This is a genomic window from Microbulbifer sp. ABF4_143, from assembly GCF_056160225.1.
Genome location: NZ_JBSWWT010000020.1, coordinates 1 through 57671, shown reverse-complemented (window position 1 = coordinate 57671; position 57671 = coordinate 1). Strand labels below are relative to the sequence as shown.

The following is a 57671-nucleotide window of genomic DNA, read 5'->3' as shown; positions in this document are numbered from 1 at the left end:
AGTCGCAACTAAAAAAGGACGGCCACCCCTGGGAGAAGGCCAAGGGCTTCGACGGCGCCTGCCCGCTGTCGCCCTTCGTCAAGCTGGACTGGGCGCCGGACTGGGACAATCTCAGCTACTCTCTGTGGCTGAACGGCGAGCTGCGCCAGCGCGGCAAGACCGCGCACATGCTGACGCCGATCCTCGACCTGGTGGCCTATATCAGCGGCCATTTCACGCTGCTGCCCGGAGATGTGGTGCTGACCGGCACGCCCGCCGGCGTCGGCGAACTGCTGGACGGCGACCGCATCGCGATGCAGCTGGAGGACGACTGGCTGCGGGTGGAGACGGCGGTGGCCTGAGCGGGCGAACATATGGTTCGTTCGTGCCACTCCAGGTAGTCGCGGCGCCTTCGGCCCTACAATTGGTTTCTGGCTTTTCCTATAAGGCCGGCCGTAGGGGCGGACCTCGCCCGACTGAACCTGGCGGTTGCGGCAAGACTTCTGATACTCTTTGATTTGTGATCACATTTTCGGTATAAACCGAACAATAATTCAATTTTTAAGAGGTGTGCCATGTCAGCGCTACAAAAGACTCCCCAAACCCTGCAGGAATGGCAGGCCCTGGCGGCCGGCCTCGAGATAGAGGGCCGCGCCTTTATCAACGGCGAATATGTGGACGCCCTGGGGGGCCAGACCCGCCCCACGATCAATCCGGCGAATGGCGAGGAGCTGGCGCAGATCGCCAGCTGCGGCCCGGAGGACGCGGATCTGGCGGTCAAGGTGGCGCGCGAGACCTTCGAATCCGGTGTCTGGTCCGGGATGCCGCCGATGGAGCGCAAGAAAATCCTGGTGCGCTTCGCCGAGCTGATCGAGCAGAACAGGGTGGAAATCGCGCTGCTCGAGAGCCTCGACGCCGGCAAGCCGATCAGCGACACCATGAATGTGGACGTGCCCGGCGCGGTGACCACCATCCGCTGGAACGGCGAGGCCATCGACAAGCTCTACGACGAAGTGGCCCCGACGGGCCCGAATGAACTGGGCCTGGTCACGCGCATGCCGCTGGGGGTGGTCGCGGCGATTGTGCCCTGGAACTTCCCGCTGTCCACCACCGCCTGGAAGTTGGGGCCGGCGCTCGCCACCGGCAACAGCGTGATTCTGAAGCCCGCCTCCAACACGCCGCTGACCGCGATCCGCCTCGCCGGCTTGGCGAAAGAGGCCGGTCTGCCGGACGGCGTGCTGAACGTACTGCCGGGCCCCGGCAGCAGCCTCGGCAAGGCGCTGGGTCTGCATATGGATATCGACTGCCTGACCTTCACCGGCTCCACCGAGGTGGGCAAGACGCTGACCGAGTACTCCGGCCAGTCCAACCTGAAGCGCACCTTCCTCGAGCTGGGGGGCAAGAGCCCGAATATCGTCTTCGCCGACGCGGACCTGGACAAGGCCGCCGAGGCCGCGGCCCTGGCGATCTTCTACAACCAGGGCGAGACCTGCACCGCCGGTTCGCGCCTACTGGTGGAAAAATCCATCGCCGACGAATTTATCCAGAAGGTGGCCAGGGCCAGTGAGCGCTTCAAGCCCGGCCACCCGCAGGATCCGAATACCGTCATGGGGGCGCTGATCGACCAGAGCCAGTTCGACACCGTCGAGTTCTACGTGGCCAAGGGCCTGGAGCAGGGCGCGCAGCTGGTGTGCGGCGGCAGACCGGCGGCCGCGGTCGAGGGCGGTCACTACTACGAGCCGACCGTGTTCCGCGGCGTGACCGGCGACATGACCATCGCCCGCGAGGAGATCTTCGGCCCGGTGCTGTCGGTGATCGAGTTCGAGACCGAAGAGGAGGCGCTGCGCATCGCCAACGATTCCATCTACGGCCTCGCCGCCGGTGTCTGGACCCACAACCTCGGCCGCGCCCACCGCATGGCGCAGAGTCTGCGCGCCGGTTCCGTGTGGATCAACAACTACTTCGGCGGCGACATCACCGTACCCTTCGGCGGCTTCAAGCAGTCCGGCAACGGCCGCGACAAGTCGCTGCACGCGCTGGACAAGTACTGCGAGCTGAAGTCCACCTGGATCGATCTCGGTTAACCGCGCTATTGCCTGAGGGCCGGATTTTCGGCCCGACTCCTGCTTGGGCCGCAACTGCGGCCTTTTTTATTTTCCAATCCCGGTGGCGCATATCTCCTCGGTCGGCTATACCTAAGGAACCTCTGATTAAGTCCGTAATGTCTCTGGCTTTCAGAGGTTCCCTAATTTGTTGCTTATTCTGTTGAACCTGGCGACCTGCTCACCGCGGCGGCCGACCGGCCGCCGCACTGTTTTTGCGACCGCGTGGAAGGCTCCGGATGAAACCCGCTCTGCTGTTTTTGGCCGCGTTCCTGTCTGCGACTGCCGGCGCCGATCCGGCCCGCTTGTTCGGCGAGATCGACGGGCTTGTCGCCGTCGATGGCCCGCGCCCCCAGGGCAAGCGGGGCGATTGGATTCAGCTGTTTGTCTGCCGTGGCGAAAAAGTCAAAGCGGGCCAGCGGCTCGCAATTCAACGAAATACCTTCGGGCGCGTAGTGCAGGAATATGTCGCCGGTGCCAGCGGTCGTGTGACGGTCGCTGGCCGCGTCGGCCTCGGGTCTGTCGAGACCATTGTGGAAATCGGCACTACTCCCGTCGGGGATGTCTGTCAGGGCGCAGTCTGCCCCTGAATTACTGCGAACTGAGCGCGGGAGACGGCCAACTCGATTGTGAGTTGCCGGCCGGCGCTGGTACTCTCGGAGTTGTATTCGCGACTCTCTCCCTTCGATGAAACTGATCTACACCCACGAAAACCGCCTGCTGGTGGAGCTGGCCAGGAGCCGGCTGGAAGTCGCCGGTATCCCGGTGTTGCTGAAAAACGAGTTCGCCCAGGGCGCTTCCGGTGAACTGGCGCCGAACCAGGTGTGGCCGGAACTCTGGCTCCAGCGGGAGCGGGACTACGAGCGCGCACTCAGACTCCTGGCCGATGCCGGGGCGGAACAGGTCTCCTGGCGCTGCCGCGACTGCGGCGAGGAAAACGGCGCGGCCTTCGATTACTGCTGGAACTGCGAGCGGCCGCGGCCCGCCGGCGCAGGGAGGTGAGCTATGCAGTTTCTGATCAATATCGATGTCGATGACCTGGCGCGGGCGGTCGACTTCTACAGCGAGGCCTTCGGTCTGCATGTCGGTCGCCGTTTCGGTACCTCCGGAGTGGAGATGCTCGGCGGCAATGCACCCCTCTACCTGCTGGCCAAGGAGGCCGGCAGTCAGGCTGTGGAGCCGCTGATGCAGATACGCCGCTATGAGCGCCACTGGACGCCGGTGCACCTGGATATGGTGGTGGACGATGTTGAGGCTGCGGTCGAACGGGCGCTGGCTGCCGGCGCGAAACTGGAGGGCGAAATCCGGGTCAATACATGGGGCGCGATTGCCGGCCTGTCCGATCCCTTCGGTCACGGCTTCTGCCTGTTGGAATTCCGCGGTCGCGGCTACGACGAGATCTGCCTCTGATTCAGCCCCGATTCAGCGCGCGAGGGCGATCCTTGCTTCTGCGTCCGATGGATACCCCAATCTGCGCCGGGCGCAGCGCGCGTTCGCCCTTTCCCGGCAGAACCTATGGAAACGACAATGAAATCACACGACACCACCGCCGCGCTGCTCCTCGGCGCCGGCATACTGCTCGGTCTGGCCGCCCTCGGCCACCTGCTCGGCACCGCGGTGGACAAATTCAAAGGCTATGAGCGCACCGTGACCGTCAAGGGGTTGGCGGAGCGGGAGGTGCCGGCGGATATCGTGATCTGGCCGATCCAGTTCACCGCCGCCAGCAACGATTTGCCGTCCCTGTACCAGAGTATTGCCGACAGCAGCAAGCGCATCGAGCGCTTCCTCGGCGACCGGGGCATAGCGCCGGAGTCGATTTCGATCTCGCTGCCGGCGGTTACCGACAAGTCCGCGCAGCAGTATGGCGGTGGACCGCGCCCGGAGTTCCGCTACACGGCGCTGCAAACGGTGACCGTCTACTCGGACCGGGTGGACAAGGTGCGCGCGGCAATGCGCGGTCTGGCGGACCTGGGCAAGGAGGGGATCGCCTTCACCAGCAACAACTACCAGGGGCAGATCGAATACATCTTTACCGGCTTGAACGAGATCAAGCCGCAGATGGTGGAACAGGCCACCGTGGCGGCGCGACAGGTCGCACAGAAATTTGCCGAGGACTCCGATAGCGTACTGGGCAAGATCAAGCGCGCCTCCCAGGGCCAGTTCAGCATCGGCGACCGGGACAAGAACAACCCCCATATCAAGAAGGTGCGCGTCGTCTCCACCGTTGAGTACTACCTTTCCGACTGAGGGAAACCGCATGTACAGATCCGCAATCGCCGCAGGCCTGGGCCTGCTCCTGGCCCTGCCATCCGCCGGCGCGCTGGCCAAACCCGACAGAGAGCTGCCGCCGGGCCTGCAGAAGAAAGCCGAGCGCGGCGGTGAGCTGCCGCCGGGCTGGAAAAAGAAACTGCAGGTGGGCGCCATACTGGAGCCGGAGCTCTACCACCACGGCGTAGTCATCAAGCCGGTCGACAAATACGGCCTGGTCACCATCAGTATCGAGGGCGAGGTAGTGCGCCTGATGCACCACACCCGCGAGATCGTCGAGATTCTCGGCCACCACTGATGCCCGCGCGGCCCGCGGCCCCGCGGGCCCTTTCCCCGCTCCCAATAGCGCTGTCGCGACACTATAAATTCCCTGAACTGCCTGCGGAGTAGCCCTATGAGTGCGCAACGTCACGGTGTGTCGATCGGCCTGGAGCGCAGCGACGGCGAGTTTTTTCTGACCATGCGCGTGCGCGGCAAGCTGCGTCACGAAGACTACGAGTCCCTGGTGCCGATGCTCGAATCCGCCATCGCCGGCGTGGAGCACCCGAAGATCAATGTCTTCTTCGACGCGACGGAGATGGAGGGCTGGGAGCCGCGCGCGGCCTGGGACGATCTCAAGCTGGGGGTCAAGCACGGGCGCGAGTTCAACCGCATCGCCCTGGTCGGCAACCGCCGCTGGCAGGAGGTGGCGGCCAAGGCGGGCAGCTGGTTTATCGGCGGCGAGGCGCGCTATTTCGAGGACGAGGCTGAGGCCATGGCCTGGCTGCACGAAGACGCCTGAACGAATAGAATAGCCCGTTCAAATAATTCCCCTGTGTAAAAAGGAATTTTCCTATGTTTGAATGGGTGGCCGATCCGCAGGCCTGGATTGCGCTGGCGACGCTGGCGGCACTGGAAATCGTCCTCGGTATCGACAACATCATCTTTATTTCCATCCTCGTCGGACGCCTGCCGGAAAAGCAGCGCGAACCGGCGCGCTTTATCGGCCTGACCCTGGCCATGGTCACGCGCCTGGCGCTGCTGTTCTCCATTGTCTGGATCATGGGGCTGGTGGAGCCCTGGTTCACCCTGTTCGGCATGGAAATCTCGGGCCGCGACGTGATCCTGATCGGTGGCGGACTGTTCCTGTTGGCCAAGGCCACCCACGAGATCCACAACAGTCTCGAGGGTGCCGAGGGTGGTGGCGGCTCAGTAGCCGCGGCCGGTTTTGGTATGGTGCTGCTGCAGATAGCGATACTGGATATCGTCTTCTCGCTGGATTCGGTCATCACCGCGGTGGGTCTGGTGGACGAGATTTCCATCATGGCGGTGGCGATTATTCTCGCGGTGATCGTGATGCTGGTGGCGGCCAAGCCGATCGGCGATTTCGTCGACCGCCACCCGACGGTGAAGATGCTCGCGCTGTCCTTCCTGATCATGGTGGGCCTGACGCTGATCGTCGAGGGCTTCGACGTGCATGTGCCCAAGGGCTATATCTATTTCGCGATGGCGTTTTCTATGGCCGTGGAGCTGCTCAACCTGCGCCTGCGCAGCAAGAGAGAAAGCCAGACCCCGCCGGTGCAACTGCACAAGCCCTACCGGGAGGAGAACGCGGAGGCGGGTTGAAGCCTGTCTCAGAGTGTTGATACGTTCTGAGCCGGTGCGGTGGCGGCTAGCACTTTGCCTTAAATTCTGGCGGTGGAACTTCGTCAGCAACCTGAGGCGGGCCGAACCCGCCTTTTTCCACTGAATCGGGCCTGTAGGGGCCGAAGGCGCCGCGAATACCTGGAGCGGCTGGAACGAACCTTGTATTCGCTCTTGTTCCGTGGGGGCGTCAGAAACCTCAGCCACTCAGTCCGCTCAGTGGCGGCTCTGCCAGCGGGAGCACCTCGCGAGACACGCCGTAAATACATCCCTGTAGGCTTGTCGGCGAGGTCCCTCTCGCCGACAGTCTCGCGAGGTGCTCCCGCTGGCAGAGCCTTCGCATCAACGAGCGGACTCCGTCGACCTTTAGGGCGAACACAAGGTTCGCCCCTACTGACAGGCGCTGCGAATTCCGTGCGCCTCCTGCACTGCTTCCAGCCAGTAGTAGGTGTCGTTGTCGCTGAAGTAGTAGTAGACACTGTCATTCGGCAACAGCACCACGGTAATCCCGCCGAAGCCGGATAAAAACGGAATCCACTGGTCGCCGCTGCAGCCGCTCAGCTCACTGGCCACATTGTGCGCCCAGAAACCGTTGTTATAGCGGTAGCCCGCCAGCGGCACTGTGCCGGTGTCGGAGGCCGAGCGCTGCAGTGCCGCGTCAAGTTGCGCGCTGTCCAGCATCTGCTGGCCGCCGATCCTGCCGTCGTCGATACCGACGAAGCTCGCGATCTTGGCGATATCGTCCGGCAGCCAGATCAGTCCCCAGCCCGCAAACGGCTGTGCCACCGCATCGTAGGTGCGGCGTGTATAGTGGCCGGTGGGGCCGACGCCGATCGGCTTCCACAATTCCTCGACGATGACATCGGTAAAGATATCCGCTCCGCTGCCCTGCCGGTCCTGCAAATAGGTGTTCATCAAGGTGCCGGCGATATAGGTATCCGAGGTGTGGTAGACCCACTGGCTGCCCGGCGTGGCCTTGCGCGCGTACTGGGTGCAGCTGTAGTTGAGCTTGGCGGCGTGGCTGTCCACCAGGAACAGGTTGTCGGTGTGGCCCGCGCCCTCGTCCTCCATATAGGCGGCGCTGCCGTAGTTGCCGGTGGCCATATCCAGCAGATTGTCCAGCGTCACGTCACTCCAGTTGCCGTTGCCGGAACAGTCGCCCACATAGTCGGCGACGATGCTGTTGCGCAGGCCCGGATAGCGTTTTTCCAGGCGCATCATCGCCACGCCGGCGAACAGCGACTTGGCGGTGGAGTAGGAGGGCACCACCAGGGATTCGCAGTAGGGATAGTCGCCGTTGCGGGTTGCGCAGGCGCCGCGGTAGTGGGTGCCGTCTATGACGAAGCCGGCGGTGCTGATATGGCTGGCGTCGGTGCCGTTGGGTGCTTCGAAGGCGCCGACATCGGTGCCCGGGTAATCGGCGGCGAGCGCCGACAGCGGCTTCACCGGCAGGCGCGCGGCGATTTCGTCCTGGTAGTCGGCGATTAGCTGGCTCTGGCCGGCGATCGTCTGCGGCGTATAGGTGGCCGGGAGCAGCCCCCACCAGTCCGCCTTGAAATAGAGACAGGTCTCGCTGCTGATCTGGTAGGCCACCTTGGACACGGCGCCGTCGCCTTTGAACAGGAAGGACATGACCCCGTTGTGCACGCAGTTGGCGTTGCGCTGCAGTAGCGCAAACGGAATGGCCGCGCGGCTGTAGCCGTTGTCACCGCTCTCCTGCCACACGCGCCCCGGTGTCAGCACATACTCCCAGTTGGGATGCGCGCTCGGGATGGCGCCGCGTTCGAGCGGAAAGATATGGCTGCCGGTTTGCAAAAACTGAAAATCGAATTCCGGCAGATGTTTGCGGGTGTGGTCGCCGGCACCGGTGTAGTTGTAGGGATCCAGATGTTCGGCGAAGGCGCCTCCGCTCGCTTCGCCCTGCAGCGTCAGTCTGCCGGCGAAGGCGTGCTGCGGGTGCGCCGCCTCCGGCGGTAGCCCGTAGGCAGACAGGTCAACGCGCGCGCCGGGGTCGCTGCCGTTCATCAGCGTATCGTAGCCGAGCAGTGTGCGGTTTACGTTGCCGCTGCCGGTCAGCTGGTCGTAGTAGTCGTCGTTGTTGCCGCCGCCGCTGTCGACCTCGCCGGTGACGAGAATATTGTCGCCGTAGCAGTAGTCGTAGTACTGGTTCACGCTGTTGCGATAACGGATGGTGATCTCGCTTTTGTTGTCCGCATCGATCGCGACGCTGCCGGCGCTGTAGAGGGCGCTGTTGTCCTGGCCGTTGACCAGCGTGATCGCATTGACCCAGCTGTTGCCGCCGTCGTTGGAGACCTCGGCGATACAGCTGTCGCCGTATTCCAGCGCGTAGGCGGCGATATCCAGCGAGATATTCACATTCACATAGCCCAGGGTGGAAAAGCTCAGGCTGGCGCTGCTGCCCGCGCCCTGAATTCCTATCGAATAGTTGCCGTAATAGTAATTGGGATAGACGGTTCCGCTGGTGTTCCAGCCGTTGAGGTCGCCGTCCTGGAAGTCATCGGACACCAGCGTGTCCGCCTTCAGTTGCGACGAGGCGCAGGCGCAGAGGGCCGCGGCCACGACGAGATGTTTGATTATTTTCATGGTCGGATTATTTGTGTAGTGGTCTGTCTGGGCGAACACAAGGTTCGCCCTTACCTGTTGGGATTTTTAGTTGCAGAGGCTGCGGATACCGTGCGCTTCCACGGCCGCGTCCATCCACAAATATTCGTCCTCGTCGGAGAAGTAGTAGTAGACGCTGTTGTTCGGCAGTATCAGCACCGAGATGCCGCCGTAGCCGGACATAAACGGCAGCCACAGGTCACCGCTGCAGCCGGGCAGATTGTCGCTGATCTCGTGGGCCCAGAAGCCGTTGTTGTATTTGTAGTCGGCCAGTGGATCCACGCCGCGGTCACCGGCATCCTTCTGCAGCGCTGCGTTCAGTGCGCTCTGGTCCAGCGCAGACTGGCTGCCGCCGGCGAAGAAGCTGCCGATCTTGGCCACGTCGTCCCTCAGCCACATCAGGCCCCAGCCGGTGAAAGGCTGCGCTACCTGGTCGTAGGTGCGGCGCGTGTACCTGGCAGTAGGGCTTACACCCAGCGGCGCCAGCACTTCGCCGACAAGGATGTCAGTGAAAATATCTGTGCCGCTGCCCTCAATACCCTGCACATAGGCGTTCATCGCGGTACCCAGTATGTAGGTGTCCGAGGTGTGGTAGACCCACTTGCTGCCCGGGTTCGCCTTGCGCGGGTACTCGCTGCAGCTGTAGCCGATCTTGGATGCGTGGTCCTCGGGCAGGAAGAGGTCGTTGGTGTGGCTCGCGCCCTCGTCGCTCATATAGCCGGCCAGCTTGTAGTTACCGGTGGCCATATCCAGCGCATTGCCGAAGGTCACGTCGTCCCAGTTGCCGTTGGCGGCGCAGTCGGGCACATAGTTGCCGATGATCTGGTTGAAGCTGCCGGAATATTTCTGCTCCAGACGCATCAGCGCGCTGCCGGCAAACACCGACTTGGCCGCCGAGTAGGAGGGCACCGCAAGGGATTCGCAGTAGGGGTAGTCGCCGCGGCGCGACGCGCAGCCGCCCACATAGTGGGTGCCGTCGATGACGAAGCCCACCAGGGAAATACTCGCCGGGTCCTTGCCGTTGGGCGCGGCGAACCTGTTCGGATCGGTCCCCGGGTAGTCCGCGGCCAGCGCGCTCAGCGGCTTGGTGGGCATGCGCCCGTTCACTTCGGCCTGGTAGTCGGCGATCAGCTCGGCGCTGTTGTTGACCGTGTGCGGCGTGTAGCCGGCGTCCAGCTGACCCCACATGTCCACCTTGAAGTAGAGGCAGGTTTCCGCGGCTATCTGGTAGGCCACGTCGGATACCGAGCCGTCGTCCTTGAACAGAAAGGTCATCACGCCGTTGTGCATGCAGTTGGCGTTTTTCTGTTGCAGTGCGAAGGGCAGCGCGACGCGGCTGTAACCGCCGTCCCCGTTCTCATTCCAGACGCGCCCGGGCGTCAGCACATACTCCCACTCCGGGTGCGCGCTGGGTATCGAGCCGCGCTGTAGCGGGACAATATGGCTGCCGGTCTGCACGAATTCGAAGTTGAATTCCGGCAGGTGTTTGCGCGTTGTGTCCTGGGAGCCTGTGTAGCGGAAGGTGTCCACATGCTCATCGAAGGCGCCGCCGCTGGCTTCGCCAAACAGCTCCAGGCTGCCCTCGAAGCGGTTTGTCGGCATGGCCGCCTCGGCCGGCAGCGCGTAGTGGCTGTAGTCGACCAGCGCGCCGGGATCGGCGCCGTTGATCAGTGTGTTGAAGGTGAGCTGGCTGCGGTTGACATCGCCGCTGCCCGCGAGCGGATCGAAGTCCTCCACACTGCCACCGCCCTCGCTGGCGCTGCCGGAGAGGTCGATGACGAAACTGCCCTCGTCCGGGTCGTTGGAGCTGACGGTGACAGCGCTATTGAAAGTGCCCTCGGCAGCGGGGGCGAATTCGACGCTGATCTGGCAGCTGCCGGCGGGTGCCACTGTGCCGCAGCTGTTGGCGATAATGCTGAAGGGCGCGGCCGGGTTGCTGACATTTGAGATCACCAGATCGGCGCTGCCGATATTGTCGATCAGTGCGTTCAGCGTGTTGCTGCCTCCCGGCGCGACACTACCGAAATTCAGGCCGGTCGGTCCGTCGATATCCGCTTCGGTCGGCGCGCCGCCGCTGCCGCTCACGGTTACCGACTGGCCGTAGCAGTAGTCGCCGGTGGTGGCACCGGTGCTGCGGAAGCGCAACTGTACCTGCGGGTTATTGTCGATACCGGGCGGCGAACTGCTGGCACTGTAGTGGCTGCCGTCGTCCTGGCCGTTGTATATGGTCAGCGCAGTGGTCCAGCTGCCGCCGCCGTCGGTGGAAATCTCCGCGTAACAGAATTCGCCGTTTTCCAGCGATGTGGCGGACATCGCGAAGTTCACCGCCACCGAGGAAAAACCGGCGGTCGAAAGCGTGCGGGTCGCGCTCGCGGTGGCGCGCAGGCGGATGGACTCGTTGTTGTAGGCATCCACAGTGCCGGACGTGGACCAGCCGCTGATATCGCCATCGGAGAAGTCGTCGGAGAAGATCGTGGCCGCATTCGCGGCCAGCGGCACAGCCAGCGCGGGCGCGAGCAGCGCCAAGCGCAGTTTGGGTAAGAGTTTCATAGTCGCACCTGGTTATTTTTTTATTGAGCGATGGGGCCCGCTGTCGCGGACCGGTTAACACAGAGCGCTAATAAGATGCGGCGGCAGCGGCGGTGCCGTTAGCACCAGCTGCGCAGTAGCGATGGGACCAGTGGGGGCGCCGGTGGGTTTTCGGCGCCGCGTGGCAAAGGGTGAGGCGCAGGGGGCGGCGGGCCGCGCTCAGTCGTCGCGGAGCACTTCGCCGGCCTGTTTTTCCCGCAGTACCCAGTAGGTGACTGCCAGTGCCAGAGTGACGGCCGCCAGCCCGAGCAACAGCTGTGAATCGACGGTTTGCAGATCCATGACGATAAACTTCCGCGCCAGCACCAGCAGTGCGATCAGAATCACCACGGTGGTCTGGATGATGCTCTGTTGCCGCGTCACCACATACTGCAGGGTGTGATTGAATTCCAGCGCGATCAGAAGCGTCAGTATCTCGCCGAAGATGCTCTGGAAAACCCGGTAGTCGAGCGGATCCATCATGCCCAGCAGCAGGCCGGAGACGATCGACAGCGCCAGGCGGAATACGGCCACGACAATGATCAGGCCGATCAGGAAGGTCAGCAGCAGCGCGATGACACTCTCAAATTTCTGGTAGTAGGTCAGCAGCGGCCAATCCTGGCACAGGCGCTTGAGTCCGGACGGGCGCATCGGGGCTCCTCGGGGCGGAAGGGGGTCAGGCTCAGTGTAGCAATGCCGCCCGGGAAGGCGCTGAATGGCGGCGGCTACCGCAAGGCGCCGCTCAGCTCCTCCGCCACCAGCGAGATCACCCTGGGGTCGGAGGGCATCCAGCGGTGCAGCTTTACCGGCACCTGGTAGGAGGCGCCGATCGGAAGCCGCGCGCTGGTATGGGGCAGTATTGTGATGTCGTACCTGGTCCAGATGGAAACCGGCGCCAGGCTAGACAGAGTGTCCATGTCGCGATTGAGCGCGGCGAGAAATTCGCTGCCGGTGCGCAGCTGCCGGCCGCCCTTGTAGGGTAAGAAATTGGCCCAGTAGCTGCCGAAGTGGGGGCTGGCGATGGAGATGAACTTGTGCACCCGCGCAAGCCCGCCCAGCTGCTGCAGATAGTGCCTGGCCACTATGCCGCCCATACTGAAGCCCACCAGCGAACAGCTGCTGCCCTCTTCCGCCAGCGCTTCCACGCGCTTTTTGAGCTGCTCCGACAGGTGTTCCATACCGTGCCAGCCGGAGTTGTATTTCAGGTGGATATAGTGGGCGCTGAAGCCCGCGGCCTGCAGGGCCTGTTGCATCCGCACCATCGACCAGCCGTAGTCGAAGATGCCGGGAATCAGCAGTACCGTTTGGCTCCTGTTGCGCATCTGCTGCATGGGCTACGGTGAGGGCGCCTCCCGTTCGGTGCGGAAAATCTCCATACCGCGGGCGCGATAGTTGTGCAGTGCGCCCGGGTGGTCCAGCGAGCAGGTGTGTACCCAGACCTCCCCGGTATCGCCCCAGCTCCAGGCGGATTCCAGCGCGTGGGTCAGCAGATAGCCGCCGAAGCCCATACCGATAAACTTTGGCGCCAGGCCGAAATAAGCGATCTGCACCCGGCCGCCGGCCTGCCGTTCGAGCTCGTAGTAGCCGGCAATGGAGCCCCGGTGGTAGGCCGCCCAGGTGCGCAGCTGGTCGCGCTCCACATAGCGCCGCCACGCCTCGTCGGGCAGCGCCAGCTTGTCGGTCCACTGCCAGGCCTCGCCCACCAGCTGGTAGAGGTAGCGGTTGAAGCGGTATTCCTTCAGTTCCGCCTCGATCACCGCCAGCCCGTCGGGGCGGGGCTTGCCGCGAATCTGCTCCGGCGAGGTCATGTGCAGATAGTAGGTGGTGACCGGTTCACGTTGACTCAAGATATTTCTCCGGGTTGCTGAGCGGGCAGATAGATTGCCGCGCCGACAGTCTGCAAGTGTCAAATTATATACGGGCTCGGAAACGGCGCCGGTTTCACGGCAGGCGCAGGTCGTGGTCGAGGGCGGCGGTGCCCTGGGTTCGCGCGTACTCGAGGAAGGCGCTCGCGGCCGGAGACAGTGGGCGCGAGCGCCGCCGCGCCAGATACCAGCGGGTATCGATCGGCAGTGTCTCCACATCCAGTATCGCCAGGCCGGCGCTGCCGCCGAACGCGAGAGTGTGTTCGGAGAGAATCGACACGCCCAGCCCGGACATGACCGCGTGTTTGATCGCCTCATTGCTCTCGATGGTCATGCGCACGTTCAGGGTCACCCGCCGGCGCGCCAGGAAGCGCTCGATCGCGTGGCGGGTGCCGGAGCCCTCCTCCCGGCGCAGGAAGGGCTGGCGCGCAAATTCCGCCAGCGGCAGCTTCTTGCTCCGCGCCAGCGGGTGCTTTGCCGGCGCTATCGCCACCAGGCGGTTGGGCAAAAACTCGATCAGTTCCAGGTCCGGCATATCCGGCGGGTGGCTGAATACATAGAAGTCGTCTTTGTCCTCGCCGGTCCGCGCGATGATCTGGCGGCGGTTGCCGACGCTGAAGCGGATATCGAGGTGCGGGTGCCGCTCGTAGAAGTCGCCGATCAGGTGCGGGATGAAATACTTGGCCGTGGTCACCACGGCCAGGCGCAACCCGCCCGCCTCGAGGCCGCGCAGTGCGGCCAGCTTCAGGCCGAGATACTCGTAGTTTTTCAGTATCTCGCGCGCGCTCTCGACCAGCGTGAGCCCGGCCTCGGTGAAGTGGATCTGCTTGCCCACCGAATAGTAGAGCGGCAGGCCGACAATATCGGAGAGCTTGGCCATCTGCATCGACACGCTGGGCTGGGTCAGGTGCAGCGCGCGCGCCGCGGCGCTGATACTGCCCTGCTCGTAGACCGCGAGGATGATCTCCAGCTGGCGCGCGGTGCCTATCTGGGCGTGGATTCTGTGTGCCGTCACTAGGATTAACCCATAAGTAATCAGTGATGGATTTAATAATAAATATCTATTTTTTTCTATGGAAGCCTTTATCGATAATCCCGCCGCTGTTTACCACCGAAGCGGATAGGGGGTTGATATGACCAATGCACAATTTCTGTTTGGGGTCGGCGTCGGCCTGGGGCTGGCGGGGCTCGGCGCCGCGCTGGCGGCCGCGGGCATCGCCGGCGGTGCCCTGACCGGCACCGGCCTGCTGGTGCTGCTGCTGAACGGCGCCTGCTGGATCGGTGCGCGCCGCGGCCGAAGCGTGGCGCAACCCGCGACCCTCCACCGGGGCAGCGCCGGAGAAGCCCGCTGATGGCGCTGGATATCGTTGTCGGCTTCTTCGTGCTCGGGGCCCTGGCACAGCTGCTGGGCAGCGACCTGCGCCTGCCGGAGGGGCTGTACAAGAGCTGTGTCATCTTCCTGTTGCTGGCCATCGGCCTCAAGGGGGGCAAGGCGCTGGGCGCCTACCCGCTGGCCACGCTGCTGCCCCAGGCCGCCGCGGTGGTCGCCTTCGGCGCGCTGCTGCCGCTGGCCGCCTTCCCGATACTGCGCTGTATCGGCGGCTGGCCGCGGGTAGACGCGGCGGCCACCGCGGCCCACTACGGATCGGTCAGCGTCGCCACCTACGCGGTCGCCGTGGCCCTGCTGGACAGCGCCGGCATCGACTACGAGGCCTATATGCCGCTGTTCGTGGCGCTGCTGGAAGTACCGGCAATAGTGGTGGGTATACTGCTCGCCGGCGCCGCCAGCGGCGCGCGCGCGGATGGCCGGCGCAGAGACTGGGGAAAAATTGCGCGCGAGATGTTCCTCAACCAGGGCGTGCTGTTGCTGCTCGGCGGCATCGCGATCGGCGCCTGGGGCGGAGAGCGCACCGCTTCCGTCATGCCTTTCTTCGGCAGCCTGTTCCACGGCGTCCTGGCGCTGTTCCTGCTGGAAATGGGGCGGATTGCCGCCGCGCGGCTGCCGGCGATACGCGAGCAGGGCGCCTTTCTGCTCAGCTTTGCCGTGCTGATGCCGCTCGTCGGCGCCGCGGCCGCGGCAGTGCTGGGCAGCTGGCTCGGGCTCAGTGCCGGCGGCGTGTTTCTGCTCGCCGTGCTCGGCGGCAGCGCCTCCTACATCGCGGTGCCGGCGGCCATGGCCGTGGCGTTGCCCCAGGCCAATGCGAGTCTGTCGATTACAGCCTCGCTCGCGATTACCTTTCCATTCAATGTACTCGTTGCGATCCCGGTCTATCTGGCGGTGATCCGTGCGTGGAATTGATGCGAGGCGCGGGTAATTCAATTTGAAACGGCGCCGGCGGACTCAGGCGCTGCCTGAGTCCCGCTCCGGTTCCACTTGGGTGTCGGCGCACACCGGTGTGCCGCTGCGAAAGGCGGCGCGGGCGATCATATGCGCGCCCACCGGCACCGTCAGGAACAGGAACAGTATCGCCGCCACCGCGCGCGCGGTTACCCGCGCGTCCTGGAACAGCAGTGCGACTGCCCCCAAAAGCAGCCCACAGCAGAGGGTGGCGGCCTTGCCGGAGGTGCTCATACGCGTGTAGATGTCGGGCATGCGCACCAGCCCCAGGGCCGCGGTAAAACCGAAAAAGCTGCCGCCCAGCATCAGCAGCGCCACCGCAATTTCAGCCATCCCCATGCTCCTGTGTTTCGTCGTCCTGTTGTGTCCGCACGCCGCCGCGCTCGATAAAGCGCGCGAAGGCCACGGTGACCAGGAAGGCCACCAGCGCCAGCGCTATGGCCGCATCCAGGTACACCGCGCGCCCCGATGCCAGCGCCAGCAGCGCGCAGTAGGCCACCGCGAGAATATTCAACACATCCAGCGCCACCACCCGGTCTGCCAGCGTGGGTCCGCGGGCGATGCGGAAAAAGCACAGCGCCAGTGCCAGCAGCAGCGCCCAGGAGGCCAGGTTGATCGACAGGTTCAGCAGCGGCGAGTCGCCGGCCTTGATCAGTTCCAGCATCAGGACAGGGCCCCCGCCACCCGGCGCTCGAAACCGTCGCGGACTTCGCGGCGGAAGGCGTCGGGGTCGTCGACAAACAGGGCGTGAATGTAGAGCGCGTCCCCGTCCGGCGATATATCCAGCACCAGGGTTCCCGGCGTCAGCGAAAGCAGCTGCGCCAGGGTGAGTATCTGGTGCGGCTCGCGGATGGCGAGCGGCACGCGGATGATCTTCGGGCGGCTGCGGCGCAGTGGGGAGAGCACTTCGCGCACAGTGCGCAGCCCGGCAAGCAGCAGTTCGCGCAGAAAGAACAGCAGCAGTCCGAGTACGCGCGGCAGCCGCTGGAAATAACTGTCGCCGCGGCGCCGGCCACGGGTCACCGCCAGTACCAGATAGCCGAGGGCAAAGCCGGCGAGAAAATTGAGCAGAGTCGCGTTGCCGGTCAGCGCCGACCAGCTGATCGCCAGCAGAAGGTTTACCAGCAGCAGTTTCATTTTGCGTTCCTCGCCAAGAGTAAACTCAGTGTCGGCCCAGCACCGCATCGACATAGGCGCCGGGGTCGAGCAGGGCCGCGGCCGCGCGCAGGGAAAACCCGACCAGCGGCTGTGGAAACAGCCCCAGCGCCAGGGTCACCAACGCCAGCGCCAGTGACGGCAGCAACCGCTGCAGCCGCTCGGCGCCGGCCAGCGGCGCCAGGCCCTGTTCGCCGCCCGGGTGATCCTTCCAGAAGGCCTCGGCCCAGATCTTGCTCATCGAGAAGAGGGTCAGAGCGCCGGTCAGCAGCGCCACCGCGGCGGTCCAGTAGGCGGTCTGGTCGAGGCTCGCCTGCACCAGCAGCAACTTGGCCCAGAAGCCGGACAGCGGCGGAAAACCGGCGAGGCCGAAGGCGGCGATGAAAAACGCCGCCGCCAACAGCGGGCTGGCGCGGTAGAGGCCGCCGATGCGCCGCAGCTCGAAGCTGCCGGCGAGGCGCGCCGCGGTGCCGCTGATCAGCAGCAGATTGGTCTTCGCCACTATGTTGTGCACCATGTAAAAGATGGCGCCGGCCAGCGCCAGCGGGCTGTAGAGGGCCAGCCCCAGCACCAGAAAACCGATCTGGCTGATGATGTGGAAGGCGAGGATCTTGCGGAACTCGTAGTGGGCCGCGGCGCCGAGCACCCCGGTCAGCATCGTCAGCAGCGCGGCCGGCAGCAGCAGCTGGTGCACCAGGCCGTCGCCGGCGGGAAATATCAGCGTGAAGGTGCGGATCAGCGCGTAGACGCCCACCTTGGTCAGCAGCCCGGCGAAGACCGCGGTCACCGCCACCGGCGGCGCGTGATAGGAGGCAGGCAGCCAGAAAAACAGCGGAAACAGCGCCGCCTTGATGCCGAAGGCCACGAGCAGCAGCACGCCCAGTGCATCCACCGCCGCCGGGTTGTCGATCGCGGCCACCGCCAGGTGCAGCCGCGCCAGGTTCAGGGTGCCGGTGAGACCGTACACCAGGCCGATCGCGGTCAGTATCAGCAGGGTCGAGACCAGGTTCAGCGCCAGGTACTTGATCCCCGCGTCCAGTTGCCGCGGCTCTCCGCCGATGACCATCAGTGCGAAGGACGCGATTAGCATCACCTCGAACCAGACGTAGAGATTGAACAGATCGCCGGTTGCGAAGCTGCCGCAGACGCCGGCCAGCAGCAGCTGGTAGTAGCTGTGAAACCCGAGGCGCAGGCGCGCGCGGTCGATATCCGCCAGCGCGAAGACCGCCACCGCGATACCGATCACGCCGGTGATCAACAGCATCACCGCGCTCAGCGGATCGGCGGCCAGGGAAATGCCGTGCGGCGCCGGCCAGCCGCCCATCTGCGCCGCCACCGGCCCTCTGCGCGCGACGGTGACGAATATCGCCAGGGTGGCGAACAGCAGCAGCGCGCAGCTGCCGACGCTGATCGCGCGCGTCACCCCGGGCCGCTGCCGCGTCAGCAGGGTCACCAGCGCGGCGGTGATCGGCAGCAGGAATGGCAGGGCGAGCAGCCAGCTCAAAATCCGTGCTCCCGTTGCGTGCCGGCTTTCGCCACCGGCTCGGTCAGGCGCATGGTGTCGGCGTTCAGGGTGCCGAGCATGCGGTAGCTGTCGACGATCAGCGCCAGCGCGAAGGCCAGCAGGCCGAAGCCGATCACTATGGCGGTCAGAATCATCGCCTGTGGCAGCGCATTGGCCACCGGCGCCGCCGGCGCCTCCAGGCCGGCGCCGATCAGCGGCGGCGCCGCGCGGGTAAGGCGGCCGGCGGCGAAAATCGCCAGGTTGGCGGCGTTACTGAACAGGATCAGGCCGAACAGATAGCGCAGCAGGTTGGGCGCCAGCATCAGGTAGACCGCAGTGGCCGTCATGGCGCCGACGAGAAAGGCGAGGGCGGTTTCCACGGTCAGTTGTCCTCCAGGGCAAAAAACAGCACCAGCACCGAGCCCAGTACCGCCAGGTAGACGCCGATATCGAAGGCCAGTACGGTGGACAGCGGCAGCCCCTTGCCGCCTGCGCCGCCGCCGATAAAAAGCCACAGGCCGGTAAACGGCGCCCTGCCGGCCAGCAGGCCCGCGGCGCCGGACAGCAGGGCGAGCAGCGCCCCGGCCGCGGCGAGTTTCAGCGGCGCGACCCGCAGCGCTCCCCGCGCCGCGCCGACGCCCCAGGCCAGTGCAAACAGGATGAAGGCCGCAGCGGCGATCAGCCCGGCGATAAAGCCGCCGCCCGGCTCGTTGTGGCCGCGCAGCAGCATGTAGATGGAAAACAGCAGGATCAACGGCGCCAGTATCCGCGTGGCGCCCTGCAGTATCGGCGACTTCATCGGCCCGGCTCCCGGCGCCCGCGCAGCAGCGCGGCGGCGGCCAGCGCCGCGGCGAAGACCACGAGAATTTCACCGAAGGTGTCCAGCGCGCGGAAATCCACCAGGATCACATTGACGATATTGCGCCCGTGGGCCTCCGGCACCGCCGCCTGCTCGAAGTAGTCGCGGGTGGCGGGGTCGATCGGCTGCTGCAGAACCGACAGCAGCGCCGCGGCGACGGCGCAGCCCACCGCGGCGGCGAGCAGCGCGTTACCGGCGCGGGCGGCGATGCGCTGCGGGGGCGCGAACAGCGGCAGCCGGTGCAGGGTCATGGCGATCATGACCAGGAACAGCGTCTCTACCAGCAGCTGGGTGATGGCCACGTCCGGTGCGCCGAAGAACAGATAGATCAGCGCCAGGCCCACACCGAGGGCGCCGAGGCCGCAGATGGCCGTCAGCGGCCGCCGCGCCGCGGCCGCCGCCAGGGCGCCGGCGAACGTCAGCGCCATCGCCGCCCACTCCTTGATCGTCAGCTGTGGCCATTCGGGCGCGGCCGCGTCGCCGCCGCGCAGCAGCGCGATTGCCAACAGCAGCGCCAGCGCCGCGAACACCGCCCGCAGGTAACCGCTGAGAAGGCCGTGCTGCAGCCGCCGCGTCTGGGTGGCGGCGAGGGTGTCCAGGCCGGCGATGGCGCCGTCCCAGGCGCGGTCGGCGCTGAGTGGCAAGCGCGGCGCCAACCGGGCCATCAGTGCGCGCAGCCGGTGCTGGGCGAAAAACACGATGATACCGAGGACGAGGGTCACCACACTCAACAGCAGCGGCAGGTAGAGGCCGTGCCAGAGTTTCAGCTGCACGACTTCCGGGCGCCCGAGAATGGCCGTGACCGCCGGCTGCACCAGGCTGTCGGCGACCAGACTGGTATCCATACCGAAGGTCAGGCCCAGGCAGGCCAGCAACAGCGGCCCGATCCACAGGCCGGCGGCGGCCCGGTGCTCGCCGGCGCGGCGCTGGGGGTGGCCGAGAAAAGGCTTCAGCACCACCGTGGCGGCCACCGTCACCATCAGTGCATTGGCGAACACCGCCGCGCCGGCCACCAGCATCGGCTCGGTGGCGATCGCCAGCGCGCCCTCGTATTTCAGCTCCTTGCCGATAAAGCCGAGGAACGGCGGAAAGCCGGCCATGGACACCGCCGCCGCCAGCGCGGCGGCGAAGGTGGCCGGCAGTTTGCGCCACAGGCCGCCGAGTTGGGTGAGTTCGCGGGTGCCGGTGGCGTGGTCGATGACGCCCACCACCATAAACAGCGCCGCCTTGTAGAAGGCGTGCACCAGCACGAAGGTAATGGCCGCGGCCACCGCCACCGTGTCGTCGGAACCGAGGAACATGGTGAGAGTGCCGAGGGCCACCACCGTGGTGTAGGCGAGCGCCAGTTTCAGGTCTGTTTGGCGCAGCGCCAGCACCGCGGCGACCACCGCGGTGGCCGCGCCGGTCAGCGTCAGCGTCCACTCCCACAGGCCGCTGCCCGCCAGCGCCGGGTGCAGCCGCGCGATCAGGTAGATACCCGCCTTCACCATGGTCGCCGAGTGCAGATAGGCGCTCACCGGCGTCGGCGCCGCCATCGCGTTGGGCAGCCAGAAGTGGAAGGGGATCTGCGCCGATTTGGTCAGCGCGCCGGCGAGGATCAGCAGCAACATCGGCGTGTAGAGGCTGTGGGCGCGGATTCTCTCCCCCGCCTGCAGTACTTCCGTGAGCTGCAAGCTGCCGGCGGCGGCGCCGAGCAGCAGCAGGCCGGCGAGCAGACACAGGCCGCCGAGGGATGTGACCAGCAGTGCCTGCTGGGCCGAGCGCCGCGCCTTCGCACCGGCGTGGTTGAAGCCCACCAGCAGGTAGCTGGCGATGGTGGTCAGCTCCCAGAACACGAACAGCGCGATCAGGTCGGCCGCCAGCAGCAGGCCCAGCATGCCGAGCATAAACAGCAGCAGGTAGAGAAAGAAGCGCGGCAGCAGCGGGTGGCCGCGCAGATAGAGGCCGGCGTAGAACACGACAAAACTGCCGATGCCGCTGACCAGCAGCGCAAACAGCAGGCTCAGGCCGTCGAGCATAAACGCGAGGGATACACCCAGCTCCGGCACCCAGGCGATGCCGAACTTTACCGCGGCGCCGGCGCGCACCTGGGGCAGCAGCGCCAGCAGCCAGGCGGTCGCGCCTGCCGGAAAGGTCAGCACCAGCAGCGTCAGGGTCGTGTCGCGCCCGCCGGGCCGCGCCGGTGCGGCCCCGCTGTGCGCCGTGTGGTTCATGGGTATCCATCCCCGCAGAGTGGCGCGGCAACTGCCCGCCGGTTGCCGCCAGGGCTGCGCGCGTTTGCCGTTTCGGTGCGGAAATTGTAGACGCTGGCGTGACCTTTACGGCGACGCGAAGCGGTGGCGCAGCCGGCGCGACAGCCAGTCGGCGGCCAGCGTCAGCGCGGCGCTGACGGCAATCAGAATCAGCGCCACGTCGAAGCGCAGGAATTCGAACGCCGAATCGATATAGAAGCCCAGGGTCGGAATGCCCAGCACACCCAGCATCGCCGTCTCGCGGATAATGATTTCCCAGCGGTAGAAGCAGTAGGCCAGGAAGCGCTGGTACAGGGTGGGCACATAGTAGTAGGCGAAGCGGCCCAGCGGGCCGGACGGAACGGCGGCGCCTTCCAGTTCGTCGCTGTGGCGGCCCAGCAGGTGGCCGATGATGGCGCCGTTGTGCAGCGTCATCGCGATAATGGCCGGCAGCATCGAGGGCCCCAGCACCATCAGGCCGATAAAATTCAGCAGATACTCCGGCAGGGATCTGAGCACCAGCAGCAGGCCGTCGCCGGCCCTTCTGGTCCAGCCGCTGACGAAGTGCGACGAATTCAGCGTGGACCCCGCCAGCGCGAAGATGCCGGTCAGCACCAGCACTATCTGCGCCAGAAGCGCCGTGTTCCAGACGCCGGTGGCCGCCTGTTCGCCGAGCCACAGCAGCCAGCGCCCGGTTTTCTCCAGCGCCCAGCCCTCGCGCAGCGGCGCCGGCACGCAGTCCCACAGGAACTGCGCCAGATTGGCCGCACTCCACTCGGCGCCAAGCGGTTTGGCGACGAAGGCCGCCGGCACCAGAGCCCACAGCAGCTTGGCGCGGAACCAGAAGCGCAGCGAGTAGACCAGTGCCAGCAGTGTCAGCAGCAGCGCACTGGCGGCACTGTAGTCGCCGCTGCGCAGCGCTGTCTCCAGATGAAACCCCAGGGTCGGCAGGCCGATAAACCCCAGCACCACCGAAGAGCGCAGCGCGCACTCCATGCGATACGCGGTGTAGTTGCGCATCGCCTGCGCCGCCAGCGGCAGCCGGGTGTAGAAGAAATGGCTGACGCCGCCGCGCCCCGCCGTCGGCAATGCGTCGGCCGGCGCGGGGTCGATCTCCTCCAGCTGCTCGCCGTAGACCTTGGCCAGGGTGCCGCTGAAGGGGAGCACTATCGCCAGCACCCCGGCCAGGGTGGAGATACCGAGCACCTGAATAAAGAGCAGCGCCCAGAAGACCTCGTGCACCGAGCGCAGGCAGGCGGCCAGAATCCGCACCCAGGCCAGCTGGTAGAAGACCGCGAACACAAAGCCGAGGGCGGCGGCCAGCACCACCCCCTGCAGCGAGAAGGTCAGGGTGTGGACGACCGCATCCAGCCACTGGCGCGGGTCGTCGATGCGCGGCGTCACCAGTCCCTTGGCCATCAGCCACAGCTCGTGGCCGGGGCTGGGGTTGCCGATATCGATATCCGCAAACGCCAGGCAGAGCAGCGCGACGGCGGCAAAGTAGAGGGTGAGTTTTCTCAGGCTGCGCGTCTGTCCGAAGAAGCGCGCCGCCGGCTGCACACTGGATGGCGTCATCGGGTGCGTCACCGGTACAGCCGCGCGATGGATTCGCTATCGAGCCCTTCGGCGGGGCTGTCGAGGACGATTCGTTGGTCCTTCAGGCCGATAACCCGGTTGCACACTTCTAGCGCCAGTTGCGCATTGTGCAGGGCGATAACCGATGTGCCGTGGCGCTGCGCCAGCAGTTGCAGTATCCGCTGCCCCTGCACCCGATCCAGCGCCGAAACCGGCTCGTCTGCCAGCAGCACGGGCTTTTGCTGGTACAGGGCGCGGGCAATGGCGACGCGCTGCTGCTGGCCGCCGGAGAGTTCGCCGGCCTTGTGCCACAGCAATTCCGCGATACCGAGCGGCTCCGCCAGTGCGGTGATTTCCGCCTTGAAGCGCGGCGACGGCAGCAGCAGGTTTTTCAGGTTCACGAAGGCGGAGTGGCGATCCAGGGCGCCGGCATAGATATTGTGGAAGGCTTTCAGCTGCGGCACCAGCGAGGCCTGCTGCGGGCACCAGCTGGCCCTGTCGGCCAGCTGGCGGCGGATATGGCGCAGCAGCGTGCTCTTGCCGGCCCCGCTTTGGCCCAGCAGCGCGATATGGTCGCCCTCGCGGATGGTCAGTCGATCGACGCTCAGCGCCAGCCGGTCGGTTTGGTTGCGGTTGTCGCTCGGATAGGTCAGCCGGCAGTCCTGCAGTTCGAGCAGAACCGACATCAGAAGTCGTCGAGCAGGCCGATGGATTGCGCCGTCTGCTCAATGGCCTCGTAGACGCTGTTGTCCGCCGGAACGAATTTCGTCCGCGGGAAGCTGTCCAGGATTGCCCTGTCGTCGATGGCCAGCAGCGCCGCGGCCAGCCTGTCCTTGAAGCCGGCGCCGAACTGCGTATCTATGTCGCCGCGCACCGTCCACTGGTAGTCGGCGTAGGCCGGCGTGGTCCAGATCACCGAGACCAGCTCCGTATCTACGGCGCCGTTGGCCACGGCCTTTTCCCACACCGCGTAATTGACCGCGCCTACCTCGAAGGCGCCGGACTGCACCAGCGCGATGGTGCGGCTGTGATCGCCGCTGAAACCGACGCGGGAGAAGACGGCTTCGGGCGCCTGGCCGAATGCCTCGCGGATATAGAACTCCGGCATCAGCCGCCCGGACGTGGAGCCCTTGGAGCCGAAGGTGAAGGTCCTGCCGGCGATGGCCTGCGGCAGCGCGTCGCCGGCCTGGATACCGGTATCCCTGTGGGCGATAAAGTAGCTCTTGAAGAACTGGTCCTCGTAACCCTGGGCGATGGCCTCGGAACCCGGCACGGCCCTGCGCGCCTGCACCCCGGACAGGCCGCCGAACCAGGCCAGCTGCACCTGGTTGTTCCTGAAGGCGGTGATGGCCGCCGGGTAGCTCTTCACCGGTATGTAGTTGACGTCCACGCCCAGCTGCTCGGACAGGTAATCGGCCACCTGCCCGAAGCGGCGTACAAGCTCGGCTTCATTCTGGTCGGGAATCGCGGTAAAGGTGAATTGCGGGCGCTGGGTATCCGCGGCGTAGCCGCCTATGGACACCAACAGGGCCAGTAATGCGGTTAAATAGCGCATCGGAAAAGGCCTTTTGGTGAAGTGTTGATCGGGCCTGCTTTGTATCTTAACTGCTGGGCTTTTACAACTTGCAGACCCCGGCCGCCTCCAGGATAGGGCTGCGGCCAACGGCCGGGCTGCGCGAGCCCGGCCACTGCGCGGAACTAGCGGTGGAATTCACCGGCTCTTTCCGGCTGATAGACGATATCCACCACCTTCACACGCGTAAATCCACCGCCCGGCTTCGGCCACTCGATCTCATCGCCCTGGGAGAGCCCGAGCAGCGCGCTGCCGACCGGGGCCAGAATGGAGATCTTGCTGCCACTGGAATCCAGGTCTTTGGGGTAGACGAGGGTCAGTGAAAATTCCTCGGACGAAGACTCAATCCGGAATCTCACCGTCGAGTTCATCGTGACCACAGTGTCGGGCACATCCTGCGGTGCGACCACCTCGGCCCTGGACAGCTCCTGCTCCAGCTCCGCCTTGCCCGGAAAAGCATCCTCCGGGAGGGAGTCCAGCAGCTTCTCCAGCCGCTCCATATCGACAGAAGAAATCACAATGTTTGGTCTGCTGCTCATAAATACCTCTGATAAAACCACCGGGGCCGTGAAGTGGCCGGAACGTGAAAAGGGCTATTAGGACCTTTTCGTTGCAGATTCGCAACAAGTGGGAGCGGTTCTACGTTTTCAGTCAGCCCCTTAAGGCCTTGCGGGCCGCTCCTTGTAAAAGTAGGTCGTGCTCTTTAATTCTCCGCATGGGGAAAGTGCGTACCTGGGAATCACTCCCGCCTTGGTCCAATTTAATTTTGTATACAGTCTCTCGGCATCGCTTCCTGATTCAGTGTCGAGAACCAGTGTGTTGATGCCGATTGAAAACGCATATTCTTCTGCCAGATTGACGAGCTTCGAGGCGATGCCTTTTCTTCTGAAGTCCGGGTCAACGAATAATTTCTGTATTTCTCCGCGAAGATATCCGTTTCTTTTCGTGGATCTTTCAAGCTGAATTGATCCGACAATTTTTCCCCCTATTTTTACTACCCAGAGGTGTAAATGGGCACCCAGATTGGTACAGACTGAGCGCCAATAGGATTCGGCTTCAGAAGAGTCAATATCTGCGAGAAATCCAACCGAAGCGCCACTGAGAACATTGGCTATCAGGCAAGAGCTTAACTCAGAGAGTTCATCTTCGGAGATTTCGGTTAACTTATATGCTTCCACATGCATAAACTTCCCTGGCGGTGTGTGTACTGCACAAAATAGGTATGGCGTTAAAAGCTCCGCGGAGGCCCAAAGGGCTGGAGAATACTGCTTGTGTTTGTCGGTGAGACCACGCTTTTTATACGCGAGCCCCCGCGGTGATTTAAAGCCTGCTTTCTTGCTTGGAATCCACCGAGACGACAACGTTATTTTCTACGGTGACCACTACTAAATACATGCCACCTATGTCTCCGGCTATACGATACGTGAGGATTTCCCGCTTTACCGGATTTCCGCCTTCTCCGTCATCAATCGCAATCGTTTCTACCTCTTGATACATTGGGGTGCCAGCAATAGCGATTATCTCAGACTTGCTTTTTCCTTCTGAGATCAGTCTTCCATTGGGAAGTCGGAATGAACTGCTGGCATGTGCAGCGAAAGCAATCACAGTTAGCGCCAGTAACACAGTAACTTTTAAATTTATCATTTTTAATGCTCCTCTAGTCCGGATTTTGCACCACCCGCCTGACACCACTGTAGTGGCATAGTGAATTTGGCCACCTGGTTTTGAGTGATATTATCACTCTCAACGAAGATCAGGTGAATAAATGGCCACCACAATATATATGCACAGCATCCATCATATAGGGTTTGCTCCTACATATAGACACGAGTGCGCAGGTATAACCACCACTTCTACGAGCACCCGTTTAACCGGGTAACAGCGCGGACTATTCCCTGATCACCAGTGCATCCAGAAAAAGCCGCACCGCCGGATGCTCCGCCGCGCTGCGCTTAAACGTCGCCGCGTTCTGAATCCTGTAGCGGAAGCGCTCCGGTTTCAGCGCCATTAACTCCCCGCTTTGCACATAGCGCTCGGCCAGGTATTCCGGCAGAAAACCGACGAACCGCCCCGACAATATCATCGCCAGCCGCGCTGCCATATGGTTGGCGGTGGATCTGTGCGGGAAGAGGCGGTACAGGTGGGCGGCGCCGGAGAGCACGGCGTGGCTGGGGGCGGCCAGTTCCTGCTGTGTCAGTAACTCCTCACTGACCTCCTCCGCGGTTGCCAGCGGGTGCCGGCGGCCGCAGTAGAGCAGGGTCTGGTGTTCGAACAGGGGGCGGTAATCCAGACCCGGGCGGCGGGAGTGCAGCGGGTTGATGCCGACGTCGGCGCGGCCGGCGAGGATTTCCAGTTCCAGTTCCTGCGGGGCGGCCAGTTGCAGGTCCAGCTGCAGCTGCGGTGCCTGTTCGCGGATATGAGCGAGGGTGGCGGGCAGGTCCAGCTGCGGGATTTCCAGTGCGTCGTCGGGCAGCACTATGCGCAGGCTGCCGGTGAGGTGGGACTGGATGGCGTTGACCTGGCTCTTGAAGGCCTCCAGGTGACCGTCCAGTTCGGTGATGGCCCGGAACAGCGCCTCGCCCTCCGGCGTCAGCTTGAAGTCGGCGCGGCCGCGGGATCTGAGGCACAGCTGCATGCCCAGGCGCGCCTCCAGGTCGGACAGGTGGGTGCTGATGGTGGAGCGGCTGATATTCAGCGCCACCTCGGCCGGCGCCAGGCCGCCGGCGCGGACCACCTCGCGGAAGACGCGCAGCAGGCGCAGGTCTATATCGCTCAGGCGGCCGCTCAGGGTGGTTTTGGGTTTGCTCATGCCGGTGCCTTCGGGAGGGCGTGGTGCCTCCGCTCTTTCGCCTGCAAGCAGGCTCCTACACGGGATTTGCCTACCTTAGAGCAAAGTTTGATAAAGGTAAATTTTAGTTCGAAAGATACTGCTATTCACCGCCGTCCGGCCGCGCCAGAATCGCATCAACAGCCGTATAGACCAATAATTGCAAGGAGATTTGCGGTGCAACTGGCCAATCGAGACTTATTGAAGCTTCAGAACTATATCGATGGCGAATGGCGCGACGGGGCCGCGACCGTCGAGGTGCGCGACCCGGCCAACGGCGCGCTGCTGGCGCAGGTGGCAGACGGCAGTGCCGCCGACGCCGAGGCCGCCGTGGCCGCGGCCAGCGCGGCCTTCCCGGCCTGGAAGGAGAAGACCGCCGGCGAGCGCGCCGCGGTGCTGAAGCGCTGGTATCAGCTGATTATCGACAACGCCGACGACCTGGCGCGCATCCTGACCCTGGAGCAGGGCAAGCCGCTGGCGGAGGCGAAGGGCGAGATCCTCTACGGCGCCTCCTATATCGAGTGGTTCGCCGAGGAGTGCCGCCGCGCCTACGGCCAGACGATCCCGACCCACAACCCGGCCATGCGCCTTTCCACCATCCGCCAGCCGGTGGGTGTGGTCGCCTGTATCACGCCGTGGAACTTCCCCAACGCGATGATCACGCGCAAGGCGGCGCCGGCGCTGGCGGCCGGCTGTACCGTGGTGATCAAGCCGGCGGTGGAGACGCCGCTGTCCGCGCTGGCCCTGTGCCAGCTGGCCGAGCAGGCGGGCCTGCCGAGGGGCACTATCAATATGGTGGTGGGATCCGACGCCGCGGGTATCGGCAAGGTCTTGACCCAGGACGAGCGGGTGGCCAAGTTCACCTTTACCGGCTCCACGCCGGTGGGCAAGCTGCTGATGGCCCAGTGCGCGAGCACCGTGAAGAAGATGTCTATGGAGCTGGGCGGCAACGCGCCCTTTATCGTCTTCGACGACGCGGACCTGGACACGGCGGTGTCCGCCTGTGTGGCGACGAAAATGCGCAACGCCGGCCAGACCTGCGTGTCCACCAACCGTATCTACGTGCACGAATCGGTGCACGATGCCTTCGTCGAGAAGCTGCGCGCGGCCATGGCGGCGCTGAAGGTCGGCCACGGCTGTGACGAGGGCGTGGTCGTGGGCCCGCTGATCCACCGCCGCGCCGCGGAGCGGGTGGGCGGCCTGGTACAGGATGCGATCGCGGCCGGCGCCAAGGTCGAACTGGGCGGCGACTTCCTGCCCGAGGGTGAAAACTACTTTGCGCCTACACTGATTACCGGCGTGACCGACGACATGCGCATCGCCCGCGAGGAGATCTTCGGCCCGCTGGCGCCGGTGCAGAAGTTCACCGACGAGGCGGACGTGATCCGCCGCGCCAACGATACGCCCTATGGCCTCGCCGCCTATGTGATGAGTGAGAATATCCGCCGCGCCAACCGCGTGGTGGAGGCGCTGGACTACGGTATGGTGGCCTGCAACGCCGGCGTTTTCTCCACCACCGTGGCGCCCTTCGGCGGCTGCAAGGAATCCGGTATCGGCCGCGAGGGCGGTGTCGAGGGCATGGCGGAGTTTTACGAGACCAAGTACTGCTGTTTCGGAATGTGAATTTTTGAGGCAAGTCGTAGGATGGGCAAAGCGAAGCGTGCCCATCAAGCCGGCGGTGATGGGCACGCTTCGCTTTGCCCATCCTACATGCCGGAAAATTTCTATTATTTTTCAATGAATCTCGGAGCGAAAACCATGTCCGAACTGAAAACCGAAGCCTTCTGGATGCCCTTTACCCCGAACCGCAGCTTCAAGTCCGCGCCGCGGATCGTCGAGCGCGCCGAGGGTATCTACCTGACCGAAAAAGGCGGCCGCCAGATTATCGATGCCACCGCCGGCCTCTGGTGTTCCAACGCCGGCCACTGTCGCGCGGAGATCGCCGAGGCGATCCACCAGCAGGCGAAGAAACTGGATTACAGCTCTATCTTCAACTTCGGCCACGAGCTGAGCTTCGAGTATGCCGAGCGCCTGGTGCAGCACACCCCGGACGGCCTCAACCATGTGTTCTTCGGCAACTCCGGTTCCGAGGCGGTGGAGAGCGCGCTGAAGATTGCGCTGCAATATCAGCGCGCGCGCGGCAAGGGTACCCGCACCCTGTTTATCGGCCGCGAGAAGGGTTACCACGGGGTCAACTTCGGCGGTATCTCCGTCGGCGGTATCGCGCCGAATTACCAGTCCTTCGGTCAGCCGGTGAAGGCGAACCATATGCGCCACACACTGGATATCGAGCGCAACGCCTTCAGCCGCGGTCTGCCGGAACACGGCGTGGAGCTGGCGGAAGACCTGGAGCGCCTGGTGGCCTTCCACGGCGCCGAGCAGATCGCCGCGGTGATCGTCGAGCCCTTTTCCGGTGCCGGCGGTGTGATACTGCCGCCCAAGGGTTACCTGCAGCGCCTGCGCGAGATCTGCGATAAACACGACCTGCTGCTGATTTTCGACGAGGTGATTTCCGGCTGGGGCCGCACCGGTTCCGCCTTCGCGTCCATCGAGTGGGGCGTGACACCGGATATGATCACCTCCGCCAAGGGCATCACCAACGCGGCGGTGCCGCTGGGCGCGGTGTTCGTGAAGGACGAAATCTACAAGACGGTGATGGACGCGGCCCCGGAAGGCGCGGTGGAATTCTTCCACGGCTACACCTATTCGGCGCACCCGGTGGCCTGCGCCGCGGGCATGGCGACCCTGGATATCTACGAGCGCGAGGGCCTGCTGACCCGCGCCAGCGGCGATATCGGCAAGCACTGGGAGAACGCGCTGCACAGCCTAGCGGACCTGGACAATGTGATCGACGTGCGCAACTACGGTCTCGTCGGCGCGATAGAACTGCGCGCGCCGGAAAACCTGAAAGGCAAGTTCGGGGCCAAGGCCTCCGGCCTGGCCTGGGATGCCGGCGTGATGGCGCGCGGTATCGGCGACGCCCTGTGCATGTCGCCGCCGCTGATTATCGAGGCGCACGAGATCGATGCGATCGTCGACAAGCTGCGCGGTGTCATCAAGTCGCTGGCCTGATACGCGCAGCGCGTCGTGTAATAAAATAGCTACACTTCTACTAAGCGGCCCCTGGCCGCGACCATAGTCTGTGCAGAGTCGACTGTGTGGTCGCGGCCAGGGGCCGCTCTTCGTTGCAACGGAATTCATTGGAAAGAATTTCCAAAAAACTGGTTTTCCGTGGGCGGCGACACTTAAATAGATCGCGTCGTGCAATTCGGAGATGCGGTTATGCCCAGCCAAACCCCCGCCATGGCCACGCGCCCGATACTGCAGGTGCTGTCGGAAAACTGGTGGCTGCTGCTGTTGCGCGGTATCGCCGGTGTCCTTTTCGGCGTACTGTGTTTTGTCTGGCCGGGGCTCTCCCTGCTCACGCTGGTGGTTCTGTTCGGCGTCTATGTGCTGCTCGACGGCTTCTTCGCGCTGATCGCCGCGGTGCTCGGCCGGCACAGATCGACGCCGCTGTGGTGGTTGATTGTCGCGGGTCTCGTCAGCGTCGCCGCGGGTATAGTGACCTTTATCTATCCGCAGGTGACCGCGCTGGTGTTGGTGATCTTTATCGGCGCCTGGGCGCTGGTGCGCGGTCTCTTTGAAATCGTCGGCGCGGTGCGCCTGCGCAAGGAGATAGATCAGGAGTGGCTGTTGATTGCGGTCGGCGTGCTGTCGGTGATTTTCGGTATCGCGATACTGGTCAACCCCGGTGCCGGTGCGCTGGCGCTGGTGTGGTTGATCGGTGCCTACGCGATCTTCTTCGGCCTGCCGATGATCTGGCTGGCATTCCGCCTGCGCAAGCTGCACAGGGATGAATCCTGACCTGGATTGGACGAACCTTGTGTTCACCCAAAACCCCGCGCCCGCTTGATTTGCCCGCTGTGGCGGGGGCATTATTCCTGCACATATAACAAAAACACACAACAACAGCGGCCCCACCATGGCGGAATCACTGATCGTGCTGGACCCGCAGGCGGGAAAGAGCCTGCAGGCGCAGATACGGGAAAAAATCATCCAGGGTATTCTCTCCGGCAGCATTCCCGCCGGCCATAAGATGCCGTCTTCGCGGCGCATGGCGGAGCAGTTGGGGGTCGCGCGCAATACGGTGGTGCTCGCCTACCAGCAGCTGGTGGACGACAGTTTTCTGGTTACCCGCGAGCGCAGCGGCTTCTATGTCAACGAGGCGATACCGCAGCAGGGCGTAATCAGCCATACCGGTTCCGCCGCCGCGGCCGGCAGTGGCGATGCGGACCGCGCCTTCTGGCGTCGGCACTGCAACCCGGTTTCCGTCAGCCGCCGCGCGCTGCAGCCGCGCCCGGCCAACTGGTTGCAGTATCCCTTCCCGTTCGTCAGCAACGAGTACGACCCGCGCCTCTACCCGGGGGCCGAGTGGCGCGAGTGTACGCGGGATATCTACACGGCGCGGGAAGTGGCCCAATGGGCGACGCTCGGAGCCAACGAGGACGACCGCCAGCTGGTGGAGCAGATCTGCACCCGACTGTTGCCGCGCCGCGGCATCTATGTGGAGCCGGGGCAGATACTCCTGACCAGCGGCCTGCAGCAAGCCTGCTATCTGCTCGGACAGTTGCTGTTGAACGGCAATCGCTCGCTGGGCCTGGTGCAACCGGCCTGCGCGGAAACCGAGGAAATTTTCCGCCGCACCGGCGCGCGGCTGTTGCCGCTGCCCCAGGACGGCGACGGCCCGCTGCTCGGCGATGCGCTGCAGAGCAGTGACTGCTGGTTTCTGCAGCCCAATACACACAATCCCACTGCGGTCAGCACCAGCCTGGAGCGGCGCCGCCAGCTGCTGCAGCGGGCGTTGGCGCAGGGCTCGGTGATTATCGAGAACGACTGTGACTACGAATTCTGCTACCACGGCAATCCGCTGCCACCGTTGAAGAGTATGAGCGGCGGCGACTCGGTGATCTACCTCTACCAGTTTCCAAAGGTGATAGATCCGGGCATGCAGCTGGCCTTTGTGGTCGCGCCCAAGCCGGTGATTCAGCGCCTGCGCGCTCTGCGCTATACGCTGCGGGAAAGGGTGCCGGCAATCAACCAGCGGTTGCTGGCCAAATTTATCGCCTCCGGTCATCTGGATGCGGCCAGCTTCCGCATTACGCAACAGCTGCGCGAGCGCTGGGTCGCGCTCGGCGAGGCGCTGATGTACCACCTGCCGAAACTGCAGGTGCGCCGCGCCAGCTGCGGCACCGCCTGCTGGCTGGCACTGCCCGAGGGCGTGGATGCGGACCAGTTGCAAAAACGCGCCGAGCAGGAGGGCCTGTTGCTGGAAGCGGTGCGCGAATCCAACAGTCTGCGCCTGGGCTATGCCGCCATAGAGGCGAGTAAGATAGAGGCGGGTATCAGGGTGCTCGCGCAACTGATCAACGGAGAGGTTTCAGACACCGAGGAAACCCTGGCCACGGCCAGCGGCCGCCGCCTGAGCGCGAGGGAACTGCGGGCGGAATTCCCCGGCGCGGTACTGCTCGGCACCAACACTCTGGGCGAATCCTACCGCATTCAGCTGATGGCCGACGGCACCATGCTCGGCTACTCGCGCAACGATGTGGACGTGGACGAAACGGACACCGGCCGCTGGTGGCTGCAGGGAGATCTTTGGGTGCGCCAGTGGCGCAACTGGTCCTACGGGCGCAAGGCCAGTTTCTATGTGGTGGCGGAGGAACACCGCATCAAGTGGTTTAACGAGGACGGCAAACTGATCGATACCGCCATCCTCGCCCGCGAGTAACTTCAAAAACCGATCTGTAGGGGCGGACCTGTGCGCGCCCGCCCCGGTGTCCGAAAGAGCCGAACGGTTACACCGCCGCCCGATCCAGCCTGACCGCTGCCGGCAGCGCCGCCAGGCACAACGCCAGCATCCCGCAGGCAATGGCGATCAACTGGGTATAGCTGCCGCCGCTGGAAATAAAGTGTCCGGCCACCAGCGGCCCGCAGGCCAGGCCCATCTTTGACGCGAAACCGCCGAAGGCGCCCATCTGCCCCGCCGCGTCGAACTTCGAGGCCATGGTCAGCAGGTAGGGCACGCAGAAGGCCCAGGTGATACCGGTCACCACATTGGCGAGGACAAACACCGGCTTCAAATCGCTGAAGACAAACAGCGCCAGCCCCACCAGCGTCACCAGCAGTGCTATCGTCAGCGGCGGTGCCAGTGCGAAGCGCTGGCCGGTATAGGCGGCCAGGGCGGCGCCGCCGATGGCGATCAGGTTGGCCCAGAAGAGTGTCTGGCTGATAAACGGCAGCGGCAGTTCGAAGGACTTGCCCAGATCGAAAATAAACGCGAACAGGGCCATATTCGCAAACTGGAAGCAGAACAGGGATACCAGCGTAATCAGCATCGGCAGCATCGCCACTTTGGTATTCAGCGGTACTTTCTTTTCCTCTTCCCTGGTCGGCAGCGGATAGCCGGCGAGGAAGGGCAGCATGGCCAGGGTGATCAAACTGAAGGTGATCAGCGCGTAGAAGGGCACATAGGTGCCGTACTGAGTTACCAGCTCCGGCAGGAAGAGCAGCCCCAGCGCACCGCCGCTGTACTGCACCAGCAGCACCATGCTGTAGGCGCGCCCGGCGATACCGCTGCGCGCAATGGCCGCAAAGCCGAGCCCCACCAGCGCGCCGCCGAGTATGCCGTGTACCAGGCGCAGCGGGATCAGCAGCGCCAGGTCGGCCAGGGTGATGGTCAGCACATCCACGCTGATGGAGCAGAGCAGCAGTGTGCAGGCGGCCAGTTTCCACTGCGGAATCCTCTTCACCAGCAGCGACACGGCAAAGGCGCCGATCACCGCGCCGATGGTGTTGGCAAAGGTGATCTCCCCCGCCTGCGCCGCGGACAGTCCGGCGCCGGCCATCAGCGAGTCGACGATGACCGGGAAAATATTCACATAATAAAGGCCTGCGGAGGAAAGAAAGGCGAGCAGGACCGAAGCAATCCAGCCCTGAGGTGCGGCTTTGGGGATCGAATTGGGAAAAGTGCCCGAAGGTTTGCCGGCTTCGAAGGGCCGACCTGCCAGACTTTCTGCGTTGTCGCTCATAGATGCTCCGATGGGACGCTGCCCTTTTTTATTGTTTGGTGTGCGGGCCGCAACCAGTTTAAGGAATCGCTGAATAGTTCCGCAATGGTTGTACCTGGCACAACGCTAACGGATTGTGGGCCAGAATATAGGGCCAGATGCCCGCCGGACATGGAGCCACGAGCGGCGGATTGGGCCACTGCCGGCGGTTGGACTCATCGGGAGAGAAAATCTGGACCTATTGCCGGTCGTCCGAATCGCCCAAGATAAAGCCAGATACAGGCCGCCACCGCGGCAGTGACAAGTGGGAGCCGTCCGGCGATGAATAATAAGAGTGACTATTTCGGTATTGCGGCGCTGCAGCTGAACCTGGCGGAGGCCGACAACCTGGAGCTGCTGCTGGAGCGTATCCAGAAGACCAAACTGCGCTTTCCGTGGGTAAAGATGGTGGTGCTGAGTGAGCTGGCTCTGCGCGGTGTCGGCGTGCAGCATGCGCGCGAGCTGCCGTCGGCAGAGGAGGACGCCTTCCGCCGCGCCGCGCGCGAACTGGGGCTCTGGCTGGTGCCCGGCTCCATGTACGAAAAGTGCGGCAGCGCCGTATTCAATACCACCCCGGTCATCAGCCCCGACGGCGAGGTGGTCGGCCGCTACCGCAAGATCTACCCCTTCCTGCCCTACGAAAAGGGCGTGACCGGCGGCGACCAGTTCCTGGTCTTCGACGTGCCGGAGGTGGGGCGCTTCGGCGTCTCCATCTGCTACGACATCTGGTTCCCGGAAACCACGCGCGCACTGACCTGGCTGGGCGCCGAGGTGATTATCCATCCCACCAAGACGGATACCATAGACCGCCAGGACGAACTTTCCATAGTGCGCGCCAGCGCGGCCACCAACCAGTGCTATATCGTCGACGTGAACTCGTCCGGCGCCCAGGGCGTAGGGCGCTCGATCATCGCCGGGCCCGAGGGGGAGGTGATTCACGAGGCCTCGGTAGGGGAGGAGATCATCGCCTTCGAAATCGACATGGACAAGGTGAGGCGGGTGCGCGAGCGCGGCATGAAGGGCCTGGGGCAGACGCTGAAAAGTTTCCGCGACGCGCGCGTGCGCTACCCGCAGTACGAACCGGGCGCAGTATCGCCGGCCTACGAGGCACTGGGCCCGTTGAAAGTGCCCGAGTGAGCGGCGGGCAACTCAGTCACTGCGCATCAATTGGCGCCAGGTTTGTGCCAGTTGATGCGCAGCATGTTTCAACATCGACAACAGCAACCGGCGCGGTTCGGCCAGACAATAAAAGAAAAGTAGAGGGAACCATGAAAGAGCAAAGCAATCAGGGGTTCAGCAAAAAATCACTGGCGGTTGCGGTCGCCGCTGTTTCTGCGGGCACACTGTTTTCTGTTCCGCAGATGGTATATGCGCAGGATACGGCGCTGGAAGAGGTCATAGTGACGGCCACCCGCCGCTCCGAGAGCGTGCAGGATATTCCCTACAATATCTCAGCGGTCGCCGGCGACGACCTGGAGGCGGCGCAGATAGTCGACGCCGCGGAAATGATGCGCAGTATCCCCGGCCTGACCGTCGTGGATCGCGGCTACCGCAATTCCGGCACCGTCAACGGTGTCATTATCCGCGGCATGAACGTGGACAGCGGCGGCAACGGCGATGTGCCCCTGTCCGCGGTACCAACCGTGGCCACCTATGTGGACGACACACCGCTGTACGGCAACTTTATTCTGAAGGATATCCAGCGGGTCGAGGTGCTGCGCGGCCCACAGGGCACGCTGTACGGATCCGGCTCCCTGGCCGGCACGGTGCGCTACATCATGAACAAGCCGAGTCTGGACGACTTCGAGGCCAAGGTGAGCAGCGGCTACAGCCGCAGCGAGGGCTCCGACGGTTTCAATTTCAATGCCGACGCCCTGGTGAATATTCCGATGGGTGACAAGATGGCGCTGCGCGCCAGCGTCGGCGTGATCGACAACGACGGTATCGTCGACTACACGAATGTCTACAAGCTCGACCGGAGCGGCGCGCCGCTGGCGCAGGGGGACGATATCGCCTCCGGCGGCCCGCTGTTCGAAAGCCGCGCGGACGCGGACACGGTGGACATCACTTACGGCCGCGTGGCGCTGCTGGTGGAGCCGAACGACCGCTTCAGCGCGCAGCTCTCGCATCAGTTCCAGGAAGACGAGATCGGCGGGCGCCGCCAGGTCACGCGCGGCGCCAACTGGGTGAGTGGCAGCGAGGATTTCTACGATGACTACGAGAACGGTGCGGTGATTCTCGAGCCGTCCGAGCGCGAGGTGGACCTGACCGCGCTGGAAATCTCCGTGGATCTCGGCTTCGCCACCTTCACCTCCAGCACCGCCAGCTACAGCCACTCCGGCAGCGCGCTGAGCGACAATACCGGTTTCTACGCGCAGAACGGCTGGTTTGCCGACTTCTACAGCGGCACGCCGCGCCCGCTGGCCGTGGCCGAGCGCTTCTACGAGGACAAGGCGCTGACGCAGGAAATCCGCCTGGTCTCCAGTGCCGAGGATGCGTTCGTGGACTGGGTGGCCGGTTTCTTCTATATGGATCAGGACAGCAACGCCGGTCAGAACAGTTTTATGCCCGGTTGGGCCGAGTGGATGGCCAACATTCCAGCCGATTGGACGCCCGGCATCAGCAAGGCAGAGGAGTGGACCGGTTGGGGTGCCAATGTGCAGGATCAGGACTTCTACTTCCGCCGCAACCAGTCCTTCACCGATACGGCGATTTTCGGCGAGGCCACACTGAACTTCACCGATACCGTGCGCATGACGCTCGGCATGCGCCACTTCGAAAACGAACTGAAAAACGACAGCCAGATACAGCTGCCGATCTGGCCATCGCCGGAGGAGGAGACCAGGGCCCGCTTCGACACGGAAGACAGCGACACGCTGTTAAAGGCGAACCTGTCCTGGGATGTCAGTGACAGCACCATGCTCTACGCGACGGTATCCGAGGGCTACCGCCGCGGCGGCGCCAACGCGGTGCCGCTCGCCGGCAACTTCGCCGAGAGCCCCGCGTATCTGCAGTACGACGCCGACAGCGTGCTGAACTACGAGCTGGGTATCAAGGGCGCCACCGGCAATATGCGCTACACGGTATCGGTATTCCGTATGGACTGGGAGGACCCGCAGCTGAACACGGCCACCAGCAACTGGGGCTTCTTCGCCGCGATCAACGGCGAATCCGCGCGCACCCAGGGGCTGGAAGTGGAGCTGGAGGGCAATCTGTCCGAATCGCTGCACTATGCGTTCGGCTACGCCTATGTGGACGGCCAGCTGACCGACGACTTTATGAAGCCCGCGGGCAACTGGCAGGGCGACGGCGTCCTGTTCGAGGTGCCGGTTGCCGAAGACGGTGACAGGCTGCCGAGCACCGCCGAGCACACCCTGTCCGCCGCGCTGGATCACACTGCCGAAGTCGGTGACGGCCTGATACTGGTATCGCGCCTGAGCGCCTACTACCAGTCGGAGACCAGCAATACCATCGGCGGCGGCGCCGTGGCTGCGGATATCGATGCGTTCAGCCTCTGGAACGCCAGCAGTTCACTGGTGGCGGACAGGTGGACCGCTACCCTCTTCGTGAAAAACCTGCTGAATGAGGACGGCGTGACCGGCGCTCTGCCGGAGGCCTATATGGGTACGGACCCGGCGGAGTACTTCCTCGGCAACTCCTCCAAGGACTATATCAGCCAGCCGCGCACCATCGGTATAGCGGCAAGCTATCTCTTCTGACGGTGTCACCTCGTTGTTTTGGCCGGCCTTTCAGGCCGGCTTTTTTATTGTTATAACGGTGAAAAAATACCAAGAGACAGGAGGGATACTCATGCCTTCCGCCTCGGTAACAATTCGGAAGAGAACCGCCTTGCAAAATTCCCAGGCCGCTGAGCTCTATCGACAGGCACAGAAACATCTCTCCGAACGCGACCAGCGCAGGGCCAAGGAAACCCTGTTGCGGGCGTTACAGCTCGATCCGCAATACATCAACGCCTACCGGTTGCTGGCCGATATCCATGTGGCCGAGTCGGATACGGTATCGGCGCGCGGCTATCTCGAACAAGCGCTCGCGCAGCTGCAAGCGGGCAGCGGGCGGCACACGGCCGTGTCCCTGCACCTCGCCTCGCTGCACCTGCGTGACGGCGATCTCGCCGCCGCCGCGGCGGCGCTGGATGTGCAGGCGGCGCTGGCGGTCAATGATATCCGCATGCTCGCCCGGGCCGGCTACCTGTTTACCCGCTGTGAAAAGCACCGCGACGCGCTGGCGCTGTACGAAAAAGCGCTGGCGCTGCAGCCGCGGGATCCGCAGTTACTGTACAACTGCGCCGCGGCCAACCGGGCCATGGGCAACCTGGCGCGCGCCGAGCTGCTCTACGAGCGTGTCATCGAGCTGGCGCCGGAGGACTGGGAGGCCTATCGGGATCGCTCCGAGTTGAGAAAGCAGAGCGCGCAGAGCAATCATATCGGCGAGCTGCGGCAGTTGCTGCAGCGGGAGCATCTGCCCGAGCGGGCGCGGGTGCAGCTCAATTTTGCCCTGGCCAAGGAGCTGGAAGATGTCGGCGATTACCCGGCGAGTTTCGAGGCGCTGGCGCGGGGCTGTGCGGCGCGGCGCGCCGCTATGCAGTATTCCGTGGAGCCGGATCTGCAGGGGATGGAGGAGATAGCGCGGGTATTCGGTGCCGAGCGGCTCGGGCGGCTCGGCGCCGCGCCCGAACGCGGCTGCGGACTGATCTTTGTTCTGGGCATGCCGCGCACCGGCACCACACTGGTGGAGCGCCTGCTCACCATGGCCGACGGCGTGGTATCCGCAGGGGAGCCGGACACCTTCTCGCGCCTGTTGCACCGCGGCGTACAGCGGATCGCGGTGGAGGGGGGCGGTTTCGCCAAGCGGGATTTCGTCGCCGCGGCGGCGGATGTGGATCTGGCGCAGATAGGCGCCGACTACGCCGGGCAGATGCGGCGGCGCGCCGAGCAGCTCGGCGGCCGTGTGATTGTCGATAAGAACCCGATGAACTTTCTCTACCTTGGGCTGATAGCCGCCGCGCTGCCGTCGGCCAGGATAGTGCATCTGTGCCGCGGACCGATGGACAGCTGCTATGCAATATTGAAGACGCTGTTCAAATCCGCCTATCCGTTTTCCTACGATCAGCTGGAACTGGGGCGCTACTATCTCGGTTACCGCAAGCTGATGGCGCACTGGCACAGCGCCCTGCCCGGTGCCATCTACGATCTGCACTATGAAAAACTGGTGGCGGATCCCGCGGGGGAGAGCCGCAGGCTGTTCGAGTTCTGCGGGTTGGCGTGGACGGAATCCGTATTGGACTTCCACCGGCGGGAGAAGCAGGGAACGGCCACCGCCAGCGCCGCCCAGGTGCGCCAGCCTGTTTACCGATCCTCTGTCGGAAAATGGAAAAATTATCGCGGGCAGTTGCAGCCGCTGGTTGAAATTCTGACCGCGGGTGGAATAGAGGTTGAGTAGCGTCGGGTAGATGGATCGCGGCCGGTGGCCGCGATCAGAGCCTGGAAAAACTCCCTACGGCAGGGCTCCGAGCAGGGCCTCCCCCTTCTCTTTTAGCGCCATACACAGCTGGATCTGCTCCCGGGTCTGCGCCAGGCTGCGCTGGTAGCCCGGCGCCCGCTTGCCGTGCCGGTCGAACAGCCGCTGCAGCTGTTGCAGCTTGTCCTCTTCGCAGAAGGCGCGGGCGAAGGCCGGAGTCTGGCGGCGCCACTGCGCCGGGATCTTGTCCAGTACCCTGTCGAAGTTCTGCTGCAGCCACTGCCAGTGTTGCGCCTGCAGCGCCGGCTCCGCCAGCGCGTGCTGGATCAGGCCGAAGGCCTCGCGGGAGCCCATTTGTTCGCTCAGGGCCAGCTGGTGGATTTTCTGCAGCTGCCGCGGGTTGTTGCTGCTGCCGATGGCATTGGCGCTGGCGCTGTCGAAGCGCGGGTCGTCCAGCTGTTTGCGCACGGCCACCAGGTGGTCGAGGAATGCATCGCCGGAGTCCTGCACCGCCACCGTCAGCGCCGCCTCGTAGAGGTCGGAGTCCAGCGCTTCGGCGTCGCGCTCGCGCCCGAAACCGGTAAAGGCGGCGGCTCTGCCGGCGAGCACCTTGCGCGCATCCCCGTCGCCGGCGGTGAGCGCCATAAAGCTCAGCAGTTCGCTGTGCAGCAGCTGTTCCTCGCTGTCGGGACTGTCCGCCGTCTCGTTCAGGAGCGGCAGGTACAGGTTCTGGGCGAAATTCAGAAACGCCGACCGGTCTTCCTGAGCGAGGTAGTTGTGGCGATATTTCTGCAGGTAGTGCAGCGGTGCCACGACGACCTGGCGCTTGTCCGCCGCGGCGGACTGGCGCACTACTTCCAACAGCAGGGCTTCTGGCAGCTGGCCGGCCTCGAAGGCGGCGAAGGCGCTGTCGATGATCGACAGCTGTTCGGTGGGGGTAAACCCGGCGAAGCGTTCCACCAGCGCCGACCAGTAGTCGCCGGGCAGTGTCCAGCGGTAGTAGCCGCTGCCCTGGGCGTTCGGCAGCAGCCACTCGGGGCAGGCGCCGCCGGAGAGCGCCACTTCCTGTTCTAGGCTGGTCAGCATCAGGCACTGCTGCACATTGCTGCCGCCACTGAAACAGAAGGGGATACTCCAGTGCTGGTCGGAATCCGGGATCGGCGAGCCGAGCGGCTTGTAGCGCTTCTGCGCCACCAGCAGTTTTGCCCCGCCCTCCTGCGCGCAGTCCACGACGATATCCAGCTGCGGCACGCCTTTCTGTTCGACGAAGCTGCGGAAGGTTTCGGTCAGCTGCGGGGTGCCGGTCTCCTCGCCGATCACGGCGTAGAAGGCCGGCGAGTCGGCCACGCCGTCGGCGAAGGTCTCGATATAGCGGCCCAGTGCGGGGCGGAATTTGTCCGCGCCGAAATACTTATCCACCATATGGATAACGCCGAGGCTCTTGGCGTAGGTGATGGCATCGTAGGCGTTGCGGATATTGTTGTTGTCGGTGACCGGCTCGCGAATGGCGCGGGTGCTGGCCAGTGAGTCCAGCTGCATCGCGCTGATTGCGCGCACCGCCGCGTTCAGGTCGTGGCCGCCGTTGGGCTCGAAGATGGTCAGCGCCAGCGGCGTGCCCCAGGTGGAGAAGCCCTCCTTCAGCCACAGGTCGTCCCACCAGGGCGGCGTGACCAGGTTGCCGAACCACATATGGGCGATCTCGTGCGCATGCACGCCGAGCAGCGCCAGGCGCGCGCCCGGGGCCGGTTTGTCGCCGACCAGGATGCGCTGTTCGCGGTAGGTGATGGCGGCGGAGAGTTCGGTGGCGCCGCTGGGCCACTGGGGGGCGGCGACGATATCGAGTTTCTCAAACGGGTAGGGGCGCTGCAGTTCCGTCTCGAAGATCTCCACCATGCGCGGGGTGATATCGAGAATGTAATTCATATCGCCGCCGCGTCCCCTGCGCGCGAAGCCGCGCAGCGGAATCGGGTTTTTGCGGTATTGGTTCGGCGGAATCGCCGGGCGCTCGACCCTATCGAAGGGGCCCACCGACAGCGACAGCAGGTAGGTGGACATGGGCCGCGTGGTGGCGAAGGTGACTTTTTCCAGCCCCTCGCCCGCCGCTTCGCGCTTCAGTTCGGCGCCGTTGCTGATGGCGGCGTAGCCGGCCGGCACCGTGAGGCTGATATCGAAGGGCGCCTTCAGGCCCGGTTCGTCGAAGCCCGGCAGGTACTTGCGCGCCTGGATGGATTCGGATTTGGCCAGTGCGTAGGCATCGCCCTGCTCCTCCACCTTGAACAGGCCGGCCAGGTTGCGGTCGTAGTCGGCACTGTAGGCGATACGCAGCGTGAAGGTGCCGGCGGGAATCCTCTCGGCAAAGCCAACTCTGGCCACGCCGCTTTCCAGCACCTCTTTGTATTCCGCCGGCACCACTTTGCCGTCCGCGAGTTCCGCGGCGATTTCGGATACGCGCAGGTTCTTGCCGTGCAGCCAGATATGGTCGGCGGCGCTGGCCATCCGGATATCGATTTCCACGCTGCCGGAAAAGTCGTCGCGCCTGGGATCCAGCAGCAGGTCCAGGCGGTAGGCCTGCGGGCGCACGCCGTCGGGCAGTTTGCCCGCCGGCGCATCGCCGTAATCGACGGCCTCTGCCGCAGCCGCTTCCGCGGCGGGTTTTTCCTTTAGTTCCGCTTCGGTTTTATCCTCGGCTCTCTCGGACGGGCCGCAGGCGGCCAATACGAACAGTGGCGCGGCCAGCAGGTAGCGCAGGAAAGTCTTGCTCATAATTTCTCTGATGATCGGGGGTGAGTTTCGACGAAGCGCCATTGTAGCCTTTTGGGAAGGTATTGCCGAAGGCGGGGCTTACCTTGTGTTCGTCCCCCGGTGGGAAAAGCAATGATCGCTATGCGAAGGCCCTGCTGCCGGCAGCAGGGCCGCTACGGGTTTCACAACCGGTGCCACGCCATAGCGGGGCGAACACGAGCTTTACAGATGCGGTATCGTCAGCCTGGAAATGCGGTTGCTGCGATAGGGCACTTCAATCTCGTAGTTGGTATCCGCGGGCTTCTGGTAAATCAGCCCCTCGGTGTCTATCGCCAGTGTCACCCTGTGCCCCGCCGGCACGTCGTAGCTGGTGGTGAAAAACTCCACCGCGATTTTCTGCTCCCGGCCCACCTGTGCATCGCGCAGCGTGATGGGCGCGTGGGTGATCAGCCGGCCCACGCCGAGGGGACCGGTGTCGTACAGGTGCAGGTGCAGCTGTACTTCCGGCTTGCTCGGTTTTATCCACATTTCGAGCCGGGGGGTGCCGCGGATTTTCAATGTGCTCCACTGCAGCGGCGACTTGTACTCTATTGCGTGGTAGCCGTTGATCGCGGGCATATAGGTGTAGACCGGAATGCCGAGCCCCTCGAGTGCATCGGACACTACCGGTATACCGGTGCCGGCCGCGGTGTCGGCGCCGCCGTGGAAGTCGTTGCTCCAGGGCCAGCCGGAATAGGGCGTGCCCTTCAGGCTGCCGTTGCCCAAGTAGGTCAGGCGCGGGTGCAGGTACCAGTGGCGCCGCTTCTGGGTCACCGGGAAGTCGTCGAACTGCTCAAGGCGGTTGCTGATACGCACCGTCATATCCACCTTCGGTTCGCTGTCGATGCCGTTGGCCTCGCCCTTCAGGTAGCGGTCGAACCAGCGGAAGCTGGTGGCCCAGATATGACCGCGGTTGCCGCCGAGGGTCTCGGTCACCGCGTGGGTGCCCGGGTTCAGCAGCAGCTTTTTCGGGCCGTTCAGCAGTGTGTAGAGATCCGTCATGCTGTTGGGCTTGAACAGGTAGTCGGCGAAGTTGTTCGACATCAGCACTGCGGTGCCGTTGGCGTTGAGTGCGTCGACAAAGCTGAGCGCCGAGCGGCTGGCGCCGAAGTCGATCACGTTGTCGATATTCTGGCCCGAGCGCAGGTCGCTCCAGATCCGATCCACGATCGGTTCGCGATGGAAGGCGGTGTTCACCAGCAGGGTGCCCCACACCAGGTTGACTGTGTCGTTCGGGTAGAGGCCCTCCACGACATCGGACCAGCCGGACAGGGCCGCCACCGCCTCCACGCGCGGATCCGCCGCCGCGGCCAGCAGAGACACGCCGGCGCCGTAGGAGATGCCGGCCATACCCAGTTTGCCCACCGGGTAGTTGGCCTGCAGCCAGTCGATCAGCACGCCCACATCGGCGAGGCTGTTATCCCCGGCCACATCCACCAGGCCGCCGGAGCGGCCGAAGCCGCGGGTGGAATAGCTCATCACCAGGTAGCCGTTGTCCGCCAGTTTGGCGGCCTGCAGCAGGTACTGGTGCTTGTCCAGGGCCCAGCTGTTGGTGAACAGCACTGTCGGGTAGCCACCGGCGGGCGGCGGCGTGTCCGGCACCCAGAGGTTGGCGTCCAGCTCGGTGCCGTCGAAGGAGGGGATATCCAGATCGGCAATAAACTGCGGCGCGGCCCAGGCCTGCGCCGCCAGCAGGGCGCCGCCGAGCAGCGCCAGTAGCGGTGAGGTTTTCATCGTCTTCTCTCTTATTCTGTGCAGTTTTTGTTATTTTGTGACCAAGCGGTCAGCGGCGGTCATAAGCACAATATAGGCGTCGGCGATTTGCCGTTGGATAGCGGAGTTGAAAACTGAGAAGTGGATCTCGGTCATTGGCGCGCGACACATTGACTCGTATTCCGCCATCTTTCTGACTTGTACGGACTTTTCAGTCTCGGAAAAACCGGCTGGTCTCGGGAGTTGGTCTAAAATTGTTCTTTTTTTGTACAGCAAAAACCGGTAGTGTGTGGGCTTCGACGTTCCGCCACGGAGGGCTTCAAAAGGGTCAACTCGGTGGTCAGAACTATGTTCTCTCGCACTCTCGTATTGCTGGTAATTTGTTTCGGTTTTTCCCTCGCTGCCTGCAGCGCTCCCCAAAGCCTGGGTGAGGAAACCTGGTATCAAATTGACAGCGCTAACTTTCGCATTGTCACCAACGGCGATCCCGAGGTGGTGAAAACCCTCGCCGCCGACCTGGAGCGCTATCGCGCAGTTGCCCTGGAACTGCTTGGCGACGCGTCCAAGGCGCAGGACAAGAAGTTGACCATCTACGCCGCTGCCGACCGCCAGACCTACGCCGGCCTGGTCGGCGGGGAGCTGGCGGACGTGACCAATGGACTCTACGATACCACCGCCGAGGGCAGCTATGCCCTGGTGAACCTGGACGGCCGCAGCGGTGAGCGCCAGTTGGCGGCGCGAGAATTCCTCTTCCACGAATACACCCACTTCCTCAGCTACAACGGCAATACCACCCACTACCCCTACTGGTACAGCGAGGGCTTTGCCGAATTTATGTCTACCATGACCTTCAATGACAGCGGTGTCTATCAGCTGGGCGCCGTTCCCAAGGAGCGCGCCATGACTCTGCTGTTCACCAGCCCTATGCCGCTGGAGCAGCTGTTGCGCGCCACCGTCTACAACACGCCCGACGAGGAGAAACCGCGGGTTTATGCCAGCGGCTGGATGCTGGCGCACTGGCTGATCATGGAGAGTGGCAAGGCCGAGCAGTTCAAGGAGTACACCAGGGCATACAACGCCGGCGCCGATCCGGTGGAGGCGCTGGAGGAGTCCTTAGGCATGTCCCTGGCGGAGATTGAGGAAAAGTACGAGGCCATGTTTGAAAACGGCAGTTTCGCACTCGCGGAAGGTCGGGTCCCGGCGGATTTCCGCGAGGCCAGGCCCGAGGTGCGCCAGCTTTCCCAGCGGCGCGCGGTGGTGGAAGTCGCTCAGTTCCTGGTGCGTTCTGGCTACAACCTGCAGGGCCTGCACGCGCTGGTGCAGTACGCCCGCGCCGAGGGTATCGCCAGCCCGGAACTGACCGCGATACAGGCGGACGCGGAAACCAGGGTGGGCAATTTCGAGCGCGCCGAGCGACTGCTCGCGAGGGTGCCGGCGAGCGAGCGCAACAAATTCTGGTATCAGAGGGCCGATGCCTGGCTCAATCTCAACCGTCAGGTGAATCTCCCCGAGGAGGCGCGTGACAAGGACGCCTTGAAAAAGGTGCGCGACCAATTCGTCTACCTGGTCAACCACGATGCGGACACCGCTTCCCACTGGTTCGGCCTCGCCATGTCCATGGAGATGCTCGACTACCCGCGGGAAAAGTATCTGGAAATGCTCGAACAGGCCTACCTGCGCGCGCCGCGCGAACTGCATATTGCCCAGTGGCTCGCCCACGAGCTCTACGAGCAGAAGGATGCGGAGTACTTCGCCCGCGTCGCCCAGCCACTGCTGATGGATCTGGGCAGTGAGGAGGAGTACCAGCAGATGAAGATGATGCTGGCGGAATTGCAGCCGAAGTCGAAGCAGAAAGACAAGGCGCAGACAAAGCTGGCGCAGAACGAAAGTTAAGCTGAAAAGCCCCGGTCGCAAGGCCGGGGCTTCAGAGTGTTGGTAACCTCTTCCTGTGGTTCTGACAGGGACCGTGGCGGCAAAGCACTAGAAGCTGTTTCATAACTACTGCGCGGGCGCCTGGCGGCGTCCGGCGGTGCTCGGCATCCTCATGTACTACTTGTACACTGCGGTACCTCCGCTCCGGCGGCCACCACCAGCCACCCGCTCGCTACGTTATGAAACAGCTTCTAGGACGGGTATTTCGAAACGCTGTGAATACATCCCTGTCGCCGACGGTTCGAAACACCCGTCCTAGCGCTTTGCCTTCGATTCCGGTTTTCGGACTTTGTCAGCAACCTGAAGCCCCCCTCGCAGGGTCGGGGCTTTTTCCTTTGCCGGCGCCCGCGGCGTATAGCGATCAGAGCGGTTTCGCCGCGCCCCGGTAATTAAATCCGGCGAACCTGGGGGCGAGAATATAGCCGCTGTCCAGAGACTGAATGCGGAAACCACCCTGTTCCACAAAGCGGTCTATTGGCCTGTTCAGGTTGCAGCCGCCGAAGGCCCGGCGCCAGTACGGATTCAGTCTCTCCTGCCAGCGCCTCACAGCGATATCCGGCGCGCTGCCGTGTTCGCTGAAAATCAGCTCGCCGCCCGGTTTCAAAACCCGCCGCATCTCGCCGAGCGCCCTGCGCCAGTCCGCTATCGTGCACAGGGTATAGGTCAGCAGCACCGTGTCGACGCTGTTGTCTTCCAGCGGGATCTGCTCGCCGGGAAGATCCAGCCAGCGGATTTCGAGCGGGGATCGACGGACATTGTCCCGCGCGCGCCTGCGCATAGCCTCCGAGGGCTCCAGCGCCCAGACAAATTCCACGCTGCCGGGATCGTAGAAGGGCAGGTTGAGGCCCGATCCAAAGCCGACCTCCAACACTCTGCCGCGCGCCCGCGGTGCCAGCAGGGCCCGCTGCTTGCGGAACGCCCTGAGTCCGCAGGCGCAATTGAGCAGCCGCGGTAAACAGTATTTTTCGTAAAACCCCATCGCTGGCTCTCCGCTGCTTCCGGGCGGTGATTGCGCCACCTCCCCCCGCACCGCTGATCGATCCGGCCCATCGGTGGCATACTGCGGTAGCATTAGGGAACCTCTGAAAGCCCCGCAGAGACATTACGGACTTAATCAGAGGTTCCTTAGGGTATCGCTCACGGCGATTCTACGCCCATCCTTGTCTACGGAAACACCAGTTACGCAGCAGGTTGCATTGTGATCAGCAGGATTTCTTCAATTCTAGTCTTTGTCGCGGCCACTCTCTTTATCTGCGCAGGTTGTGAGAGGGGCGCGGAACAGGGCGGAGCGGCGGCACGGCCCGCTGTCGAGGAGGCGCCGCCGGCCGCCAGCGCGGAAGCGCTTCAGCCGCAAGCGCCGGCCTCGCGGAGCTATACGGAGCTGGGCGATCTGCCCGCGATCCGCCGGCACGGCATACTGCGCCTGCTGGCACCGCGCGGTGGGGAAGACGAGGCGCTGCCCCGCGACGGCCTGCCCGGTGCCGAGTGGCGGATGCTGGCCGAGAAGTTTGCGCACAGCCGCGGCCTGCGGCCCCAGTGGGTCTATGTGGACAGCTTTGCCGACCTGATTCCGGCACTGGTCGAGGGGCGCGGCGATGTGATCGCCACCAATTTCTCCCGTACCGAGGCGCGCGCCGAGCGGGTCGCCTTCACACGCGCCCTGCAGTATGTGCGCGAGCTGCTGGTGACCCGCGGTGACACCCCGCCGGCGGGAGCCGGCGCGGCACCGCTGCAAGTGGCCGTGCGCCGCGGCAGTGCCTTTGCGCAGACGCTGTCCGTCGACGAGCGCCGGCACCGCTACGCGATCACCTATCTGGACGAGCCGATAGAGTACGAGGATCTGCTCGCCTCGGTGGCGCGTGGAGACTATCCGGCCACGGTTATCGACAGCAATCTCGCCGAGGTGCTGCTGCCCTTCTATCCGGAGCTGCGGGCCAGCAGCGAGCTGGACTCCCAGCGCGCCATCGCCTGGGCGGTGCGCCGCGAGGCACCGCAACTGAAGCGCGAACTGAACGAATTCTTTACCGCCGAGCATGTCCTCGCCAGCCAGCACCGCGAACGGCCGCTGCGCGATTGGGAGGGAATCCGGCAGAGCCGCACTCTGCGCGTGCTGACCCGCAACCACCCCGCCTCTTACTTTATCTGGCGCGGGGAGCTGATGGGGTTCGACTACGACCTGTTGAAGCAGTTTGCCCGCGAGCATAAGCTGCGCCTGAGCATGGTGGTGCCGGGGCCCGATGTGGATCTGGCCGAGGCGCTGAACGCGGGTATGGGGGATATGATTGCCGCCTCCCTGACCGTTACCGAATCGCGCCGGCAGCAGGGGCTTGTGTTCTCGCGCCCCTATCTGACCGTGACGGAACAGGTGATCGCCGCCGAGCCGGCACAGGGCGCCGCCGCCGAAATGGCGGTGGCCGATCTGCTCGCCGGGCAGAAAGTCGCCGTGAACCCGCTGACCAGCTTCTACACCAACCTCGCCGCACTGGCGCGGGCGCAGTCCGAGCCGATGGAGATAGTGCCGGTGGAGGGCGCCACCACCGACCAGCTGATCGAAGCGGTGGTACAGGGCGATTACCCCTATACGGTTGCCGACTCGCACCTGGTCGCGATAGAGCGCACCTACCGCGACGACTTCGCCGTAGTGGGCGAGCTGCCGGGGGAGCGCGACATCGCCTGGGCGGTGCGCGAGGACCAGCCGCAGCTGCTGGAGCAACTGAACGGCTTTTTGAAAAAGCACCACCGCGGCCTGTTTTTCAATGTCACCTACAACAAATATTTCAAGAACGCCAAGCGCATACGCAGCCACCAGGGCGAGCGCCTGCGCAGCATCGATCGCCTGTCTCCCTACGATCCGATAGTGCGCAAATACGCGGCCGGTGCCGAGTGGGACTGGCGCATGGTGGTGTCGCAGATGTATCAGGAGAGCCAGTTCAATCCCCGCGCAGAATCCTTTGCCGGCGCCCAGGGCCTGATGCAGGTGCTGCCGACCACCGCGCGGCAGATGGGTATCGCCAATTTGTTCGAACCGGAAAACGGTATCCGCGCCGGCGTCTCCTACCTGGACTGGCTGGAACAGCGTTTCCCCCGCGACCTGCCTTTCGACCAGAAGATCTACTTCACCCTCGCGGCCTACAACGCCGGCCACGGCCACGTCAGAGACGCGCGCAAACTCGCCACACACCTCGGCAAGAACCCGGATTTGTGGTTCGGCAATGTGGAGGAGGCGATGCTGATGCTGTCCAAGCCGGAGTACTACCGCCAGGCGCGCTTCGGCTATGTGCGCGGGCGCGAGCCGGTGAATTATGTCAGGGAAATTCGGGATAGATACCTGGGGTATCTCGCCGTGGCGCGGCAGGAAAAAGGTATCGACAGGCAGCTTTAACCCGGCAATATTTATCGCCGGGTTAATAACCACTGCCGTGTGTGCCAATCAGATCTTCCAGCCAGGGGGCGACTTCCGGATAGTCATTCATTGGAAGTACAAACTCCTGCCCGCGCGCGGCGCATTGCAGGTGGCAGTGATCGCCGTCTCCGGAGTTCAAACTCCAGCGCTCCGGCCTGCTGTGGTAGCTCAACGGTGCGCGCCCCTTTTCCGGATACAGAAAGCGCGGCAGTCGCCAGGCGGTGGGTGAGGGCGCGTCGGGGCGGGTTAGCTGCAACTGAGGGGCCAGGCGCGGGAATACGCCCGCACCTGGCTGCGGTTTCGAATCCCGATGCAGCGTTAAGCGATCGGCGGCCAGATACAGCGTATTGGCCGTATCCGGTCCGATCGCGAAGTGCGGGTGGTAGCGCGCCCAGGGTAATTCATCCTTCTTCAGTGCATCGACTTGGATGATCTCGCCGATAGAAAGCCAGCCCCAGAGGATATGGCGCGCCGCTGCCCCTTTGACGAAGCGCCAGTGCCCGCCGACTTGCTCGACCGGCCGGAACAGGCCAAAGAACAGAAACAGATCTCCCGCCTGCACGCCCCGTCTGCGCAGATGCCCCTGTGCCGCGCCTGTCTGCCCGAGCAGTGGTCTCCAGCCCGGTGTGCGCGACAGGTCTCCGGGGTGCATATCCGGGTCCAGATGTGCCCCCATATCCGCACGAATCTTCCCTTGTGTCAGATCTTCCACCAGGTCACCGACACAGTGCCCGGCGTGATTGATTTCGCGATAGCGGATTCCCGACTTAGGATCGGAAATCGGCAGCGCATAGAGGCTGCCGTCGGGAAAGATCGGGCTGGGGCAGCCGCCGGCGGAGGAGTCGAAGCCTTTGCGGCTCAGGATCAGGTGCATCTTTGTGGAATCGGTATTGTCGTTGCGGGCCCTGTAACGCGGACCCGCGCCGATGGAGCTCACTTTTTCTGCAGATCTGCCATAGCCCTGCACCACTCGCTCTGCTGCTGCCGGTTCTTCAATACCCTGCCCAGGGCCGGCATCAAGTCCGGGTGTTTCTTTAATGTCTTTTTGTACTGCGCGATATCGTCTCCGCTGCAAACGATCGGGAACAGCATCGCATAGGCCTTGTTGTACAGCGTATCCGCCGTTGCGCTCACCTGGGGCACGGCATCGAACAGCTGAGCGCTGAAGCCCCGGTACAGGTTCAGTTGTTCCGCCGGGAACATGGCGCCGGCGGCGGCGCGGATCTGGCTGAGTTTGTACTGATCGCGCCTGTTCAGGATATTGTCCAGCCACGCTTTCTTGGCCTCGGCGCTGGGTCTGATCGCGCTGGCGCTGATGGCGTAGTTGCGGGCGCGGTTGCTGCTGTCTTTTTTCAGCTCGTCCTCGACCAGCTTGGCGTAGTCGCCGTGCAGGTGGCGGTTCAGCAGGACGATCAGCTGCCAGCGCTTGTCCTCGTCAATCGGCAGTCCGTCGATTGCCAGTTCGCCGGACAGCAGCTGCGCCGCATTACCCAGGGCCGCGTCGGTGTGGGCGACGTCGGTAAAGGTCGAGAACCAGGTTTTCTGCGCGTCGCTGCCGGCGGGGACGCGGTTGAGGCGGGCCCAGACAAAACTCTCGATCGCCTGCAGCCGCTCCTTGCGCAACACCTCCGGCATATCGAAGCGGTGCGCGTAGGCACTGGCGGCTTGCAGGTGGTTGGCGATCAGGCGGATCACGTTGATATTGCTCTCGGCGCCGGCGTTGTTCAGCGCGAAATCTATCCACTCGGACAGCGGCATCCTGGCGTCGGTGACGCTGTCGAACAGACTCTGCCACAGCATCAGTCGGGTGAAGGAACTCTCTATCGCGCTGATATGCCGGGTTGCCTGGGCCACGGACTTCTCGTCGAGGCGGGTCCTGACATAGCCCCAGTCCTCGTCGTTCAGGTTCAGTATCTGCGGGCAGGGCAGCCCCTTCGCCTCCCTGACTCTGGTGCGGGCGCCGCTGTAGGTGACCGGCAGCGCGGCGACACGGGTCATGATGCTGTCCTGCAGGCGGTAGATACCCAATTGAATTCTCTGCTCGCGCAGTACCGGGTGTTCCTTGGGGGCCGTCTGCTCGATCGTCAGTTCGGTGATCTTGTCTTCGGTGCACTGGTAGCGGGCGGAAATGGTGTTGACGCCGGCCTTGTAGAGCCAGTTCTGCGTCCACTGTTCCAGATCTTCGTTGGCGGCCTTGCCGAGGCTGTCCATAAAGTCTTTCAATTCCGCATTGCCGTAAGAGAACTCTTTCAAATAGTTGCTGACTCCCTGGCGGAAGGCCTCCCTGCCGAGGAAATAGGGCAGTTGCTCCAGCACTGAGCCGCCCTTGCCGTAGGTGATGTTGTCGAAATTGGAGAAGGCCTCGGCGGTATTGGGCACCGGCACTTCTATCGGGTGGGTGGTGGCCAGCCGGTCCGCCAGATAGGCGGACTGCTTGGAGCGCAGGTAGAAGTTCTCCCACACATCGTCGAATTCACTGTTCTCTGCCAGGGCCAGGCTGGCCATATAGGTGGCGAAGCTTTCCTTCAGCCACAGGCCGTTCCACCATTTCATCGTCACCAGATCGCCGAACCACATGTGCGCCATTTCGTGGGCGATCACATTGGCCAGCTTCTGGCGCTGGGCCTGGGTCTTCTTTCCGCGGGACACATAGGCCTCGTTGAAAGTCACCGCGGCGACATTTTCCATCGCACCGATCGTGAAGTCCGGCACTATCAGCTGGTCGTATTTCCCGAACGGATACTCGATGCCAAAGTACTTCTGGAAGAATTCGAAAGACTGCTGGGTGAAGGTGAACCAGTCCTGTGGTTTCACGTCCGGTGCGAGGGTCCTGCGGGCCATCAGGCGCAGCGGGATATCGCCGGCCTGGCTCTCCCACACGGTGAAGGGGCCGGCGTGCAGGGGCAGTATATAGGTGGAGAATTTCTTCGTGGCGGGGAAGTGCCAGTGTTTGCGCCCGTCCGCCAGAGTTTCAATTTTTTCCTCACGCGCGCTGGTCACCACCTGCCAGTCGGCGGGCGCCTTTACGTCGATGGTGTAACTGGCCTTCAGATCCGGTTGGTCGAACAGCGGCGCGAAGCGATTGGCCTTGTAGGGCTCAAAGTGGGTGTAGAGGTAGACGCTGCCGTCCTGCGGATCCTTGAAGCGGTGCAGGCCGGAGCCGTCGCTGGAGTAGGGGTGGCTGTAGTCGACGGCGATACGGTTGGCGCCGACGCGCAGCTGTTCCGGCGCTATGGTGATGAAGTAGCCGTTGTATTCGAAGGGGATCGCCCTGCCGTCGACACTGACCGACTGCACCTCGCCACCGGTAAAATCGATGGTCAGGGACTGCTGCAGCGGACGGGCGATCTCGGTTTCCGCGATCACGCGACCGGAGAAGGTGTCGGATTCGCCGTCCAGCGCCACGGAGATTTTGTAATCCACATTCGCAATCTGCACCCGGCGCAGGGCGGCGTAGGCGGCGGTGAGCCCGGGGGCATCGGGGCGTTCTATGCGCGGGACTCGCTGTACTTTTACCGCGTGGGCGTCGCTCTCTGCGGCTTGTTCTTTGGCTGGCGGTGTTTTCTCGCCGCAGCCTGTAACCAGGGCGGCGCACAGCAGTGTGGTGGCGAATATTTTTGTGGTTTTCATCGGGTCCTCCGGCTGGCGGCAGAGGGGCAGTGATCCGCGCGAATAGTATTGTTTCCCCTGTGCAGGTTATAACACGCTCCGCACAGCCGCGCATGGTAAGCGGGTGCTCACTATTAACCCGGCGATAAATATTGCCGGGTTAATCGCGGCACAAGGACGTGCCGCCGCCAGCCGCAGGCTGGCGCCGCTCGCTAAATACCAGCAGATTCACACATCTGCGCCAGTATTTAGCGGGCGACGGTTAATAGTGCGTGCTGGCGGGATTTTTTAACCGATTTGCGCGGTGCGATGACGCACAAAAAAGGCCCCGCGGGGCCTTGTTTGAGAGCGTCATGCCGGCGCAGGCCGGCATTCAGCGATTGGTCTGGAGTCCGGACCGGGTCCGGGATGACGATGGGTTTTGCTCAGCCGCGGTTGCCGTTTGCCAGCAGCGCGGCCATATCCACACAGCGCTGGTTGCCGTGGCGACGGTTTTTCAGCGCCTTTTCCAGCAGCGGGTTCAACTCCCTGTCGCTGTCTAGGATTTCGCTCAGCTGCGCCACGCCCTGCTCGCTGCAGTTCAGCGGGAAGAGGCGCGCGTAGGTGCCGACAAACTCCGGCGCGTCGCTGGCGTTGACGTCATCCAGCGCGGCGAGGATGCGCTCGGCACTGGCTTGGTACTGGTCGCTCTGCTCGGTCGGGAACAGGTGGGCCGCGGCGGCTTTCAGCTGGCTCAGCTTGAAGCTGTCGCGGTGCTGCAGGATATTCTCCAGCCACTTGACCTTGCTCTCCGGCAGCGGGCGCACGGCTTCCGCGGCGATGGCGTTGAGCTGGGAGCGGTCGGAGTTGTCCGCGGCCAGTTCGCGTTCAATGGCCTGCGCATAGTCGCCGTACAGGTGCTGGTTCTGCAGTTTGATCAGGTCCCAGCGCATATCCGGGTCCAGCTTCAGGCCGTCGATCTTCAGTTCGCCCTGCAGCAGCTGCTTGGCGTTGGCCAGGGCCGCGTCCGAGTGGGCCACGCCGGTAAAGGTGGCAAACCAGGTTTTCTGCGCGTCGCTGCCGGCTTCCGCCTGCTGCAGGCGATCCCAGACGAAGTTCTCGATTGCCAGCTGCAGCTCTTCACGCCGGGCCGCATCGATCGCCACCTGGTTCAGGTAGCCGTAGGCATTGCCCAGATGGCGGGACACCAGGCGCACCACATTGATATCGCGTTCCTCGGCGGCGTTGGCGAGCACGAAGCTGACGTACTCGTCCAGCGGCAGCTTGGCATCGTAGACGCTGTCGTACAGGCTCTGCCACAGCATCAGACGCGTGAACGGCTTTTCGATATCGTTGATGTGCCGGGACATATTCTCGACGGATACCGGATCCAGGTTCACCTTGGCAAAGGCCCAGTCGCCCTCGTTGGGGTAGACGATCTGCGGGCACGGCAGGCCTGCAGCTTCCTCGACCTTGGTGGTCGCGCCGCTGTATAGCACCGGGATGGCCTTGCTCAGCACCATGCTGCCGTTTTCCATGTTGTAGAAGCCGATCTGGGTGCGCTGTTCGCGCAGGGTCGGGTATTCCTCCGGCGCGGACTGGCTCAGGACGAGGTTGGTGACCTTGCCCTTTTCACACTGGAAGCTGGCGGCGATGGTGTTCAGGCCGGCCTGATACAGCCACTGCTGCTGCCACTGATCCAGATTCTTGCCGGCGGCCTTGCCCAGGTGGCCCATAAAGTCGTCCAGGGTGGAGTTCTTGTAGGACAGGTCCTTCAGGTAGTTGCTCACGCCCTTGCGGAATGCCTCTTCGCCCAGGTAGTAGGGCAGCTGCTTCAGGATCGAGCCGCCTTTGCCGTAGGTGATGCCGTCGAAGTTGGCAAAGGCCTCGTCGGTGTTCTTGACCGGCAGCTGTATCGCGTGGGTAGTGGGCAGCTGGTCGGAGTGGTAGGCCCACTGCTTGGTGCCCAGGTAGAAGTTCTCCCAGGTGTTGGTGAACTCGCTGTTTTCCGCCACGGCCAGGTTGGCCATATAGGTGGCGAAGCTCTCGTTCAGCCACAGGTCGTCCCACCAGTTCATGGTCACCAGGTCGCCGAACCACATGTGCGCCATCTCGTGGGCGATCACATTGGCCAGGCGCATGCGCTGGGCCTGGGTCTTCTCGCCGCGGGAAACATAGGCTTCGTTGAAGGTGACCGCAGCGACGTTTTCCATAGCGCCGGCGTTGAAGTCCGGCACGATCACCTGGTCGTACTTCACGAACGGATAATCGATCTCAAAATAGGGTTGGAAGAACTCGAAGGACTGCTTGGTAAAGGTGAACCAGTCTTCCGGCTTCACATACTGCGCCAGTGACTTCCGCGCCATCAGGCGCAGCGGAATACCGTCGGCATCGTCTTCCCAGATATGGAAGGGGCCCGCGTGCAGGGAGAAGATATAGGAGGAAAACTTGGCGGACTGTGGGAAGTGCCAGTGGTTGACTTCTTCAGCCTCCTCGATTTTCTCCTCGCGCACCGAACTGACGATGGTCCAGCCTTTGGGTGCGGTCACCTTCAGAGTGTAGTGGGCCTTCAGATTTGGCTGATCGAAATGCGGGAAGAGGCGGTTGGCATCGTAGGGTTCGAAGTCGGTGTACATATAGACGTTGCCGTCTTCCGGATCTTCGAAGCGGTGCAGGCCGGAGCCGTCGCTGGAATAGGGATGGCGGTAATTCACCGCGATGGCGTTGTGGCCGGCTTTCAGATACTGCGGCTGCAGGGTGATGAAGTGGCCGTTGTAGTCGAAGGGCACTTCCACCCCGTCGACACTGACGGAGTCCACGCTGCCACCGGCGAAATCGATGGTCAGCGGTTGTTCGAGCGGTCCGTTGAGTTTGGTTTTGGCCACCACCTGGCCGGAGAAGCTGTCGCCCACGGCATCGAGGGTCACGGACAGCTGGTAGTTGACCTCGGCCACCTGTTGTTTGCGCAGTTTGGCGTAGGCTTCGGACAGTCCGGGCGCATCGGCGCGGGTCACGGCCGCCGCGGCAGGAGAGGACTCCGCGGCTGGCTGGTTACTGGATTCCTGGCCACAGGCGGCGAGAATGGCGCTGCACAGCAGCGTCGCTGCGAATTTTCCGGTTCTGATCATGGTTACCCCACAGGACTGTCGTGCGCCCGGGTATGGCCGGGACGAATTGTTGGAAAATGAGTCGTCCCTTATATCATGACTAGCGTAGTCTGACGGGCGACTTCGTCGCGCTCAGAGTGCAGGTTATCGCGAGTGAATTGATTGTGCTATTTTTCTCGGCAGAAGGACATGTTTATCTGTCGGACATTGATTTTGCAGTCGATGATGCCTTGTTGGTTGGATCGAAATCGGGGCTCCACGCCCTGAGAGCATTGAAATATAGGTTCGGGAGGAAAGGGATTACGCATTCATGCGTATATTGGCCGGATATATGCGCCCCAATTGTTCAGGAGGGCAGCCGGGGCGCATTGTGAGATCGCTATTGGGCGGCCTGCGTATCCCGGGTAGCGGCTTGCAATGACAGCTTCACCACTTCGCCCGGCGGGTAGCTGTTCGGCAGCGGGCGGGGTTTGATACGTTCATCGATAAATGCCGCCACGTCTTCCGGGCGTGCGCGGTGGTCATCCTCGCGGCTTTTCCCCGCTTCCTGATATCCGCGCCCGCTCCACATATAGAGCACATGTTTGGCCTCTTTCACCTGCTCGGGGGTGCAGCTGAGGATGGGTTTGTCGCTGGCGCCGGGCTGAGCCTGTATCTGTGCGCGCCGGGCTGCAGCCTCTGGGTTCAGATCCAGGGTTAGGGAATCCATAATCTGATGCATCAGGGCGAGGAAGTTTTTCTTTGATACCCGCTCTTCGATTCGGTAGGCGTTGCCGGCGTTGCGGGCAGATCGGGCTATAGTAAAGCAACAACTCAGATAATGCCTGTCATCAATTGCAGTCTGCCAGTTTACGATTTGACCGTCGCCAACAAGTGGTTGGCTCTCGAAGTAGAGCCAATCACTCCCATTGTTTGCTAGCCATTGGCAGTTAATGGGGCCCAGATAGCTTGGCCAGCGATAGGGCGTAAGATCTAAGGGGTCATCTGAGTGGCCATCGTGAAAATCGCACAGAGTAGAAGATAAGAGCTGACGGCATGCTTCGCGAGATAATACACGATTGTCAAATAAGCTCTCATTAATCGGAAGGTCTTTCACTCGATTAATGTTGACTAGCATGGTAAGGCTTCCGCAATAACCGTGAACTATAGGTAATCCGCGAAATTCCCAGATACTTGAATAGACTCGATACCATTCCACGGATTCGGAGCTTCGGCTCTCCGAGGTTATTAGCGGTTTGAATATGGATTCCTCAAATATATCCACACTTGGCGCTTCATCCTCCCAGCGCTCGAGCTTAGAGAATGGATCTTTGTATGGTGGAGCATTAAAAACCAGCCGGCTACCAGAAAGGTTTTTTTCTATCCCCCTGTGTCAGCATAGATGTCGCGCCCACTTTTTAATCAACAGTGTATGAGGGGGCGGTAATCGAGTGGAAAATGCCGCGTTACAGTGAAGGCTTCAAAGAAAGAGCCG

48 protein-coding genes and 1 other RNA gene (1 of these 49 running past the window's edge) are annotated in these 57671 nt (G+C 63.4%); 21 read left to right on the top strand and 28 right to left on the bottom strand.

Going from position 1 to position 57671, the window contains the following annotated elements:
* From ACXAF3_RS14870 to ACXAF3_RS14830, 9 genes are all read left to right on the top strand, one after another.
* Window positions 1-341, top strand: partial view of a fumarylacetoacetate hydrolase family protein gene (locus ACXAF3_RS14870; protein ID WP_475113106.1) — the 3' portion only. Its footprint begins 322 nt before the window's first position; only the last 341 of its 663 coding nucleotides appear in the window; the start codon falls outside the window, past its left edge; its stop codon occupies window positions 339-341.
* Window positions 342-554: 213 nt separating this feature from the next.
* Window positions 555-2063: an aldehyde dehydrogenase gene (locus tag ACXAF3_RS14865; protein WP_475113105.1), complete on the top strand. Its 1509-nt coding sequence runs from the start codon at window positions 555-557 to the stop codon at window positions 2061-2063.
* Between the two features lie 257 nt (window positions 2064-2320).
* Window positions 2321-2671 carry a hypothetical protein gene (locus ACXAF3_RS14860; RefSeq protein ID WP_475113104.1) on the top strand — a complete coding sequence of 117 codons (351 nt, stop codon included), beginning with the start codon at window positions 2321-2323 and terminating at the stop codon, window positions 2669-2671.
* 97 nt (window positions 2672-2768) lie between these two features.
* Window positions 2769-3083 (top strand): putative signal transducing protein, encoded by a 315-nt coding sequence (locus ACXAF3_RS14855; protein WP_475113103.1) that lies wholly within the window; start codon window positions 2769-2771, stop codon window positions 3081-3083.
* A gap of 3 nt (window positions 3084-3086) precedes the next feature.
* A complete protein-coding gene (locus tag ACXAF3_RS14850) occupies window positions 3087-3491 on the top strand; it encodes a VOC family protein (RefSeq protein WP_475113102.1) in 405 nt (134 codons plus the stop codon).
* A 117-nt stretch (window positions 3492-3608) separates the two neighbouring features.
* Complete coding sequence (locus ACXAF3_RS14845) at window positions 3609-4328, top strand: SIMPL domain-containing protein (protein ID WP_475113101.1); 720 nt, start codon at window positions 3609-3611, stop codon at window positions 4326-4328.
* 10 nt (window positions 4329-4338) lie between these two features.
* Window positions 4339-4647, top strand: coding sequence for a hypothetical protein (locus ACXAF3_RS14840; RefSeq protein WP_475113100.1), 309 nt, complete (start codon window positions 4339-4341; stop codon window positions 4645-4647).
* A 96-nt stretch (window positions 4648-4743) separates the two neighbouring features.
* Entirely contained in the window at window positions 4744-5130 is a 387-nt protein-coding gene (locus tag ACXAF3_RS14835) for a SpoIIAA family protein (RefSeq protein WP_475113099.1), read from the top strand.
* 53 nt (window positions 5131-5183) lie between these two features.
* Complete coding sequence (locus tag ACXAF3_RS14830) at window positions 5184-5954, top strand: TerC family protein (protein WP_475113098.1); 771 nt, start codon at window positions 5184-5186, stop codon at window positions 5952-5954.
* Window positions 5955-6362: 408 nt separating this feature from the next.
* Here the strand turns inward: ACXAF3_RS14830 and ACXAF3_RS14825 are convergent, their stop codons facing one another.
* From ACXAF3_RS14825 to ACXAF3_RS14800, 6 genes are all read right to left on the bottom strand, one after another.
* Window positions 6363-8576: a serine hydrolase domain-containing protein gene (locus ACXAF3_RS14825; protein ID WP_475113097.1), complete on the bottom strand. Its 2214-nt coding sequence runs from the start codon at window positions 8574-8576 to the stop codon at window positions 6363-6365.
* Between the two features lie 66 nt (window positions 8577-8642).
* Window positions 8643-11144, bottom strand: a complete 2502-nt coding sequence (locus ACXAF3_RS14820) for a choice-of-anchor D domain-containing protein (protein WP_475113096.1) — start codon at window positions 11142-11144, stop codon at window positions 8643-8645.
* Window positions 11145-11342: 198 nt separating this feature from the next.
* A complete protein-coding gene (locus ACXAF3_RS14815; RefSeq protein WP_475113095.1) occupies window positions 11343-11813 on the bottom strand; it encodes a phosphate-starvation-inducible PsiE family protein in 471 nt (156 codons plus the stop codon).
* A gap of 74 nt (window positions 11814-11887) precedes the next feature.
* Window positions 11888-12484, bottom strand: a complete 597-nt coding sequence (locus ACXAF3_RS14810) for an esterase/lipase family protein (RefSeq protein ID WP_475113094.1) — start codon at window positions 12482-12484, stop codon at window positions 11888-11890.
* Window positions 12485-12496: 12 nt separating this feature from the next.
* On the bottom strand, window positions 12497-13009 hold the full coding sequence (locus ACXAF3_RS14805; RefSeq protein ID WP_475113093.1) for a GNAT family N-acetyltransferase: 513 nt from the start codon (window positions 13007-13009) through the stop codon (window positions 12497-12499).
* Window positions 13010-13103: 94 nt separating this feature from the next.
* Entirely contained in the window at window positions 13104-14042 is a 939-nt protein-coding gene (locus ACXAF3_RS14800; protein WP_475113092.1) for a LysR family transcriptional regulator, read from the bottom strand.
* Between the two features lie 118 nt (window positions 14043-14160).
* On the opposite strand from ACXAF3_RS14800, the gene ACXAF3_RS14795 reads away from it, so the two are divergent.
* Together ACXAF3_RS14795 and ACXAF3_RS14790 are read left to right on the top strand one after the other, a co-directional pair.
* Window positions 14161-14379: a hypothetical protein gene (locus ACXAF3_RS14795; RefSeq protein ID WP_475113091.1), complete on the top strand. Its 219-nt coding sequence runs from the start codon at window positions 14161-14163 to the stop codon at window positions 14377-14379.
* On the top strand, window positions 14379-15326 hold the full coding sequence (locus ACXAF3_RS14790; RefSeq protein WP_475113090.1) for a sodium-dependent bicarbonate transport family permease: 948 nt from the start codon (window positions 14379-14381) through the stop codon (window positions 15324-15326). The genes ACXAF3_RS14795 and ACXAF3_RS14790 overlap by 1 nt, the downstream gene beginning before the upstream one ends.
* Window positions 15327-15368: 42 nt before the next feature.
* Here the strand turns inward: ACXAF3_RS14790 and mnhG are convergent, their stop codons facing one another.
* The 14 genes from mnhG to ACXAF3_RS14720 all read right to left on the bottom strand — a co-directional run bounded on the left by mnhG (window position 15369) and on the right by ACXAF3_RS14720 (window position 27071).
* Window positions 15369-15698, bottom strand: coding sequence for a monovalent cation/H(+) antiporter subunit G (gene mnhG / locus ACXAF3_RS14785; protein ID WP_475113089.1), 330 nt, complete (start codon window positions 15696-15698; stop codon window positions 15369-15371).
* On the bottom strand, window positions 15691-16029 hold the full coding sequence (locus ACXAF3_RS14780; RefSeq protein WP_475113088.1) for a cation:proton antiporter: 339 nt from the start codon (window positions 16027-16029) through the stop codon (window positions 15691-15693). The genes mnhG and ACXAF3_RS14780 overlap by 8 nt, the downstream gene beginning before the upstream one ends.
* Window positions 16029-16502 carry a Na+/H+ antiporter subunit E gene (locus ACXAF3_RS14775; protein ID WP_475113087.1) on the bottom strand — a complete coding sequence of 158 codons (474 nt, stop codon included), beginning with the start codon at window positions 16500-16502 and terminating at the stop codon, window positions 16029-16031. The genes ACXAF3_RS14780 and ACXAF3_RS14775 overlap by 1 nt, the downstream gene beginning before the upstream one ends.
* 25 nt (window positions 16503-16527) lie before the next feature.
* Window positions 16528-18024, bottom strand: coding sequence for a Na+/H+ antiporter subunit D (locus ACXAF3_RS14770; protein WP_475113086.1), 1497 nt, complete (start codon window positions 18022-18024; stop codon window positions 16528-16530).
* On the bottom strand, window positions 18021-18404 hold the full coding sequence (locus ACXAF3_RS14765; protein WP_475113085.1) for a Na+/H+ antiporter subunit C: 384 nt from the start codon (window positions 18402-18404) through the stop codon (window positions 18021-18023). The genes ACXAF3_RS14770 and ACXAF3_RS14765 overlap by 4 nt, the downstream gene beginning before the upstream one ends.
* Before the next feature lie 2 nt (window positions 18405-18406).
* Entirely contained in the window at window positions 18407-18823 is a 417-nt protein-coding gene (locus ACXAF3_RS14760; protein WP_475113084.1) for an MnhB domain-containing protein, read from the bottom strand.
* Complete coding sequence (mbhE, locus tag ACXAF3_RS14755; protein WP_475113083.1) at window positions 18820-21096, bottom strand: hydrogen gas-evolving membrane-bound hydrogenase subunit E; 2277 nt, start codon at window positions 21094-21096, stop codon at window positions 18820-18822. The genes ACXAF3_RS14760 and mbhE overlap by 4 nt, the downstream gene beginning before the upstream one ends.
* Window positions 21097-21201: 105 nt before the next feature.
* The gene (locus tag ACXAF3_RS14750) at window positions 21202-22689 is read right to left on the bottom strand and encodes a PhnE/PtxC family ABC transporter permease (protein ID WP_475113082.1); all 1488 of its coding nucleotides are present in this window, start codon (window positions 22687-22689) and stop codon (window positions 21202-21204) included.
* 8 nt (window positions 22690-22697) lie between these two features.
* Window positions 22698-23375 carry an ATP-binding cassette domain-containing protein gene (locus ACXAF3_RS14745; protein WP_475113081.1) on the bottom strand — a complete coding sequence of 226 codons (678 nt, stop codon included), beginning with the start codon at window positions 23373-23375 and terminating at the stop codon, window positions 22698-22700.
* A complete protein-coding gene (locus tag ACXAF3_RS14740; RefSeq protein WP_475113080.1) occupies window positions 23375-24244 on the bottom strand; it encodes a putative selenate ABC transporter substrate-binding protein in 870 nt (289 codons plus the stop codon). The genes ACXAF3_RS14745 and ACXAF3_RS14740 overlap by 1 nt, the downstream gene beginning before the upstream one ends.
* Before the next feature lie 143 nt (window positions 24245-24387).
* On the bottom strand, window positions 24388-24801 hold the full coding sequence (gene rnk, locus ACXAF3_RS14735) for a nucleoside diphosphate kinase regulator (RefSeq protein ID WP_475113079.1): 414 nt from the start codon (window positions 24799-24801) through the stop codon (window positions 24388-24390).
* Between the two features lie 120 nt (window positions 24802-24921).
* Window positions 24922-25446 (bottom strand): GNAT family N-acetyltransferase, encoded by a 525-nt coding sequence (locus tag ACXAF3_RS14730; protein ID WP_475113078.1) that lies wholly within the window; start codon window positions 25444-25446, stop codon window positions 24922-24924.
* 136 nt (window positions 25447-25582) lie between these two features.
* Window positions 25583-25906: a hypothetical protein gene (locus ACXAF3_RS14725; protein WP_475113077.1), complete on the bottom strand. Its 324-nt coding sequence runs from the start codon at window positions 25904-25906 to the stop codon at window positions 25583-25585.
* Between the two features lie 244 nt (window positions 25907-26150).
* A complete protein-coding gene (locus ACXAF3_RS14720) occupies window positions 26151-27071 on the bottom strand; it encodes a LysR family transcriptional regulator (protein ID WP_475113076.1) in 921 nt (306 codons plus the stop codon).
* A 195-nt stretch (window positions 27072-27266) separates the two neighbouring features.
* Between ACXAF3_RS14720 and ACXAF3_RS14715 the strand changes: the two genes are divergently transcribed.
* From ACXAF3_RS14715 to ACXAF3_RS14700, 4 genes are all read left to right on the top strand, one after another.
* Complete coding sequence (locus ACXAF3_RS14715) at window positions 27267-28712, top strand: NAD-dependent succinate-semialdehyde dehydrogenase (protein ID WP_475113075.1); 1446 nt, start codon at window positions 27267-27269, stop codon at window positions 28710-28712.
* Between the two features lie 135 nt (window positions 28713-28847).
* The gene (aptA, locus tag ACXAF3_RS14710) at window positions 28848-30161 is read left to right on the top strand and encodes an omega-aminotransferase AptA (protein ID WP_475113074.1); all 1314 of its coding nucleotides are present in this window, start codon (window positions 28848-28850) and stop codon (window positions 30159-30161) included.
* Window positions 30162-30371: 210 nt separating this feature from the next.
* Window positions 30372-30953: an HdeD family acid-resistance protein gene (locus ACXAF3_RS14705; RefSeq protein ID WP_475113073.1), complete on the top strand. Its 582-nt coding sequence runs from the start codon at window positions 30372-30374 to the stop codon at window positions 30951-30953.
* 118 nt (window positions 30954-31071) lie between these two features.
* Window positions 31072-32877 (top strand): aminotransferase-like domain-containing protein, encoded by a 1806-nt coding sequence (locus tag ACXAF3_RS14700; RefSeq protein ID WP_475113072.1) that lies wholly within the window; start codon window positions 31072-31074, stop codon window positions 32875-32877.
* 67 nt (window positions 32878-32944) lie between these two features.
* On the opposite strand, the gene ACXAF3_RS14695 is transcribed toward ACXAF3_RS14700, so the two are convergent.
* Window positions 32945-34177 (bottom strand): MFS transporter, encoded by a 1233-nt coding sequence (locus ACXAF3_RS14695; protein ID WP_475113071.1) that lies wholly within the window; start codon window positions 34175-34177, stop codon window positions 32945-32947.
* Between the two features lie 300 nt (window positions 34178-34477).
* Between ACXAF3_RS14695 and ACXAF3_RS14690 the strand changes: the two genes are divergently transcribed.
* The 3 genes from ACXAF3_RS14690 to ACXAF3_RS14680 all read left to right on the top strand — a co-directional run bounded on the left by ACXAF3_RS14690 (window position 34478) and on the right by ACXAF3_RS14680 (window position 39655).
* The gene (locus ACXAF3_RS14690; RefSeq protein WP_475113070.1) at window positions 34478-35332 is read left to right on the top strand and encodes a carbon-nitrogen hydrolase family protein; all 855 of its coding nucleotides are present in this window, start codon (window positions 34478-34480) and stop codon (window positions 35330-35332) included.
* Between the two features lie 131 nt (window positions 35333-35463).
* Complete coding sequence (locus ACXAF3_RS14685; protein ID WP_475113069.1) at window positions 35464-37914, top strand: TonB-dependent receptor; 2451 nt, start codon at window positions 35464-35466, stop codon at window positions 37912-37914.
* Between the two features lie 130 nt (window positions 37915-38044).
* Window positions 38045-39655 carry a tetratricopeptide repeat-containing sulfotransferase family protein gene (locus ACXAF3_RS14680; RefSeq protein ID WP_475113068.1) on the top strand — a complete coding sequence of 537 codons (1611 nt, stop codon included), beginning with the start codon at window positions 38045-38047 and terminating at the stop codon, window positions 39653-39655.
* A gap of 54 nt (window positions 39656-39709) precedes the next feature.
* Here ACXAF3_RS14680 and ACXAF3_RS14675 read toward each other — a convergent pair whose 3' ends face one another.
* The gene (locus ACXAF3_RS14675) at window positions 39710-42436 is read right to left on the bottom strand and encodes a M1 family metallopeptidase (protein ID WP_475113067.1); all 2727 of its coding nucleotides are present in this window, start codon (window positions 42434-42436) and stop codon (window positions 39710-39712) included.
* 201 nt (window positions 42437-42637) lie between these two features.
* Complete coding sequence (locus ACXAF3_RS14670; RefSeq protein ID WP_475113066.1) at window positions 42638-44188, bottom strand: alpha/beta fold hydrolase; 1551 nt, start codon at window positions 44186-44188, stop codon at window positions 42638-42640.
* Window positions 44189-44515: 327 nt separating this feature from the next.
* Here ACXAF3_RS14670 and ACXAF3_RS14665 point away from each other — a divergent pair, with 327 nt between their 5' ends.
* Both ACXAF3_RS14665 and ACXAF3_RS14660 read left to right on the top strand, forming a co-directional pair.
* A complete protein-coding gene (locus ACXAF3_RS14665; RefSeq protein WP_475113065.1) occupies window positions 44516-46060 on the top strand; it encodes a collagenase in 1545 nt (514 codons plus the stop codon).
* A 151-nt stretch (window positions 46061-46211) separates the two neighbouring features.
* Window positions 46212-46289: non-coding RNA, sX9 sRNA (locus ACXAF3_RS14660), on the top strand.
* 171 nt (window positions 46290-46460) lie between these two features.
* Here the strand turns inward: ACXAF3_RS14660 and ACXAF3_RS14655 are convergent.
* Window positions 46461-47078 (bottom strand): class I SAM-dependent methyltransferase, encoded by a 618-nt coding sequence (locus ACXAF3_RS14655; RefSeq protein WP_475113064.1) that lies wholly within the window; start codon window positions 47076-47078, stop codon window positions 46461-46463.
* A gap of 219 nt (window positions 47079-47297) precedes the next feature.
* On the opposite strand from ACXAF3_RS14655, the gene ACXAF3_RS14650 reads away from it, so the two are divergent.
* Window positions 47298-49481, top strand: coding sequence for an MltF family protein (locus ACXAF3_RS14650; protein ID WP_475113063.1), 2184 nt, complete (start codon window positions 47298-47300; stop codon window positions 49479-49481).
* 22 nt (window positions 49482-49503) lie between these two features.
* Here the strand turns inward: ACXAF3_RS14650 and ACXAF3_RS14645 are convergent, their stop codons facing one another.
* The 4 genes from ACXAF3_RS14645 to ACXAF3_RS14630 form a co-directional block, all read right to left on the bottom strand.
* Window positions 49504-50376: an Nmad3 family putative nucleotide modification protein gene (locus ACXAF3_RS14645; protein ID WP_475113062.1), complete on the bottom strand. Its 873-nt coding sequence runs from the start codon at window positions 50374-50376 to the stop codon at window positions 49504-49506.
* A gap of 59 nt (window positions 50377-50435) precedes the next feature.
* On the bottom strand, window positions 50436-53132 hold the full coding sequence (gene pepN / locus ACXAF3_RS14640; protein WP_475113061.1) for an aminopeptidase N: 2697 nt from the start codon (window positions 53130-53132) through the stop codon (window positions 50436-50438).
* Between the two features lie 404 nt (window positions 53133-53536).
* Window positions 53537-56218, bottom strand: a complete 2682-nt coding sequence (gene pepN / locus ACXAF3_RS14635; protein WP_475113060.1) for an aminopeptidase N — start codon at window positions 56216-56218, stop codon at window positions 53537-53539.
* A 358-nt stretch (window positions 56219-56576) separates the two neighbouring features.
* Entirely contained in the window at window positions 56577-57314 is a 738-nt protein-coding gene (locus ACXAF3_RS14630; RefSeq protein ID WP_475113059.1) for a hypothetical protein, read from the bottom strand.
* Window positions 57315-57671 lie beyond the last annotated feature (357 nt).

Bases quoted from the DNA above. Each gene is read 5' to 3' on its own strand.
- ACXAF3_RS14655 (WP_475113064.1), bottom strand. From the start codon at position 47,078: ATGGGGTTTTACGAAAAATACTGTTTACCGCGGCTGCTCAATTGCGCC.
- ACXAF3_RS14740 (WP_475113080.1), bottom strand. From the start codon at position 24,244: ATGCGCTATTTAACCGCATTACTGGCCCTGTTGGTGTCCATAGGCGGC.
- ACXAF3_RS14810 (WP_475113094.1), bottom strand. From the start codon at position 12,484: ATGCGCAACAGGAGCCAAACGGTACTGCTGATTCCCGGCATCTTCGAC.
- ACXAF3_RS14665 (WP_475113065.1), top strand. From the start codon at position 44,516: ATGTTCTCTCGCACTCTCGTATTGCTGGTAATTTGTTTCGGTTTTTCC.
- rnk (WP_475113079.1), bottom strand. From the start codon at position 24,801: ATGAGCAGCAGACCAAACATTGTGATTTCTTCTGTCGATATGGAGCGG.
- ACXAF3_RS14745 (WP_475113081.1), bottom strand. From the start codon at position 23,375: ATGTCGGTTCTGCTCGAACTGCAGGACTGCCGGCTGACCTATCCGAGC.
- ACXAF3_RS14690 (WP_475113070.1), top strand. From the start codon at position 34,478: ATGAATAATAAGAGTGACTATTTCGGTATTGCGGCGCTGCAGCTGAAC.
- ACXAF3_RS14720 (WP_475113076.1), bottom strand. From the start codon at position 27,071: ATGAGCAAACCCAAAACCACCCTGAGCGGCCGCCTGAGCGATATAGAC.
- aptA (WP_475113074.1), top strand. From the start codon at position 28,848: ATGTCCGAACTGAAAACCGAAGCCTTCTGGATGCCCTTTACCCCGAAC.
- ACXAF3_RS14775 (WP_475113087.1), bottom strand. From the start codon at position 16,502: ATGAAACTGCTGCTGGTAAACCTTCTGCTGGCGATCAGCTGGTCGGCG.
- ACXAF3_RS14860 (WP_475113104.1), top strand. From the start codon at position 2,321: ATGAAACCCGCTCTGCTGTTTTTGGCCGCGTTCCTGTCTGCGACTGCC.
- ACXAF3_RS14700 (WP_475113072.1), top strand. From the start codon at position 31,072: ATGGCGGAATCACTGATCGTGCTGGACCCGCAGGCGGGAAAGAGCCTG.
- mnhG (WP_475113089.1), bottom strand. From the start codon at position 15,698: ATGGCTGAAATTGCGGTGGCGCTGCTGATGCTGGGCGGCAGCTTTTTC.
- ACXAF3_RS14760 (WP_475113084.1), bottom strand. From the start codon at position 18,823: ATGAAGTCGCCGATACTGCAGGGCGCCACGCGGATACTGGCGCCGTTG.
- ACXAF3_RS14695 (WP_475113071.1), bottom strand. From the start codon at position 34,177: ATGAGCGACAACGCAGAAAGTCTGGCAGGTCGGCCCTTCGAAGCCGGC.
- mbhE (WP_475113083.1), bottom strand. From the start codon at position 21,096: ATGAACCACACGGCGCACAGCGGGGCCGCACCGGCGCGGCCCGGCGGG.
- ACXAF3_RS14630 (WP_475113059.1), bottom strand. From the start codon at position 57,314: ATGCTAGTCAACATTAATCGAGTGAAAGACCTTCCGATTAATGAGAGC.
- pepN (WP_475113060.1), bottom strand. From the start codon at position 56,218: ATGATCAGAACCGGAAAATTCGCAGCGACGCTGCTGTGCAGCGCCATT.
- ACXAF3_RS14670 (WP_475113066.1), bottom strand. From the start codon at position 44,188: ATGAAAACCTCACCGCTACTGGCGCTGCTCGGCGGCGCCCTGCTGGCG.
- ACXAF3_RS14790 (WP_475113090.1), top strand. From the start codon at position 14,379: ATGGCGCTGGATATCGTTGTCGGCTTCTTCGTGCTCGGGGCCCTGGCA.
- ACXAF3_RS14780 (WP_475113088.1), bottom strand. From the start codon at position 16,029: ATGCTGGAACTGATCAAGGCCGGCGACTCGCCGCTGCTGAACCTGTCG.
- ACXAF3_RS14845 (WP_475113101.1), top strand. From the start codon at position 3,609: ATGAAATCACACGACACCACCGCCGCGCTGCTCCTCGGCGCCGGCATA.
- ACXAF3_RS14850 (WP_475113102.1), top strand. From the start codon at position 3,087: ATGCAGTTTCTGATCAATATCGATGTCGATGACCTGGCGCGGGCGGTC.
- ACXAF3_RS14830 (WP_475113098.1), top strand. From the start codon at position 5,184: ATGTTTGAATGGGTGGCCGATCCGCAGGCCTGGATTGCGCTGGCGACG.
- ACXAF3_RS14685 (WP_475113069.1), top strand. From the start codon at position 35,464: ATGAAAGAGCAAAGCAATCAGGGGTTCAGCAAAAAATCACTGGCGGTT.
- ACXAF3_RS14705 (WP_475113073.1), top strand. From the start codon at position 30,372: ATGCCCAGCCAAACCCCCGCCATGGCCACGCGCCCGATACTGCAGGTG.
- ACXAF3_RS14725 (WP_475113077.1), bottom strand. From the start codon at position 25,906: ATGATAAATTTAAAAGTTACTGTGTTACTGGCGCTAACTGTGATTGCT.
- ACXAF3_RS14865 (WP_475113105.1), top strand. From the start codon at position 555: ATGTCAGCGCTACAAAAGACTCCCCAAACCCTGCAGGAATGGCAGGCC.
- ACXAF3_RS14855 (WP_475113103.1), top strand. From the start codon at position 2,769: ATGAAACTGATCTACACCCACGAAAACCGCCTGCTGGTGGAGCTGGCC.
- ACXAF3_RS14750 (WP_475113082.1), bottom strand. From the start codon at position 22,689: ATGACGCCATCCAGTGTGCAGCCGGCGGCGCGCTTCTTCGGACAGACG.
- pepN (WP_475113061.1), bottom strand. From the start codon at position 53,132: ATGAAAACCACAAAAATATTCGCCACCACACTGCTGTGCGCCGCCCTG.
- ACXAF3_RS14795 (WP_475113091.1), top strand. From the start codon at position 14,161: ATGACCAATGCACAATTTCTGTTTGGGGTCGGCGTCGGCCTGGGGCTG.
- ACXAF3_RS14675 (WP_475113067.1), bottom strand. From the start codon at position 42,436: ATGAGCAAGACTTTCCTGCGCTACCTGCTGGCCGCGCCACTGTTCGTA.
- ACXAF3_RS14840 (WP_475113100.1), top strand. From the start codon at position 4,339: ATGTACAGATCCGCAATCGCCGCAGGCCTGGGCCTGCTCCTGGCCCTG.
- ACXAF3_RS14820 (WP_475113096.1), bottom strand. From the start codon at position 11,144: ATGAAACTCTTACCCAAACTGCGCTTGGCGCTGCTCGCGCCCGCGCTG.
- ACXAF3_RS14835 (WP_475113099.1), top strand. From the start codon at position 4,744: ATGAGTGCGCAACGTCACGGTGTGTCGATCGGCCTGGAGCGCAGCGAC.
- ACXAF3_RS14730 (WP_475113078.1), bottom strand. From the start codon at position 25,446: ATGCATGTGGAAGCATATAAGTTAACCGAAATCTCCGAAGATGAACTC.
- ACXAF3_RS14815 (WP_475113095.1), bottom strand. From the start codon at position 11,813: ATGCGCCCGTCCGGACTCAAGCGCCTGTGCCAGGATTGGCCGCTGCTG.
- ACXAF3_RS14825 (WP_475113097.1), bottom strand. From the start codon at position 8,576: ATGAAAATAATCAAACATCTCGTCGTGGCCGCGGCCCTCTGCGCCTGC.
- ACXAF3_RS14645 (WP_475113062.1), bottom strand. From the start codon at position 50,376: ATGCACCTGATCCTGAGCCGCAAAGGCTTCGACTCCTCCGCCGGCGGC.